37 protein-coding genes and 11 pseudogenes (1 of these 48 only partly in view) are annotated in these 47,039 nt (G+C 29.7%); 25 read left to right on the forward strand and 23 right to left on the reverse strand.

What is annotated here, in order from left to right; all coding sequences use genetic code 11:
- The 4 genes from AJ886_RS04215 to nspC all read right to left on the reverse strand — a co-directional run.
- Positions 1–1,630, reverse strand: partial view of a formate dehydrogenase subunit alpha gene (locus AJ886_RS04215; protein ID WP_083267242.1) — the 5' portion only. The gene continues 1,175 nt to the left of window position 1, outside the view; the window shows 1,630 of its 2,805 coding nt (coding positions 1–1,630); its start codon is at positions 1,628–1,630; the stop codon falls past the left edge of the window.
- Positions 1,630–1,821, reverse strand: coding sequence for a twin-arginine translocation signal domain-containing protein (locus AJ886_RS04225; RefSeq protein ID WP_002851537.1), 192 nt, complete (start codon positions 1,819–1,821; stop codon positions 1,630–1,632). Before AJ886_RS04225 ends, AJ886_RS04215 begins: the two co-directional genes overlap by 1 nt.
- On the reverse strand, positions 1,796–2,509 hold the full coding sequence (locus AJ886_RS04230) for a molecular chaperone (protein WP_002851502.1): 714 nt from the start codon (positions 2,507–2,509) through the stop codon (positions 1,796–1,798). Before AJ886_RS04230 ends, AJ886_RS04225 begins: the two co-directional genes overlap by 26 nt.
- Before the next feature lie 303 nt (positions 2,510–2,812).
- Entirely contained in the window at positions 2,813–3,961 is a 1,149-nt protein-coding gene (nspC, locus tag AJ886_RS04235) for a carboxynorspermidine decarboxylase (RefSeq protein ID WP_070285098.1), read from the reverse strand.
- Between the two features lie 123 nt (positions 3,962–4,084).
- Between nspC and cueO the strand changes: the two genes are divergently transcribed.
- The 4 genes from cueO to AJ886_RS04255 are packed head-to-tail and all read left to right on the forward strand — an operon-like array spanning position 4,085 to position 7,490.
- On the forward strand, positions 4,085–5,626 hold the full coding sequence (gene cueO / locus AJ886_RS04240; protein ID WP_070285100.1) for a multicopper oxidase CueO: 1,542 nt from the start codon (positions 4,085–4,087) through the stop codon (positions 5,624–5,626).
- Position 5,627: 1 nt separating this feature from the next.
- Positions 5,628–5,849 carry a MoaD/ThiS family protein gene (locus AJ886_RS04245; protein ID WP_002779488.1) on the forward strand — a complete coding sequence of 74 codons (222 nt, stop codon included), beginning with the start codon at positions 5,628–5,630 and terminating at the stop codon, positions 5,847–5,849.
- The gene (locus AJ886_RS04250; protein WP_070240632.1) at positions 5,850–6,296 is read left to right on the forward strand and encodes a molybdopterin synthase catalytic subunit; all 447 of its coding nucleotides are present in this window, start codon (positions 5,850–5,852) and stop codon (positions 6,294–6,296) included. It begins immediately after the preceding gene.
- A gap of 3 nt (positions 6,297–6,299) precedes the next feature.
- Positions 6,300–7,490, forward strand: a complete 1,191-nt coding sequence (locus AJ886_RS04255; protein ID WP_070240633.1) for a molybdopterin molybdotransferase MoeA — start codon at positions 6,300–6,302, stop codon at positions 7,488–7,490.
- Positions 7,491–7,851: 361 nt separating this feature from the next.
- Here the strand turns inward: AJ886_RS04255 and cas2 are convergent, their stop codons facing one another.
- The 3 genes and pseudogenes from cas2 to cas9 form a co-directional block, all read right to left on the reverse strand.
- Positions 7,852–8,283 (reverse strand): CRISPR-associated endonuclease Cas2, encoded by a 432-nt coding sequence (gene cas2 / locus AJ886_RS04260; protein ID WP_002797817.1) that lies wholly within the window; start codon positions 8,281–8,283, stop codon positions 7,852–7,854.
- Positions 8,276–8,856 (reverse strand): annotated as a pseudogene (gene cas1 / locus AJ886_RS04265) (type II CRISPR-associated endonuclease Cas1); the annotation flags it as partial. The gene cas2 and the pseudogene cas1, both read right to left, overlap by 8 nt.
- A pseudogene (gene cas9, locus AJ886_RS04270) lies at positions 8,853–11,769 on the reverse strand (type II CRISPR RNA-guided endonuclease Cas9). The pseudogenes cas9 and cas1, both read right to left, overlap by 4 nt.
- 203 nt (positions 11,770–11,972) lie before the next feature.
- Between cas9 and dcuC the strand changes: the two are divergent.
- Complete coding sequence (dcuC, locus tag AJ886_RS04275) at positions 11,973–13,427, forward strand: C4-dicarboxylate transporter DcuC (protein ID WP_070284003.1); 1,455 nt, start codon at positions 11,973–11,975, stop codon at positions 13,425–13,427.
- Positions 13,428–13,447: 20 nt separating this feature from the next.
- Here the strand turns inward: dcuC and purM are convergent, their stop codons facing one another.
- Positions 13,448–14,437, reverse strand: a complete 990-nt coding sequence (purM, locus tag AJ886_RS04280) for a phosphoribosylformylglycinamidine cyclo-ligase (protein WP_070287181.1) — start codon at positions 14,435–14,437, stop codon at positions 13,448–13,450.
- Between the two features lie 60 nt (positions 14,438–14,497).
- Between purM and coaE the strand changes: the two genes are divergently transcribed.
- Genes coaE through AJ886_RS04295 form a run of 3 tightly spaced genes read left to right on the forward strand, consistent with a single transcriptional unit; the run spans position 14,498 to position 16,555 of the window.
- On the forward strand, positions 14,498–15,103 hold the full coding sequence (coaE, locus tag AJ886_RS04285; protein ID WP_070287183.1) for a dephospho-CoA kinase: 606 nt from the start codon (positions 14,498–14,500) through the stop codon (positions 15,101–15,103).
- The gene (gene dapF / locus AJ886_RS04290; protein ID WP_002898613.1) at positions 15,100–15,849 is read left to right on the forward strand and encodes a diaminopimelate epimerase; all 750 of its coding nucleotides are present in this window, start codon (positions 15,100–15,102) and stop codon (positions 15,847–15,849) included. The genes coaE and dapF overlap by 4 nt, the downstream gene beginning before the upstream one ends.
- Positions 15,824–16,555, forward strand: coding sequence for a glucosaminidase domain-containing protein (locus AJ886_RS04295; RefSeq protein WP_002851407.1), 732 nt, complete (start codon positions 15,824–15,826; stop codon positions 16,553–16,555). Before dapF ends, AJ886_RS04295 begins: the two co-directional genes overlap by 26 nt.
- Here the strand turns inward: AJ886_RS04295 and AJ886_RS04300 are convergent.
- From AJ886_RS04300 to tupB, 7 genes are all read right to left on the reverse strand, one after another.
- Complete coding sequence (locus tag AJ886_RS04300; protein WP_002898615.1) at positions 16,552–17,589, reverse strand: DUF4143 domain-containing protein; 1,038 nt, start codon at positions 17,587–17,589, stop codon at positions 16,552–16,554. The two genes, AJ886_RS04295 and AJ886_RS04300, sit on opposite strands and share 4 nt — an antisense overlap.
- Positions 17,590–17,653: 64 nt before the next feature.
- A complete protein-coding gene (locus AJ886_RS04305; RefSeq protein WP_002851546.1) occupies positions 17,654–18,103 on the reverse strand; it encodes a Dps family protein in 450 nt (149 codons plus the stop codon).
- A 125-nt stretch (positions 18,104–18,228) separates the two neighbouring features.
- A complete protein-coding gene (locus AJ886_RS04310) occupies positions 18,229–19,449 on the reverse strand; it encodes a glucose-6-phosphate isomerase (RefSeq protein ID WP_070287185.1) in 1,221 nt (406 codons plus the stop codon).
- Entirely contained in the window at positions 19,443–20,267 is an 825-nt protein-coding gene (galU, locus tag AJ886_RS04315) for a UTP--glucose-1-phosphate uridylyltransferase GalU (protein ID WP_070287187.1), read from the reverse strand. Before galU ends, AJ886_RS04310 begins: the two co-directional genes overlap by 7 nt.
- A gap of 81 nt (positions 20,268–20,348) precedes the next feature.
- Positions 20,349–22,322 (reverse strand): acetate--CoA ligase, encoded by a 1,974-nt coding sequence (gene acs / locus AJ886_RS04320; RefSeq protein ID WP_070287188.1) that lies wholly within the window; start codon positions 22,320–22,322, stop codon positions 20,349–20,351.
- A gap of 137 nt (positions 22,323–22,459) precedes the next feature.
- A complete protein-coding gene (tupC, locus tag AJ886_RS04325; RefSeq protein ID WP_044778913.1) occupies positions 22,460–23,455 on the reverse strand; it encodes a tungstate ABC transporter ATP-binding protein TupC in 996 nt (331 codons plus the stop codon).
- 1 nt (position 23,456) lies between these two features.
- Complete coding sequence (tupB, locus tag AJ886_RS04330; RefSeq protein WP_002871132.1) at positions 23,457–24,143, reverse strand: tungstate ABC transporter permease TupB; 687 nt, start codon at positions 24,141–24,143, stop codon at positions 23,457–23,459.
- Between the two features lie 78 nt (positions 24,144–24,221).
- Between tupB and tupA the strand changes: the two genes are divergently transcribed.
- The 4 genes and pseudogenes from tupA to AJ886_RS10385 form a co-directional block, all read left to right on the forward strand.
- Positions 24,222–25,031: a tungstate ABC transporter substrate-binding protein TupA gene (gene tupA / locus AJ886_RS04335; RefSeq protein ID WP_002862184.1), complete on the forward strand. Its 810-nt coding sequence runs from the start codon at positions 24,222–24,224 to the stop codon at positions 25,029–25,031.
- Positions 25,032–25,170: 139 nt separating this feature from the next.
- A pseudogene (locus tag AJ886_RS04340) lies at positions 25,171–25,734 on the forward strand (5-oxoprolinase subunit PxpA).
- Positions 25,735–25,743: 9 nt separating this feature from the next.
- A pseudogene (locus tag AJ886_RS10490) lies at positions 25,744–26,463 on the forward strand (5-oxoprolinase subunit B family protein); the annotation flags it as partial.
- A pseudogene (locus tag AJ886_RS10385) lies at positions 26,449–27,271 on the forward strand (biotin-dependent carboxyltransferase family protein); the annotation flags it as partial. The pseudogenes AJ886_RS10490 and AJ886_RS10385, both read left to right, overlap by 15 nt.
- Here AJ886_RS10385 and AJ886_RS04355 read toward each other — a convergent pair.
- Entirely contained in the window at positions 27,257–28,153 is an 897-nt protein-coding gene (locus AJ886_RS04355; RefSeq protein WP_070278709.1) for a DMT family transporter, read from the reverse strand. The pseudogene AJ886_RS10385 and the gene AJ886_RS04355 sit on opposite strands and share 15 nt — an antisense overlap.
- Positions 28,154–28,185: 32 nt before the next feature.
- Positions 28,186–28,764 (reverse strand): NAD(P)H-dependent oxidoreductase, encoded by a 579-nt coding sequence (locus tag AJ886_RS04360; RefSeq protein ID WP_002867872.1) that lies wholly within the window; start codon positions 28,762–28,764, stop codon positions 28,186–28,188.
- A 99-nt stretch (positions 28,765–28,863) separates the two neighbouring features.
- Between AJ886_RS04360 and rrpA the strand changes: the two are divergent.
- Positions 28,864–29,210: pseudogene (gene rrpA / locus AJ886_RS04365) on the forward strand (MarR family transcription factor RrpA).
- Complete coding sequence (locus tag AJ886_RS04370) at positions 29,198–29,647, forward strand: lipocalin family protein (RefSeq protein WP_070278710.1); 450 nt, start codon at positions 29,198–29,200, stop codon at positions 29,645–29,647. Before rrpA ends, AJ886_RS04370 begins: the two are co-directional and overlap by 13 nt.
- A 1-nt stretch (position 29,648) precedes the next feature.
- Here AJ886_RS04370 and AJ886_RS04375 read toward each other — a convergent pair whose 3' ends face one another.
- Positions 29,649–30,725, reverse strand: a complete 1,077-nt coding sequence (locus AJ886_RS04375) for an NAD(P)-dependent alcohol dehydrogenase (RefSeq protein WP_053872489.1) — start codon at positions 30,723–30,725, stop codon at positions 29,649–29,651.
- A 442-nt stretch (positions 30,726–31,167) separates the two neighbouring features.
- Here AJ886_RS04375 and AJ886_RS04380 point away from each other — a divergent pair, with 442 nt between their 5' ends.
- The 7 genes and pseudogenes from AJ886_RS04380 (at position 31,168) to AJ886_RS04410 (ending at position 40,311) form a co-directional block, all read left to right on the forward strand.
- Positions 31,168–32,046, forward strand: coding sequence for an aminoglycoside 6-adenylyltransferase (locus AJ886_RS04380; protein ID WP_070274150.1), 879 nt, complete (start codon positions 31,168–31,170; stop codon positions 32,044–32,046).
- 61 nt (positions 32,047–32,107) lie between these two features.
- Entirely contained in the window at positions 32,108–34,411 is a 2,304-nt protein-coding gene (hsdR, locus tag AJ886_RS04385; protein WP_070287190.1) for an EcoAI/FtnUII family type I restriction enzme subunit R, read from the forward strand.
- 78 nt (positions 34,412–34,489) lie between these two features.
- On the forward strand, positions 34,490–35,779 hold the full coding sequence (locus AJ886_RS04390; RefSeq protein WP_070287191.1) for an AAA family ATPase: 1,290 nt from the start codon (positions 34,490–34,492) through the stop codon (positions 35,777–35,779).
- Positions 35,769–36,425, forward strand: coding sequence for an RloB family protein (locus tag AJ886_RS04395; protein ID WP_070287193.1), 657 nt, complete (start codon positions 35,769–35,771; stop codon positions 36,423–36,425). The genes AJ886_RS04390 and AJ886_RS04395 overlap by 11 nt, the downstream gene beginning before the upstream one ends.
- Positions 36,415–37,638: a restriction endonuclease subunit S gene (locus tag AJ886_RS04400; protein WP_186820743.1), complete on the forward strand. Its 1,224-nt coding sequence runs from the start codon at positions 36,415–36,417 to the stop codon at positions 37,636–37,638. Before AJ886_RS04395 ends, AJ886_RS04400 begins: the two co-directional genes overlap by 11 nt.
- Before the next feature lie 120 nt (positions 37,639–37,758).
- Positions 37,759–38,829, forward strand: coding sequence for a Fic family protein (locus AJ886_RS04405; protein ID WP_070274642.1), 1,071 nt, complete (start codon positions 37,759–37,761; stop codon positions 38,827–38,829).
- Positions 38,829–40,311: pseudogene (locus AJ886_RS04410) on the forward strand (N-6 DNA methylase). The gene AJ886_RS04405 and the pseudogene AJ886_RS04410 overlap by 1 nt, the downstream one beginning before the upstream one ends.
- 76 nt (positions 40,312–40,387) lie before the next feature.
- Here AJ886_RS04410 and AJ886_RS10230 read toward each other — a convergent pair.
- From AJ886_RS10230 to AJ886_RS04430, 4 genes and pseudogenes are all read right to left on the reverse strand, one after another.
- Positions 40,388–41,142 (reverse strand): annotated as a pseudogene (locus AJ886_RS10230) (carboxymuconolactone decarboxylase family protein).
- Positions 41,143–41,247: 105 nt separating this feature from the next.
- Entirely contained in the window at positions 41,248–41,667 is a 420-nt protein-coding gene (locus tag AJ886_RS04420) for a cupin domain-containing protein (protein ID WP_070243218.1), read from the reverse strand.
- A gap of 57 nt (positions 41,668–41,724) precedes the next feature.
- Positions 41,725–42,859: pseudogene (locus tag AJ886_RS04425) on the reverse strand (MFS transporter).
- Positions 42,860–43,033: 174 nt separating this feature from the next.
- A complete protein-coding gene (locus tag AJ886_RS04430) occupies positions 43,034–43,669 on the reverse strand; it encodes an NAD(P)-dependent oxidoreductase (RefSeq protein WP_070243219.1) in 636 nt (211 codons plus the stop codon).
- Positions 43,670–43,861: 192 nt separating this feature from the next.
- Between AJ886_RS04430 and rrpB the strand changes: the two genes are divergently transcribed.
- The 3 genes and pseudogenes from rrpB (at position 43,862) to AJ886_RS04445 (ending at position 45,547) form a co-directional block, all read left to right on the forward strand.
- The gene (rrpB, locus tag AJ886_RS04435; protein WP_070243220.1) at positions 43,862–44,194 is read left to right on the forward strand and encodes a MarR family transcription factor RrpB; all 333 of its coding nucleotides are present in this window, start codon (positions 43,862–43,864) and stop codon (positions 44,192–44,194) included.
- Between the two features lie 83 nt (positions 44,195–44,277).
- Positions 44,278–45,214 (forward strand): annotated as a pseudogene (gene arsP / locus AJ886_RS04440) (organoarsenical efflux permease ArsP).
- A gap of 9 nt (positions 45,215–45,223) precedes the next feature.
- Positions 45,224–45,547, forward strand: coding sequence for an ArsR/SmtB family transcription factor (locus AJ886_RS04445; protein ID WP_070276035.1), 324 nt, complete (start codon positions 45,224–45,226; stop codon positions 45,545–45,547).
- Between the two features lie 7 nt (positions 45,548–45,554).
- Here the strand turns inward: AJ886_RS04445 and AJ886_RS04450 are convergent.
- Positions 45,555–45,987, reverse strand: a pseudogene (locus AJ886_RS04450) (MerR family transcriptional regulator).
- Positions 45,988–46,099: 112 nt separating this feature from the next.
- Between AJ886_RS04450 and AJ886_RS04455 the strand changes: the two are divergent.
- Positions 46,100–47,039, forward strand: a 940-nt coding sequence (locus tag AJ886_RS04455) for a cache domain-containing protein (RefSeq protein WP_186820432.1), incomplete at its 3' end; no start/stop codon positions are given.

Genomic DNA, 47,039 nt, shown 5'->3' on the forward strand with positions numbered 1-47,039 from the left:
CCATGCTTTCATAAAGTGGATCTACAACTTTAAATCTCCATTGTCCGCTACGATTTGTTGCTGTTACACTTCCGCTTGTTTCAAACTGTGTTGCTGCAGGTAAAAGATAAATTCCATCTTTTCTTTCTGCAATAATCCCTGCTTCATTTACAAAAGGATCAGCTAAAACTAAAAGCTCTAAAGCTTCCAAACCTTCTTTAACTTTTACTTGTTGTGCAGTCGAAGTGATACCATTTCCCATAACTACTAAAGCTTTTAAAGGCGTTCCTGCATTATCGATAGCATCATTGCCATCTTTTCCATTTAAAGCCGCTGCCCACCATCTAGCAAGTGAAAGTCCGGTTTTATGCATCCAATCTTTGCTTACAAAATTTCCTAAAAGCCACTCATAATCCACACCCCAAATTTTGGCATAGTATCTCCAAGTCGCTTCATTTAAAGGATAATAACCTGGTAAATTTTCGCTCAAACAAGCCATATCTGAAGCACCTTGAACATTATCGTGTCCGCGTAAGATATTAACTCCACCACCAAATTTACCTATATTTCCAAGTACCATTTGCACAATAGGTGCTAAACGTGTATTTGAAGTTCCTACAGTATGTTGAGTTAAACCCATAGCCCAAATAAGCGTAGTTGGTTTGTTTTTAGCTACTTCGTGAGTGATTTGCACCAAAAGTTCTTTAGAGATCCCTGTAACATTTTCCACTTCTTCAGCTGTCCATTTTGCTGCTTCTTCACGAATTTTATCAATTCCAAAAACTCTTTCATCAAGATATTTTGTATCTTCCAAGCCTTCATCAAAAATGATTTTTAACATTCCATACATGAAAGCAATGTCAGTTCCTGGACGAATTCTTGCATAAATATCCGCTTTTGCTGCACTTTTTGTAAATCTAGGATCTACAACGATAAGCTTTGCACCTTTTTCTTTTGCTTTTAAGAAATGTCTAAAACCCACAGGGTGATTTACCGCTGGATTTGCTCCAATGATAATGATACATTTACTTCTTTGGATGTCTCCAAGATGGTTTGTCATAGCGCCATAACCAAATGTATTCGCCACACCGGCGACTGTTGCGCTGTGTCAAATTCTAGCTTGATGATCTACATTGTTCGTTCCAAAAAATGCTGCAAATTTTCTTATATAATAAGCTTGTTCATTATTAAGTTTTGCAGAACCTAAAAACATAACACTTTCAGGATTTTCTTTACGATAAGCAGCTAGTTTTTCTCCGATCTCACTTAAAGCTTGCTCATAACTTATGCGTTTCCATTCTCCATTTTCTTTTTTCATAGGATATTTTAAACGCACATGTGAACGCACCATATCGATCATATCAGATCCCTTGCAGCAATGTCCACCTGAACTCACAGGATGATCTTGAGCGATTTCTTGACGCACCCAAACACCATTTTGCACTTCTGCAATAATCCCACAGCCTACAGAACAGGCTGTACAAACTGTTTTTACTTTTTTACTACCTTCATAAGCTTCTTTAAGCTCATCAGCACTCGCTTCTCTTAAAGTTTCACTTCTAGCAAGCAACGGTGTTGCCAGGCTTGAAAGTGCTGCCATTTTAAGAAAAGAACGACGCGTAAGCTTGATATTTTCACCTACACTTGACATTACTCAGCCTTTATATAATAATTTTCCCAATTAGCACTTCTTTGAAAAAGCACTTCTTTTTTCTTGCTTTTACCTTTAACCAAATCTTTTCTTTCTTCATCTTTAGCTAGAGCTAAAGTTGTGCTACCAAGCACTCCAGCAGCCCCTAAGGCAAAAGCGGATTTTTTAAGAAATTCCCTGCGATTTTTCACGAGTCCTCCTTTGTTTATTTGCTTCTCTTCTTAAAAATTCCGAACGCGATAGATCATTTTGCACTTTTTTAGAATTTATTTTTGCAGGTTTTTCCACTTCAAAGCAAAGTCTTTCAAATTCCATAAAAGCCGATGCAATACTTGCAATTTCCTTATATAAATTCGCATTTTTATTCATGAAAACATCGCCTAAAAACTCATCAATGCTTTTATTGATCACTTTTTCAAAAAGCTCTTTGGCTAAATCATCTTCATTTTGCCTTAAAAATTCACTCATTAACAATAAACAAAATCCAACACTATCTTCACTTTCTTTAAAAAATTTTTCATTGCGTCTTATTTTACTTTTGACTAAAATTTGACGCACGCAAAGTAAAGGATTTGAATTTTCAAAACCTTCTTCTATGTAAGAAAAAGTCGTTGGAATGCTGTTTTTAAGACTTAAAAAAAGCAAATCATATTCTTTAAAAAATGCTTGTATAGAATTTTCATCATCTAAATGCTTAAGCAAGATATCAAAATTTGATTTTAAATTTTCATCAAATAAACATTCTTGCATTGTCTTTAAATACTCTTGTAATTTTGACAATCTTTCTTCAGAAAATGAAAAAACAAAAAGCTCTCCTAGACATTGATAATAAAGACTTCTAGCTAATCTTAATTTTTCCAAATCCATTAAAGCCCCCATGCATTCAAAATTTTCAAAAATAGCTTTAAATTTTGCTTGAATGAATATTATGCAAAATATACCTAATATTCATTTTAAAGCCGATTTTTAAATCAATTTATCTTAATACTATTTGATTTAAAAATCACTGAATTTCAATAAAATTCCACAAGGATTTAAAATATTAAAAAATCATACCAAAGTATTGAAAATTAGATATTTGAGTTGATTTTATATTTGAAAAAATAAAATACTTTGCATAAAATTTATATCTTTGATTCTCTTCCGAGTAAAATTAACATTTTATGCAAATTATAAATAATACTAATTTCTTAAAGAATAATCCTTATAAGAAAATTCTCTTATCATTTGAAGTTCATTTTTTGCATTTAAAAGCATGAGATTTGGAAGTCTTATACCATTAAAAGTTGTGTTTTTCACAATGGTGTAATGAATTTGATCTAAAAAAACAATTTTATCGCCGATTTTAAGCTTTTTATCAAAGGCATATTCTCCCATTACATCACCCGCTAAACAAGTATTTCCAGTAAGCAAATAGGAAAATTCGTTCTCTTTTAAGTCTGAAATTTTTTCATTTTCTCTTGTGGCTAAAATTCTAGCATTTAAAACTTCACTTGTATAAGGCATGATGATAGTATCTGGCATATGTGCTTCGCTTGAAGTATCTAAAATAGCAATTTGTTTTTCATTTTCTATGATATCTACTACACTAGCCACCAAATTTCCTGTTTGCCAACCCACCGCTTCACCTGGTTCAAGATAAACTTGTACACCATATTTATCACTAAAATTTTTACACAAAGCAATAAGTTTTTCAACATCATAGCCTTTTTTAGTGATGTGATGTCCTCCTCCAAAATTCACCCATTTCATTTGCCCTATCCATTTACCAAATTTCTCTTCAAAGACCTTTAAAACAGCTTCTAAAGCGTCAGCACTTTCTTCACAAAGTGCGTGAAAATGAAGTCCTTCTATAACATTTAAATCCACATTTTCAAAATCTTTAGCACGAATTCCAAGTCTTGAGTATCTTCCACAAGGATTGTAAAGTTCTTTTGGGGCTAGAGAAAATTCAACATTACAACGAAGACCTAAGGAATTTTTTTGTGTTTTAGCTTGAAATTTATGAAATTGGGCTAAAGAGTTAAACACTATATGATGAGATAAGCTGGCTATTTCACCTATTTCATCTTCTTTAAAAGCAGGTGAATAAGTATGAATTTCTTTATCCATATATTCTTTAGCAAATTTTGCTTCCCAAAGTCCGCTACAAGTACAACCTTTTAGATATTCTCCAACAATTTTCATCGCTCCTGAAAAAGCAAAACCTTTTAAAGCTAAAAGCACTTTAGCACCACTTTTTTCACCAACGCTTGCTAAAAGCTCACAATTTTTTCTTAATTTATCTTCTTCTAAAATATAAGCTGGAGTTTGAATTTTTTCATAAAACATTATTTTTCCTTGATTAAATTGCTAAAATCATAACAAAATTAAACCAAATTTTCAAAATAAATATTTACTAAAACTAAAAAAATAATGACTATAATACAAAAAATCAAGCAAAAGGAAAAACTAATGAATAGAAGAAATTTTTTAAAATTTAATGCACTTACTCTAGCAAGTATGGGTGTAGCCTATGCAAATCCTATGTACGATATGCACTCCATGCATAAAAATCATTCTATAAATCATGACTTAGATACTTCTTTTATAAACTTTGCTCCAAAAAATTTAAAGCTTTTAGATCCAAAACAATTCCCCCAAGGAGAAATTTTAAAAGCCTTGCCTTTACTCAAAAATGAAAGTAAAGAAAAAAATATTTTTCGTACTACCCTAGAAATCAAAGAAAATCATATAGAGCTTATCAAAGGTAAAAAAACCTTATTTTATACTTACAATGGCCTCGTGCCTGCTCCAAAAATAGAAGTTTTTGAAGGAGATAAACTTGAAATTTTAGTCAAAAACAAACTCAAAGAAGCTACAACTATACATTGGCATGGCGTTCCTGTGCCACCTGATCAAGATGGAAGCCCACATGATCCTATCTTAGCAGGAGAAGAAAGAATATATCGTTTTGAAATTCCTCAAGATAGCGCAGGAACTTACTGGTATCATCCACATCCTCATTATACGGCTTCTAAACAAGTTTTTATGGGTTTAGCAGGGGCTTTTGTGATCAAAGCAAAAAAAGATGCTTTAAGTCATTTAAAAGAAAAAGATTTGATGATTAGCGATTTGCGTCTTGATGAAAACGCTCAAATTCCAAACAATAACCTAAATGATTGGCTAAATGGTAGAGAAGGAGAATTTGTACTCATTAATGGACAATTTAAACCTAAAATCAAACTCGCCACAAACGAACGCATACGCATTTATAATGCTACTGCGGCAAGATATTTAAATTTACGCATACAAGGAGCTAAGTTTATACTTGTTGGTACTGATGGTGGACTTATAGAAAAAGCTATTTATAAAGAAGAACTTTTCTTAAGTCCTGCTTCTCGTGTAGAAGTTTTAATCGACGCTCCAAAAGATGGGGAATTTAAGCTAGAAAGTGCTTATTATGATAGGGATAAAATGATGGTAAAAGAAGAACCTAATACCCTATTTCTAGCCAATATTAACCTAAAAAAAGAAAATGTAAAACTTCCAAAAAAATTAAAAATTTTCAAACCTTCAGAAGAACCTAAGGAATTTAAAGAAATAATCATGAGTGAAGATCATATGCAAATGCATGGTATGATGGGAAAAAGTGAAAGCGAATTAAAAATCGCTCTTGCATCTATGTTTTTAATCAATGGCAAAAGCTATGATTTAAAACGCATTGATTTAAGCTCCAAACTTGGAGTAGTTGAAGACTGGATAGTGATAAACAAATCTCATATGGATCATCCTTTCCATATACATGGCACGCAATTTGAACTCATCTCATCAAAACTCAATGGCAAAGTTCAAAAAGCCGAATTTAGAGCCTTAAGAGATACTATAAATGTGCGTCCTAATGAAGAATTAAGACTTAGAATGAAACAAGATTTTAAAGGGCTTAGAATGTATCATTGTCATATTTTAGAACATGAAGATTTAGGAATGATGGGAAATTTAGAAGTAAAGGAATAAAATGGTAAAAGTGGAATTTTTAGGCCCCATAAATAAAGAAAATTTAGAACTTGAGGTAAAAAATTTAAAAGAATTAAAAGAAATTTTGCAAAAAGATGAGAGTTTAAAAGAATGGCTAGAACTTTGTGCCGTATCTTTAAACGATGAAATCATTTTTGATGAAAACACTAAGTTAAAAGATGGTGATAAAATAGCACTTTTACCGCCAGTTTGTGGGGGTTAAATGAAACATTTTACACTTTATCAAGGTTCTTTAGATATTCCTAAAATTTATAGCCAATGGTATAAATTTGCCAAGGATAAAAACTGCGGTGCTTTACTGACTTTTTGTGGTATTGTGCGTGAAGAAGAAGGCATTGAGGCACTTAGTTTTGATATTTATGAACCGCTTTTAAAAAAATGGTTTGATGAGTGGCAAAAAAGAGTAGATTTTGATGGTATTAGCTTGCTTTTTGCTCACTCTATAGGCGATGTGGCGGTTCATGAAAGCTCTTATTTTGCAGGAATTTTAAGCAAACAAAGAAAATTAGGACTTAAACTTCTTAATGAATTTGTTGAAGATTTTAAAGCAAGTGCACCCATTTGGAAGTATGATGTGATAAACAAAGAAAGAATTTATGCCAAAGAAAGATCAACCAAACTTTGCGGTGCAGGACTTTTAAAAGGATAAAAAATGTTAATGTCTTATGAAGAAAGTTTAAAAATTTTACATTCTCATATCAAAACCTATGAAAAGATTGAAAAAATAGCTCTTACAGAGTGTTTAGGACGCATTTTAGCTCAAGATATAAAAGCCCCTAAAAATCAGCCTGAATTTCCAACTTCGGCTATGGATGGTTATGCGATCAAATTTGAAGATCAAAATAAAACTTTAAAAATTTTAGGCCTCACACCTGCGGGCACTATGCCACAATTTAGCGTGCAAAATGGTACTTGTGTAAAAACCTTTACAGGCTCACTCATGAGCGAAGGAAGCGATACTTTAGTCCCTGTTGAAAATGTACGCGTAGAAAATGATACTCTTTTTATAGAAAAAAAAGTTCCTCAAGCTTTTGCCGTGCGTGCAGTAGGAGAAAACTATAAAAAAGATGAAATTTTACTCAAAAAAGGCACAAGGTTAAATTATAGCGAGATAGCTCTTTTGGCTGAACTTGGATTTTTTCACATTAGTGTGTTTATAAAGCCTATTGTAGGGGTTTTAAGTAGTGGAAGTGAGATCAAAGATCTAGGAGAAGCCTTGGAAAATCCTGCTCAAATCCGCTCTTCAAATCATATCGCCATAGCTAATTTAGCTAAAAATTTAAATTGCGATACAAGGGTTTTTCCTCTTTTAAAAGATGATGAAAAGGCTACTTTTTCGACCCTTGAAAGTGCTTTGCAAAGTTGTGATATTTTGATTACAACAGGCGGGGTTTCTATGGGAGATTTTGACTTTTTAAAAAAAGCTGTAAAAGAATATGAAATCATCATCGATAAAGCCGACATAAAACCAGGCAGACATATCAAAATAGCTAAGGCTAATGAAAAATTCATTATCGCCTTACCAGGTTTTCCTTACTCGGCTATGGTAATGTTTAATCTTTACGCAAGAGAGATTTTAAACTCTTGGTTACTTCAGCCTAAAGACTATATTTGCAAAGCCTTCTTACAAGGAAGCTACAAGAAAAAAACACCTTATTTGGAATTTGTCGCTTGTAACATAAAGTTTGAAAATGGACGCATTTTAGCTAATCTTGAAGGTAAAAAAGAAGGCTCTAGTGCGATTATAAACAATCTTAACAATAAAGCTGCCCTTATGGTGGTGCCAAAAGAATGTGAAATGTTAGAAAATGAAAGTTTAGTGGATATTATCTTTATGCCTTAAAATTATTTAAATAATTTTATTTCGATTTTAATCAACCATAAATTTCAATAAATTTCAAATTTGCAACCTCCTTTTAGTGGAGTAATTAGCCCTAGCGGAGTTTCAATCCACTAGGGTTTTTAGTCCCTTTTTAAATTTCTTTATGGTAAAATTTTGCAGATAAAGAAAATAAATTCCATGCAGTTTTAGTCCCTTTTTAAATTTCTTTATGGTAAAATAGATATTTACCAGATAATGAAAATTTCAGGGTTTTTTAATAAAAATAGCAAAAATTATGCTATAATCTCATAAGAAATTTAAAAAGGGACTAAAATAAAGAGTTTGCGGGACTCTGCGGGGTTACAATCCTCTAAAACCGCTTTTAAAATTCAAATAAATTTTGCTGGTGATATTTTTCTTGTTTTTTGTTTATTTGAATTTCTTCATTATTTGAATTTTTGTATTTAAATTCTCCATGACTATCTATATCAAAAAGCGTTAAATTAGTTTCGTTATTAACTTTTTCGTTAAAAACTATGCCACCAAGCAAAAGCTCCATTTTATCAAACTGCTTTTCAGTGATGATTAAAGCCCTTACATTTCCATAAGGTGGCAAAATCTTTTTTACATTTTCAATAGAACTTTTTGCGGAACTTAAACCCTTGCAAATACGCATATAAACGCTAAATTGCAGCATAAAATAACCTAATTTTATAAGATTGTTTCTAAATTTACTTGCTAGTTTTTGCTCTTTTTTACTTTTAGTTGGCACATCAAACATCAAAAGCACACGCATAAATTTATCTTCAATCATCAAATTTCACTATCTTTAGTTCATCTTCATACAATAAAGCATTTTTAAAATTTGCCACATAATGATTTATCGCTCTATTTAAAGGATAATTTTGCCCATCAAAATTGATTTTGCTTTGTAAATTGCTAATTAACGCTCTTTTGTCATCTTTGCTTAAAAACTCACTTTCACCCTTAAGCTTTAAAACACAATCATCAACACTAGCCCTAAACACTTCTATCAAATCATCGCAAAGCGCAAAAGAATTATAAATATTATCGTGCTTTATGCCAAGCCAAGGCAAAAGTCCACTGATACAAACTGCTCTAATAATACAAGCCCTAATGATTGCATGGCCATAATTTAAAGCAGAATTTTCAAAACAAAGCTCATCTCTTGAAAAAGAAGCACCAAATAAAGTTTTAAAATACAACGCCGCCGTAACAGCTTCAATATTTTACTATCATTTAAGCTTGCTTTTTTAGCCAAATTTATAAGCTCATTCATTTGCTCTTTTGTGATTTTTGCACTTTGAAAATGCCCTAAAAAAGGAGTAAAAACACCATTTATACTATGAGTTTCATCGTAACTCATTTTTTAGAATCTTCTCTTTGTCTAAACTCAGCCTTTGTCACTTCTCCAAGCACTGAAACTATATATTTTTCAAATACTTTTAGATTTTAAATTCTTATACTTTTTGCAATGACTTCTTTTTCATTTGCATTTTTAAACAATATTTTTTCATTTTTGCTTAGCGTTTCAAATTTATTATCGTGTTTTGAAACAGTTAGGCTAGCATTTGAGTTATCTAGCCTTTCATAATAAACAAATTCTGGCTCTTGCATATCTTTAGTTTGAATTAAAATCAAACTATCTTTGTATAAAGAAAAGCAAAACTCATAATTTTCATCCATTAAAATCCAGTCTTTTATCTCACCTTTTTTACTTCGTGCTACAGCTTTATTTGGTAATACTTTTAAAGCAAAATCCATAGTATAAATTGGCACAGCATAAAATTTATTTGTCTTTTTGTGTTTAAAAATATCCACTCTAAACATATCGCCATTTTTAACTATTTTACCATTTACTTTGCGGATTTTACCAAGCTCTAGGGCTTTTAAAACTCCTTCTTTTCCGCCGTATGATTGATAGAATTCTTATTCTTTTCTAAATGTTTCTTCATGTAAAGCTCCACTTGGCTTTTTTCTCTCAGGTTTTGAGACAAAAATTTCATCAATTTTATCTAAAAGCTTTTGCCTAAAACCACTAAAAGGCTCAAAAAACTTCCTTTTGTTTTTATAATCTAATTCACTAATTTTTTTGCATAAAGCTCTGCAGTGTTGCTTTCTTGCTCTTTTTTAAAATCTGAAAAATCCTTTACGATAGAATTATTTACATAAGCAATAATTGCTGCATCGATGGCGTGATGAAGATGATTGTTTCTATTCTTAGTGCTAAAGCCCCAAGTGTGCCTTAAAGCGGATGTTAGCATACCGCTTTTTGCTTCTACATATACTTTTGAGACTTTTTGTGTATCGTTTAATTTTGTATTTTCATCATCGCTTAAAGGTAAAAAATCTAAATAATCTTTAGTATAGTTTAAAACAAGCCTTGCGATGTAGCGAGTATCGTTTAGATTTATATCTTTAAAGTCTTTTTGCTCTTTGTCTTTGTAATTTTTATCTAAAATTCTTTTTTGCTTTTTAATAGATAGGTTTTTTGCTAAAACTTCAATTTTCTGCCATTTTGCACTATCATTGCCAAAGGCTTTAAAGGGGTTTTATTAAGTTTTTCTTGATTTTGCTTGGTAAAAACTAAAACTTTATTCATGTAAGAATCATCAAAACTTCTAGAATAAGGGTAAATATGGTCAATTTTAAGCATTTTTTTATCTTGCAAATCACTAATTTTAATCTTTTCCCCACTATAAACACAAAATTCTTTTTGTTCTTTAAATAATCTTAATTTTAAAATATTTTTACTATTTTTTTAAGCCTAGTTTTTCACATTCAAGTTCAGCGTCTTTTTTGGCCTTGTAGTTTTCGTTTTGCTCTTTTTCTATTTTAGCTCTTTAGTTGTGATTTTTATCTACTTCTCTTGCTAATTCAATGTTTATTTTATGCACTTTACCATATTTTTTAAGCAAGGCATTTAAGACCTTTCTATATTCTTTAATCGCCCTTAAAACCACAGGATTAGTTACTTCATCTTTGTAATAAGTTTCATTAAATGCGGGCAAAAAGTCTTTTTTATCTTCATTAAATGCTATTTTTAAATTAAGCTCACTGCAAGCTTCATCGTATTTTTTAAAGGAGTGATAAGTTTTAAGGCTTTAAAACTTATATTTAAATGGTTTTTAAATTCCAATTTGCTTAAGCTATCAATTTGATTTTGATTTAAATCATATTTTGCTAAAGCCTTTTTAAGCTTAATCTCATCTTTTATAAGGGTAATACTTTTGCTATTTCATTTAAATCATCTTGGCTTAAGCTATGCTCACCTAGGGCTTTTACAAATTCTTTATATTTTTTAAACTCAATAAAATAAGTTCCTTTTTCTCCTTTAAATTCATAATCATCACTTAAAACTAAAAGCTTTTTTTGTTTGTTTATAAGTTAGAGTGCCATTTTTTAAAACTTCATTTAAAAGCGTGTTTAAATCATCTTTTGTATATAAAATTCCTTCAGTATTTTTAAGATTATTTAAAAGATTGATAATTCTTGTAAGTACTACAAACATAAAGGCTAAGGGCGAATTTTTTGGCACTCATTTTTCACCAGTAAAAAACTACAATTTTCCACCAAATGAGAAAAATCCTTTAAAGCCCTTTTATAAAATACTACACTAAGCACCTCTTCTTCAAATTTTTTTGAAAAAGAAAGACCAAATTCTCTTTGCTTTTGAAAAATAAGCTTTAATTCATCTTTTAAAAAACTTTGCACTATACAGCGTTCATAACTTTCTTTTTTATTTCTAACATTTATAAATTCTTTGGAATTTTCTTTGAATTTTTGAAAATACTCTTTATAAAGATACTCGCCTACACTTTGATAACTTACTAATTTTTCTTCATTTTGCTTGATAGCTTTTAAAATCTCGCCTTTTTCTTCATCACCATTATTTTTAATATCATCATAGCCACGCCTTTTTGCAATATGTAAAATCACTCTTGCAAAATCTTACTTACTTAAAAGCTCGTTTAAAGCTCTAAATCTTAACTCATAAGGGCTAATTAAAGAGCCTTTATAAGCCTTAGCTAAACTCTCATCAAAGCTTTGATAATCTTCGTAATTTAGCGATTAAATGTCTAAGTAATTTAGCCTTGCTTTGCTTCTAGCAAGGTGTTTTCTAGCACTTCTTGCAAGGCGTCTAAGGCTAAGGATTCTCCTGTTTTAGGATTTTCAGCTTTTGTAAAATCCTAGCTCCACATTCTTTTAACTCATCATTTTCGCTAAATGCCCAGCCAATAGAGCTTATACCTATATCAAATGCCAAAATTCTTGCCATACTAAATCCTTTGTGACGTTTATGATTTATTTATAATTATAATACAAAAATCATTTTTTATGCAAATATGAATTTTTCAGTAACCAAACTATACATATGTTAATTTTGCAATACAAAAAATAAGTAATTTTTAAATAAAAAATATTTTTTATTTAAAAATTTAGCTAAAATTAAATTCATAAGCTGTAAATTCAGGAGAAATCATGCCAATTTTTATGATATGTTCTACACTTTTAGCGGTAATTGTCGTTGCTTATTATATACTCAAAAAATACAATCCCATTTTTGTATTTTTTCTTTCAGGTATTATCTTGCTTATTTTTGCTTTTTACATCACAGGAACACCTATACCAAAAGCCCCAAGCAGAGAACATGCAAGCTTTTTGAATGTTTTACTTGATAGCTATGCTTTTATCACAGCAACTTTTAAAAGCCAGCTTTCTGGAGTAGGACTTATTATCATGAGTGTGGCAGGTTTTGCTGCTTATATGAAACATATCAATGCTTCGGCAAAACTTGCTTTTTTAGCAAATAAACCCTTAGAAAAAATCAAAAATAAATACTTGATTTTAAGTGGAACTTTTGTTGTTGGAATGGCTTTAAAAATTGTCATTTCTAGCTATGCTGGATTGCTTTTGCTTTTGTTAGCATGTATTTATCCTGTTTTAATCTCACTTAAAATCCGTCCTATTACAGCTGTATGCGTGCTTTCTTTAATTGCACTTGATTATGGTCCAAAAGATGGAAATTCAATCAATATGGCAGATATGGTAGGACAAAGCGATAATGTCGTAGGGCTTTTTTTAAATTACCAAATTTATAGTGTGATTGCCTATGTTGTAGTTATTGCCATCTTGATTCCTTTTTATTTTGCTTGGATTGATAAAAGAGATAAAGAAAAAGGTGTTTTAAATGATGAAGTTGAAATTCCGCAAATCATTGATCCTAAATGTCCCACTTTTTACATACTCTTTCCTTGGTTACCTGTTGTATTTTTATTTACAGCGTATTTTTTTACTATCAAGCTCGATGTTGTGACAGCAAATTTTGTAAGTATTTCTTTAGTTTTTCTTGTTGAATTTGCAAGACACAGAAATGCTAGAAAATTAGGCGAAGATATGATGGTGATTTTAAAAGCTATGGCTGAAATTTTTATCTCAGTCGTAAGCATAATCATCGCTGCTGGAGTATTTGCTGAAGGCATTAAAGCACTTGGTGGAGTTAATATCCTTGCTAACGCGGTTTCAAATCTTGGAACAGGAAATTTTGCATGGTTTGGAATTCTTTTGAGTATAGCTATTTTAAGCTTTTTAGTTTATTTTGCCACAGTGATTATGGGAAGTGGAATTGCTGCTTTTAATGCTTTTGGAAAACTAGCTCCTGATATGGCTACAAAATTAGGCGTTGCACCTATTACTCTAGTTTTACCTATAGAAATTGCATCTTGTTTAGGTCGTGCAGCTTCACCAATAGCAGGCGGAATCATAGCTTTAGCTGGATTTGCAAAAGTAGCTCCAATGGATATTATAAAACGAACCACTCCTCTTTTACTTATCGCTATGCTTGTAAATGTACTCGTAGCCTTTTATCTAGCACAAACCAATCCTTTGCCAAAAGAACAAAACACTACAAAAATAGAACTTAAAATACACAAATAAAGCGTATTGACGCTTTATTTTCACTCTAAAACAATACCTTCATTAATGCAAATTTCGCCGATAATAAAGGCATCTGAATTTTCTAAAACCTTACTTACATTAGAAGGATCTACAACCATTACTAAACCCGCTCCCATGTTAAAGCTTCTATACATTTCGCTTTCTTCTACAGCCTGTCCTATAGTATAAAAAATTTCAGGAGTTTTAAGATGATGTTTGCGTATAGTTGCACCCATACCACGAGGTAAAACGCGTGGTAAATTTTCTACTAAACCACCCCCTGTAATATGTGCTAGAGCACTGATATAAGGCTTTAGTGTAAGAAAATCACGCACATAAATCCTTGTAGGTTCTAACAAAATATCAATTAAATTTTTACCCTCTATCTTGTCATCAAATTTTAATTTTAAACTTTCAAAAAGTACTTTTCTAGCTAAAGAATAACCATTTGAATGAAGTCCTGAACTAGGAAGTGCCAATAAAATATCACCATTTTTAACAAATTTACTTCTATCAATCTCATCTTCTTCAGCCATACCCACTGCAAAACCCGCAAGATCAAAATCATCTTTTGCATACATTCCAGGCATTTCAGCAGTTTCTCCGCCGATTAATGCACAATTTGCCATCTTACATCCCTTGGCAATGCCTGATACAACAACCTTTGCTACTTCTACTTCGAGCTTGGCTGTAGCATAATAATCTAGGAAAAACAAAGGCGTAGCAAAATTACAAATCAAATCATTCACACACATTGCTACTAAATCTTGCCCTATAGTATCATATTTTTTAGCATCAATTGCCAAGCGAAGCTTGGTACCAACACCATCTGTTGCACCTAAAATCACAGGCTTTTTAAAACCACTTGGCATTCTAAAAGCACCAGCAAAAGAACCAATTCCGCCTACAACATTATCATTAAAAGTTTCTTTAACCAAAGGTTTTATAGCCTCTACAAAGGCATTTCCATTATCTATACTTACGCCTGCATCTTCATATGAAATTTTCATTTATTTTCCTTTAAGAACTAAAAAGGTATTTTAACGAAAAAAGTTTTAATAAGGCATAAGATGAAAAATGCTTTTTTTGTAACCGCTTCAATTGCTTGTGGTAAAAGCACTTTTATAGAAATAGCGAATTCTTTAGGCTTTAAAAGCATTAGCGCAGATAAAATTGCTCATAAAATTTTAGATGAAAATGCTTTAGAACTTGAAAAGATTTTTTCTCCCTTTAACTTAAAAAATTTACTCACAAAAGAAAAGAAAATCGATAGAAAAATCCTTGGAGAAATTGTTTTTAACAACAAAGAAGCTAAAAAAACCTTAGAAAATTTCACTCATCCTAAAATTCGAGCTAAAATTTTAGAACAAATGCAAATTCTAGATAAAGAAAATAAAGCTTTTTTTGTAGAAATTCCTCTTTTTTTTGAAAGCGGTACTTATGAAAATTTAGGCAAAGTCATAGTAATTTACACACCCAAAGAATTAAGCCTTAAAAGAATCATGCAAAGAGATAAGCTTAGCTTAGAAGCTGCAAAAGCGAGACTTGATTCTCAAATAGATATTGAAGAAAAACTTAAAAAAGCAGATTTTATCATTAAAAATACTAACTCTTATGCCGATTTTAGGCAAGAATGTGTTAAAGTAATACAAGAAATTTCTAAAGGAAAAATGTGAAATTTTATAAATATTGTGCAAGTGGGAATGATTTTGTCATAACAAATGCTGATAGAAAAGAAGATAGAAGTGCTTTAGCTAAAGAACTTTGCAATCGTTATGAGGGCATAGGTGGGGATGGCTTTATCGTGATATTGCCTCATGAAAAATACGACTTTGAATGGGAATTTTATAATAACGATGGCTCAAGGGCTGCTATGTGTGGCAATGGCTCAAGGGCTGCGGCACATTTTGCACATCATATTAACAAAATAAATCCTAACATGAGTTTTTTAACCGGTGCAGGAATAATAAAAGCAAAGGTAAATCAAGATAAAGTTGAAGTATCTTTAGGCAAAATAAAAAGCGTGCAAAATACTTTTGAAGAGTTAGGAAAAACTTGGCAACTTTGTAACACTGGAGTTCCACATCTAGTACATTTTTGTCAAAATTTAGATGAATTTGATACAATGCTTTGTCAAAAAATGAGACAAAAATATAATGCCAATGTTAATTTTGTAAAAATTTTAGATGAAAATCATTTAAAAGTTCGCACCTATGAACGCGGAGTTGAAGATGAAACCTTAGCTTGTGGCACAGGAATGGGGGCTTGTTTTTATCTGGCATTTTTAAATAAAAAAGTACAAAATAAAGTTAAAATAACTCCTAAAAGTGGTGAAGAGATAGGGTTTGCATATAAAAATGAAGAATTGTTTTTTGAAGGAAAGGTAAAGTATTGTTTTGAAGCCAATTATAATTTTTTTTAGTCTTTTTCTAATCCCACTTTTTGCTGATGATCTAAAGAGTGGATTTGGAGAAGAATATTACAAACTTGATATAGATCAAAAAAGACAAATTTTTTTTATAAAAATGAATGAAATGTTTGATCAAAGCTTTAAAAAAATTGAACAAGAAAGAGCTTTTATCGAAGCCTTTTTTAAAGATGCTTACAAAACAGGCTTTAGGACTTCAAACCAAATAAATCTTGAAAAACTTATCACGATAAAAAACAAATATCGCATTGAAAATCTTTATGATTTTGCAGAATATAAAAAACGTATTCAAAAAATTCCAAAATCCATGGGTATAGCCCAAGCTTTAGTTGAAAGTGCTACAGGTACCAGTCGCTTCGCAAGAGAAGCAAACAATCTTTTTGGAGAATGGACTTGGGGTGAGAAAGGTTTAATTCCTGATTTAAGACATCCAGATAAAAAACACAAAATTAAAATTTTTGATAGTCTGCAAGATAGTGTTGACTCTTATGTTTTAAATTTAAATCGTCATTTTGCTTATGAAAAGTTTCGCGATGCAAGAGCTAAATTTGAAAGCGAAGGCAAAGAGATAACAGGGCTAGAGGCTATTAAAACTTTAGATTCTTATTCTGAACGCAAGGGATATTATATCAATCTTATTACAAAAATCATCAAACGATACAACCTTGAAAAATACGATACAAACTCAAACAACACCTAAAATCCAAGTGAAAATTTATCAAAAGATATGACTTCAAATTTAACCCCTTGCTCAAAAAAACTATCCTCGCTTGAAAGAGTGATAAAAATCACATGAAAAATTCCAAGTTCTAAAGCCTTTGGTAAAATTTTCTTAGCACGTAATTTAATCAAATCAATATCTAAAGTTGGACTTGAAATATAAGCAATTTTAGATATTTGGCTATAAAAGTTAAAGTATTTGTTATAAAAAAAATCTTCTTTAAATTTAAACAACTCGCTTAAAACTAAATTTTCAAATAAATGCGAAAAATCCTTTGAAATACAAAGATTATTTCTTAGGCCAAAATCTTTAAAATAAATCTTTTGAAGTTTTTTTTCATCATGTTTTAAAGTATAGATCACATAAGTATTTTCTAATTTTTTTATAGCTTGATAAACACTATCTTTTGAAGTTTTTAATATTTTTTTAAGTTCTATAAATATCTTAGAAATACTGATTTGCTGACCCAAATTTAAAGCTAAATACTTTAAAATTTCTAATTCTAAAAGAGTAAAGCTTTGTCTTAGAAGTATGTTTTTTTCTCCAAATTTACTGCGTCCACTTTGCAAAAAAAGACCTACTAAATTATTTATAGGTAAATTTTTCTTACTTACACTAATAAATTCTTCAAAATCAAAATAATCAAGTTCAAGTTCTTCAAACCCATTTATATTTAAATCTTTTATATTTGTACTTAAGATGATGGGAATTTTAATTTTTTCTAAATTAGGGATAAAATCCAAATTATAAAGGCAAAGAATTTTAATTTGTAAATTTTCATTCAAAAAATCAGCAAGTCTTTCTAAACTTTGTTTTTCAAAGCGTGTATCATATAAATCTAAAAACAAAATTTCACTTGCTTTAAATTGAGATAAAAAATTAAAAATAAGTGTTTTTTTACCACAAAATCGTGGGCCTTTTATGATAATATTTGGTTTTGAAATTTGATTTTTTCTTTCATAACTTACTTCAAATTTAGGATGGTTTTCATAAAAAAAATTAAGTACTTTCAATTTTATCCTTTAAAAAAGGATATTATAACCTAGTTTGTATAATTGGGGCATAAAGCCCCTTAAATTACATTTTGCAAGCACCTTGCAAAGTAGCGCCTATCATCCAAAGACTTTTTTCATATTTTGCGATATTTTCTTGCGCAAAAGCAGCTGTTGTGGTATCACTTTCTTTTTCTGCTGCTTCATTGAGTTTTTTAAATTCTGCTAAAAGATATTCATAATCTTGTTTGATCAGTTCTATGACTTCAAGTGGAGTAAAGCAATCTTTTGCAACTTTTGGACTTTTTGCATTTTCCATTAAAACTTTTTGGCAAGTGATGGCTTTTTCGCCAAGTTGTAAAACTCTTTCAGCACAACTATCAAAAAGTTCTGCCATTTCTTCATAAGCTTTTTCTGTGTACTCGTGTATAGAAAAAAATTGCAAACCTTTTACATTCCAGTGATAATTATGAAATTTAACCCATAGATGATGAGCATCTGCTTGCATTTGTAATAATTGTTTTGTAACTGACATGATTGACTCCTTTTTTGATTTTTAAAATTATAACATAAAATTCTTAAATAATAATTATTATTAATTAAAAATTTTTATTATAATTTTAATTTAAAATCATTATACTCTTTTTTAATGAATTTTGATTAAGAATTTAATATATTTTTTAAGATCAACTTTCCAACTTCCACACCAGGTTGATCATAAGTGTTAATCCCTAGCATAACACCGCAAGTTGAAGTAAAAAGTTCATAATAATACATCAAATATCCCGCATGCCAAGCGTCAAGTTTTTCAAGTTCTATCACATCAACACTCAAATTTTCGGCGATTAAAGCATGCATAGTTGCATCACATTGGGCGTTTAAAAGTTCGTGAAGATTGACTTTATTACTTAAAGAATCTAAAAATTTAAAATGAATATCAGGGATAATAGGTGCTTTTTGAGCGTCTTTGATTTTTAAAAAAGTTACAGTTTTATTTTTAGGTCCATCCATGATGAGTTGTAAAAAACTATGCTGATCTCTTGCTCCAATGAGTGCAACAGGAGTTAAACCTATGCGTTTATAGCCTTGCTTTTTACCTAAACTTTCAGCAATAAGCTGGATATACCATTCGTTAAAGCCTTTAAAAGCATCACTATATGAAAAAAGCACATTGATATTGGCATTTTTGTGTGTGCAATAATGATAAGCCTTTTGTAAAATTTCATCTTTTTTGCGAGTAAAAAAATCTTCAAAACAAGCTTTAGCTCCTTCTAAAAGAGCTTTGGCATTATAGCCACAAAAACAAAGTGGAACTATACCCACGGCTGAAAGTATGCTAAAACGACCTCCTACATTTGCAGGGATAAAAAAGCATTTAATACCTAAATTTTCACCTTCTTTATGAAGTTTTGAATCCTTATCAGTAATAAAAACAAAGTATTTTTTTAATTCTTGCATATCAAGTTTAAAATGTTCAATAAGAAGTTTAAAAAGTGATACGACTTCTATAGTGCTACCTGTTTTACTGATGATTAAAAACAAACTTTCTTCAAGCTTGATTTTTTCTAAAGTCTTATTAAAAGAATGTGAGCTTGTGTTATCGAGTATAAAAAGCTCTCTTTGGTTACTTTTTTCATTAAAAAGCATATCGCGCAAGGCTTTTACACCACAACTTGAACCTCCCATTCCCACTAAAACGATATTTTTTACATATTCTTTATCTTGAATAAATTTCAAGCTCTCATCGATTAAATTCAAACTTGTGTCAATAAGATGATAATACCCTACATCTCCACTTTTTACCTCATCATTAATACGATTTGCATAAGAACTTATAGTGTGAATTTCACTTTGCTTAAAAAAAAGTGTATTGTTTAACATTTACTTTTCTCGTAAAAATAATTTGTCGCCTCTACAAAGCCTTCTACGCTTCCACAATCAAAGCGCTTCCCTTGAAATTTATAAGCTAAAACCATACCATTGGTTGCTTGAGTTAAAAGCGCGTCGGTAAGTTGAATTTCGCCATTTTTTCCTACTTTAGTATTTTCTAAAATTCCAAAAATATCAGGAGTTAAAATATATCTTCCTATGATAGCAAGATTACTTGGAGCTTCATCAGGACTTGGTTTTTCTATCATAGAATTAACCATGATAAGATTTTCTTCTACAAAATTTCCAGAAATTACTCCATAATTTGAAACTTGTTCTTTTGGTACTTCCATCACAGCTATGATGGTGCAGCGATATTTTTCATAAATTTTTACCATTTGAGCCATAACATTTAAGCCTTCTTCATTGACACACAAATCATCAGCCAAAATTACACCAAAAGCTTCATCGCCAACCAAAGGTTTACCTTTTAAAACCGCATCACCTAAACCTTTCATTTGATTTTGTCTTGTAAAAGTAAAGGTACAACGATTGATTAAAGAACGAATTTCATCAAGTAAGTATTCTTTTTTTGTACCTGAAATTTGATGCTCAAGTTCATAAGAAATATCAAAATAATCTTCTAAAGCTCTTTTTCCACGCCCTGTGACAAAGCCCATATTTTCCATTCCTGCTTCCAAAGCTTCATCAACCCCATAATGAATCAAAGGTTTAGTTAAGATAGGCAACATCTCTTTAGGTAAAGTTTTTGTTGCAGGTAAAAATCTTGTCCCATAACCTGCCGCAGGGAAAATACAAGTTTGAAGCATAAAAATTTCCTTTTATTTTTTTATCATTATAGCTTATTTTTATGAATTTTTATGCAACAAGGCAAAGTTCTTTTTGCCTTGTTATTCAAACTCTGCCTTAGCTAATTTAACAATAGTTTCTACTACTCCAGAATCTTCGAGCGTTGAAATATCCTGTTTGATTTCTTCACCTCTTGCTATAGTTCTTAAAATTCTTCTCATTATTTTACCACTTCTAGTTTTTGGCAAACCTGGAGTATAAAGAATTTTTTCTATTTTAGCTATAGGTCCTATTTCTACTCTTAAAATGTCATTAAGTTCTTTTAAAGTTTCTATAGCTCCGCCAAGATCACAACTGGATGCAGGACTTAAAACCACAAAAGCAAACAATGACTCACCCTTAATCGCATCCAAAATACTCACTACAGCTGATTCTGCTACACTTGGATGTTTAGCAATAGCGCTTTCAATTTCAGCCGTTCCTATACGATGTCCTGCAACATTAACCACATCATCTGTTCTTCCTGTGATGGTAATATAACCATTTTTATCATAAAAAGCACCATCGCCACTAAAATATACAGCTTTTCCATCTTTTCTAGCTTGAGAAAAATAACTTTCTATATAGCGTTCATCATTACCCCAAATTCCACGAATCATCGAAGGCCAAGGTTTAGTTATACAAAGCAATCCATCTTCACTCTCATCTTTTTTATTGCCTTCTTCATCAATAACTTCTGCAAAAATTCCTGGCAAAGGCAAGGTGGCACAACCTGGTTTTAAAGGAGTAGCGCCTGGTAAAGGCGTGATCATATGCCCACCTGTTTCTGTTTGCCACCAAGTATCGACTATAGGACTTTTAGTTCCCCCTATTTCATCATAAAACCACTTCCAAGCACTAGGATTGATAGGCTCTCCAACCGTTCCAAGCACTTCAAGCGTACTTAAATCATATTTTCTTGGCTCATCAGGTGCATCAGCATGAAGCATTCTTATAGCAGTTGGCGAAGTGTAGAATTTGCTTATTTGATACTCTTCTATCATTCTCCACCAACGCCCAGAATTTGGATAAGTAGGAGTTCCTTCATGCATTATAGTCGTTGCTCCACATGCTAAAGGCCCATAAACTACATAAGTATGTCCTGTAATCCAACCCACATCAGCACTACACCAATAATTATCATAATCTTTAATATCAAAAACCCATTCCATAGTCATTTGTGCCCAAAGTATATATCCTGCACTTGCATGCATAACTCCTTTTGGCTTGCCTGTTGATCCTGAAGTGTAAAGCAAAAACAACAAATCCTCGCTATCCATGATTTCGGGTTCACACTTATAAGATTCATTTTTCACAAGTTCGTTATAAACATAGTCCCTTCCTTTAATATATTCTATAGGCTCATTATTGCGTATAACTATAAGTACTTTTTCTACACTTTCACACCCTTCACTTAAAGCCTTATCTACTGCAGGTTTTAACATATAAGGTTTGCCACGACGAAAAGCACCATCAGCCGTTACTACAAGTTTAGCTCCTGCATCTATAATTCTATCTCTTAAGGCTTCAGGAGAAAACCCTCCAAATACCACACTATGAATAGCCCCAATCCTTGCACAAGCTAACATTACTATAGCTGTTTCTGCAATCATAGGCATATAAATTACAACCCTATCGCCTTTTTTTACTCCGAATTTTTTAAGCAAATTGGCTGCCTTGCAAGTTTCATGCAATAATCTTCTATAAGTATAAACTTCATAATCCCCCATTTCACCTTCAAAAATCAAAGCAGCTTTATTGCGTCTTGTTTTCATATGACGATCAAGACATTGATAGCTTACATTTAAAGTTCCACCTTCAAACCATTTATAAAATGGAGCTTTATCCTCATTTAGCACTCTTGAAAAAGGCGAAAACCACTCGATCTTCTCAAGTGCTTGTCTTTTCCAAAAACCTTCAAAATCTTCCTTGGCTTCATCGCATAAATCATAGTATTCACATAAATTTTTTATACGAGCATTACGAGAAAATTCTTTACTTGGCTTAAAAAGCTCTTGATTATTTTGATTAAGCATAAAAACTCCTTTATGATTATTTTTAAACATTATATAAGAGTTTATTTGTATTAAATACAAATTTAAAAAATAATTAAGATAAATTTTATAAAAAATGAGAATATTTGTAATATTTTATTTAAATTTTATAATGTATGTTAATTTAAGAAACATATTGCATCTTCATAAAAATAAAGACTGAGTTCTTTGTATAATTTTAAATCGAATTTTAAAAATTCTTGTTTTTCTAAAGCAAATTCTAAAATTTTATCCATACAACTTACCCTTATAAAAACATCACTTTTCCTACTTCTAAGTGCTATAATATAACATTTTTCTAAAATAAACTCATAATTATTTTTTGGGATATTTTTAGAATTAAAAAAAGAAATTTTATAAGGATCAATCGCAATTTTACTTGGAGGTTTTTTAAAATCTTTATATTTTTTACAATTACTAAAATCTATAAAATTACAAAATTTTACACCTTGATTTTCTAGCTCAAAAACATTAGTATTTTCAAATTCTAAAATTTCTCCACTGTGTAAATAAAGTTTTTTTTGAGCCAAAGAATCTAAAAAATGTTTATCATGGCTTGCGATTAAAAAACCTGTATTGAAATTTTCGTGCATTTTAAGAATAGCTTTTTTAAATAAAAGCGTAGTATTTTTATCCAAAAAAGCACTCGGTTCATCAAGTAAATAATACTTCGCTCTTACGCTTAAAGCTATAGCAAAAGCTATTTTTTGACTTTGTCCTGATGAAAGTTCATTAGGATATTTACTTAAAAGACTTTCATCTAAATTTAAAAACATCAAACTTTCTTTTATACGTTCTTCGATATCTTCTTTAATCCCATAAGTTTTTAAAGTAAATAAAAAATTTGCCCTTACGCTACGATTTAACAAAATAGGCTCTGGAAAAAGCAAATAAATTTCACGCTTTTGTTTATTATTAAGTTTAAAATTTCCAAAATAAGAAATATTTTTTGAAAAATCTCCTTCTAAAAATTTTAATATTCTTAAAAATGTAGATTTTCCACTTCCATTCGTTCCCATTAAGATGCTAATTTTACTTGTATCAAGTTTTAAATTTTTAATTTTTAAAACTTCTTTGTTTTGATAGTTGAAAAAAAGATTAGAAATTTCTATCATTTTATGTTCTTTTAAGTTTGTGTGTAATGAAATTTAAACAAAAGGCAATGAGAATTAAAACCAAAGCCAAAGCTATACCACTAGCAAATTCGCCTTTGTTGGTTTCAAGAGAAATAGCCGTGGTTATGGTTCTAGTGTCGTATTTAATATTTCCACCCACTATCATCGCTACTCCTACTTCTGCTACAATGCGTCCATAAGCTAGTGCAACGACGCTAATCAAAGCAAAGCGTAATTCATAAATCATCATTAAAACAAGTTTTAAAGGACTTAAGTGAAAAGATTTTATAAGTAAAAAATGTTTTTTATTCATATTTTCTATCAAATTTGAAAAAAGTGCGATCACTATAGGAAGTGCTAAAATAAACTGCCCTAAAATTAAAGCCTTTATAGTAAAAAGTAGTCCAAATTCTCCCAAAGGTCCTCGACTTGAAATCAGTGCATAAAGTATAAGTCCTACCGCAACTGTTGGAAAAGAAAGGCTAGTATCTATGATAAGTTTTATAAAGCGTTTAAATTTAAAATCAAAAAAGCCTAAGATAAATCCCAAAGGAAAACCTATGAGCAAAGCTAAAACTATAGAAATACTTGAGCTTAAAAGTGTAGTTTTTATAGCTGAAATTACACTTTCATCAGCATTAAAAAGTAAAAATAAAGCTTGTTTAAAACCATCAAAAATATAATCCAAAAATATCCTTTTTAAAATAAGTAATTTTAGCATAATTATGCTAAAATATTTTTTTATGTAAATTTATAAGGAGAAAAAATGAAAAAAATCATTTCTTTAGCCCTTGCTTTAGCTTTAAGTGCAAGTGCAGCAGAACTTAAAATGGCAACCACAACAAGCACTGACAATACAGGACTTTTAGATGCTCTAAAGCCTCTTTATGAACAAGAAAGCGGCAATACCTTAAAATGGGTTGCAGTAGGAACAGGTGCGGCTTTAAAAATGGGTGAAGATTGCAATGCTGATGTACTTTTTGTACACTCTCCAAAAGCAGAAAAAGAATTTATAAAAAAAGGTTTTGGCGTGGATAGAACCCCTGTGATGTATAATGATTTTATCATCATTGCGGATAAATCAATAGCTTCTAAATTTAAAGGCAAAAATTTAAAAGAAAGTTTAGAACTTATCAAAAATGAAAAACTCACTTTCATCTCAAGAGGCGATAAATCGGGTACTGATAATAAAGAAAAAAGTCTTTGGAAAGATCTTGGTGGTGTGCCTGAAAAAGAAAACTGGTATCAACAAAGTGGACAAGGTATGCTAGCAAGCATTAAAATCGCTGAAGAAAAAAAAGGTGTGATTTTAACTGATCGTGGCACTTATATCAAATATGAAGCCAGTGAAAAAGGAAATCCAAGTTTAGTCATTGTAAATGAAGGTAATGATAGCCTTAAAAATTTTTATTCTGTTATAGCAACAAATCCTAAACATTGCAAAAATGTTAATTATACTGAAGCTAAAAAATTTATCAATTGGCTTACAAGTGACGATACTTTAAGTTTTATTAGCGGATTTAAACTGCTCTATAAACCTTTATTCGTAGTTGATGCAAAAACAAGGAAAGATTAAAATTAAGCAGGTTTTAGCCTGCTTAAAATATTATTTTTACTTATTGTAACTTTTTTATTTATTTTTCAAAACTTTCAGCTTATTTAAAATTCTTCTTTAGATACAATAAAATCAATAATTAAATATACAAGGTCAAATAATGTTCAAAGTAGATTTAAATAGTGATTTAGAGGAAAGTTTTGACACCTATAAAATGGGAATGGATGAAAAAAATTTTAAAAATTTGTAAGCTCAGCAAATGTCGCCTGTGGCTTTCATGCGGGTGATCCTTGTGTAATGGATAAGACCTTAAATTTAGCCAAGCAAAATGGTGTTTGCATAGGAGCACACCCATCTTATCCTGATCTTTTGGGTTTTGGAAGACGCAATATGCAAATAAGCTTTGAAGAAGTCAAAAACCATGCCTTGTATCAACTAGGAGCTTTGGCTTTACTAAGACAAAAGGTATGAAAATACAGCATTTTAAAGCTTATGGCACACTTTATAATATAGCAGCTATTGATAAAAATTTAGCGATAAACGCGTTGTAAAAATGATAAAAGAAGGCAAAGTTACAAGCATAAATGGCAAAGAAATTGATTTAAAAGCGGATAGTATTTGCGTTCATAGGGATAATGTAAAAGCTTTAGAATTTGTTAAAAAAATCAAAGAAAATTTAGAAAAAGAACAAATTCAAATTTGTGCTTTGGAAAATTTTATATAGGTTTTAACAATGTTTAGTGTGCATTTTAGTGGAAGCAAGGCTTTGCTTTTGCTTTTTATTAAACAAGAAATTTCACCTCAAATCAATGCTTATGTTTTAAGCACGAAACAAAGGATACAAAAAGCCCTAAAAGAAGGTGAAATTTTATGGTATTGATGAGTTGATAAGTACTTATGCAAGCTTGCTTATATACTTTAATCCTTGTATACTTTCTTTAAATTCTTTGCTTGATTTTTTGAAAAAAATTAAAAAGGATATTAAACTTACGGAGCAAAACTCAAGTCTTTGTATAGAAGTTCCACTTTGTTATGATGAAGAATTTGGACTGGATTTAGAATTTCAATCAAATTTAAAAAGAAGAACTTATATCTCTTCACACTAAGCCTTACTATCTTGTTTTTATGCTAGGTTTGGCAGGTTTTCCTTATCTTGGAGGTTTAGACAAAAAACTTTTTACCCCACGCCTTTCAAGCCCTAGAGCAAAAATAGAAGCTGGAAGTGTAGGTATAGCCAATAAACAAACAGGAGTTTATCTTATTTCAAGTCCAGGGGATTGGTAAATCATTGCTAGAACATCTTTGGAATTTTTTGATAAAGAAGATGAAAAAATTCCACTCTTTTAAAAGCGGGTATGTTTTTAAAATTTAAAGCCATTTCAAAAGATGAATTTTTTGAGTTCCAAGAGCAAGTTGCTAAAAAATCTATCAAAAGGAAATTTATGAGTATAAAATCATTGAAGCATTTATAAATTCGAGTTTGCAAGACTTTGGTAGAAAAAAATTTGCTAAATTTGGCATAGCAAGAAGTGGGGCTATGGATGAAGATGCCTTAAGAATGACAAATATCTTACTTGGAAACAAACAAGATGAAGCAGGAATTGAGCTTTATTTAAAGGGTGGAAAATATAAATTTTTAGATGAGAATTATTTTGTTTTAAGTGGGGCTGAATTTGAGGCAAAGCTTAATAATCAAAAAATAAAAACTTGCAAGGTATATAAAGCAAATAAAGGCGATATTTTAGAACTTGGTTTAGCAAAAATAGGTTTTCGTGGGTATTTATGCGTAGCAGGTAGCTTTGAAGTAAAAAGTTTTTTAAACTCTAAATCCAGCGATGCTAAAATGAGAGTTGGAATTTTTAAAGGAAGAGCTTTGCAAAAAGATGATATTTTAAATACTCATAATACTTTTATACCTTTTAATTTAGAAGCTAGAGAATGTGAAAATCCTATTTTTAAAAGCTCAAAAGATCCTATTATACGCGTTATTTTAGGAACAAATAAAGATGTTTTTACTCAAAAAGGCATAGATGCTTTTTTAAATACTAGTTATAAAGTGTGATAGAATGGTGATTTATACAGAATCTAGCAAAAGTATAGAGCATAAAAACTCAACAGATATTATTTCAGATCCTGCAGTTTTTGGAAGCATACAGGTACCAAAAAGTGGTATTCCTATCATTTTAATGGCAGTAGGACAAAGCACAGGAGACTATACAAAAATAGCCACGGTTATAGAAAATGATCTAAGCTTTTTTGCCATAAATATTGATAAAATATATAGCACCTATAGCCAAGGCACAACCTAACAAGGTAAGTGCATTTGGCACCTCATCTAGTATAAAATAGCTGCAAATTAAAGCACTAGCAGGAGTGATTAAAACAAAAGAATTTGCCTTAACACTCCCTAAAATGTGAATCCCATAATAATAAATACTAGTACCTATAATAGTTGATAAAAAAGCAACGACAAACATACTGATCCAAAATTTAAATTCAAAATGAAAAATTTCATAACTTTTTACATCAAACAATACCCAAGAAAACATTAAAACAGAAATGAGATTAATATAAAAGTTAATCGCCAAAGGGTGAGCTCCTTTGGCTTTATGATTAAACACTGCTATCAAAGCCCAAATAAAAGAACAAGTTAAAAATAAAATATTAAATTTACCAAATAAATCTTCTAAACTCCCTAAATTTAACAAACAAAATCCAGATAATAAACCTAAAAATAATCCTAAAATTTCACTCTTTGTGATCTTGTGAGTTGATTTTTTATCTTTTTGAAATAATATCGCTATCATAAATATAAAATAAGAAAAAATAGGAATCATAGTTGTAACCAAAACACCGCCTTTTCCAGCTAAACCATGCTTAATGGCAATAAAAAATACAAAAGTATAAAACCCATTTAAAATTCCTGCTATCAGCACCCATTTTAAAATAGATTTTTCAAGCCTTAAAGGAATTCTTAAAAAGCCTAATACCATCAAAGAGCCTAGCAAAACAAAGAAAAAACGCCAAAAAGTAATCACAGAAGTATCAGCATAAGCTGATAAAATCTTAGAAGTAGGCCAAGATGAGCCCCATAAAAACATAGCTAAAACAAGCAAGATATACAAATACTTTGTTCGAGTCAATGTTACACCTTGAAATTTTTAAGTCAAATTTTTTAAAAAATTTTTTTCAAGTGTAGTTCATACTCGTTTAGATATTTTTCCACTTGAGGATTTTTTACCACATCATTACACATAAAAGTTGGTAAAGCTTTCATACCTATAAATTCATGAGCCTTATGCAAATGCCAATACACCATATCTACACCCTTTCCTTCAAAAAATTCATTTTTATCATTAAAGGCTTCAAGAGGTGCATTCCAAGTGAGAGAAAACATGTATTTTTTACCATGATCTAAACCACCTTTTCCGTAGTTTTTACTAGGATTTTCATGAGTTCTTCCATCATTTTTAAAAAGCACTCCAGCACCCAAACCAAACACTTCATCGATATATTTTTTAACTATCCAAGGCTCGCCCATCCACCAAGCTGGCATTTGATAGATCACAGCATCAGCTTTTATAAATTTTTGTATCTCTTCTTTAGGATCATATCCTTGATCTATGTGAGTTTGATCTACTTCGTATCCTAATGTTTTTAAAATTTCTAAAGCATGATTATGCAATGTTAAATTAAGCTGTCCTTTTGAACTTCCAAATTCTTTAGCACCATTAAGCAAGAGTATATTTTTCATTTTTATCCTTTTTTAAATTTTATGATACAATTATAACTTAGCATAATATCATTTTCAATACAGAAAATAAAGTAAGATACTATACTAAAGGAATGTTAAATGACTAAAGAGAATTCTCAGTGCAATTTCGAAGAATGTGGATTTAACTATACTCTAGCATTAATTAATGGAAAATATAAAATGAGTATTTTATACTGCTTATTTCGCTATGAAATCGTGCGTTATAATGAACTCAAACGCTTTTTAAGCTCCATATCTTTTAAAACTTTAACCAATACCTTAAGAGAACTAGAAAATGATGGTTTAATTATCAGAAAAGAATACGCTCAAATTCCACCCAAGGTAGAATATAGCTTATCCAAACGCGGACAAAGTTTAATTCCCATTTTACAAGCTATGTGCAAATGGGGCGAGAAAGACAAAAAGGAAAAAAATGCTTGAATTAATTGGCGAACTTTCTTTACAAAATTATATGGGAGAATGGCTTGAAATGGCTAGAAAACCCGCCTTTTTTCAAAAATCTTGCCTAAATTCAAAGGCAAAATACGAGCTTAAATATAAAAATGGTGTTCCTTATGTAGAGATTGAGAATTTTTGCAGTAAAGAAAATGAAATTTCAAGCATAAAAGGTAAGGCAAAAATCGTTTCAAATAGACAATTAGCAGTGAGATTTAATATCTTTATGAACCTTTTTAATAGAGTAAATTATGAAATCATTTTTATTGATAGCGAGTATAAAGTTGCCATTGTGGGTAGTCCTGATAAAAAATATCTTTGGATTTTAGCAAGAAATATAATAGATGAAAAAAGCACAAAAGAGCTTTTAGACATCGCTAAGCAAAGAGGATTTGACATTAGCGATGTAGTTTTTGATAAGTATTAAATTATTCTTTTGTCATATCAATAACATAGCGAAATTTAGCCTTTCCTGAGGTTAGATTTTCATAAGCTTTATCGATTTCTTGTGGGGTAATAAGCTCGGTTTCTGGATAAATTCCATGTTTTAAAGAAAAATCAAGCATTTCTTGAGTTTCAGCAATACCGCCAATTAACGAACCATAAACCTTTTTGCCTGCCTTATGTACAAGCTCGTTTATGCCTATATTTACCTTATCTTCCACAGGAGGTAAGCCAACTATAGCCATTTCGCCACCAAATTTAAGTAAATCCAAATAAACAGCAGGATTATAAGGCGTTGGAATGGTTGAGATGATTAAATCAAAGCGTTCTTTTACGGCGTTTTTATCGCAGCTTGTGTAAAATGAGCTTACACCCATAGCCAAAGCATCGGCTTTTTTGTTTTCATTTCTAGCAAAAACGCTAACCTTTGCACCCATTTTAACAGCGTATTTTACAGCCATCATACCAAGTCCGCCAAAGCCTGCTATAGCAACGCTTGAGCCTTCTTTTATCTTAGAAAATTTTAAAGGCGAGTAAGTGGTAATACCCGCACAAAGCAAAGGTGCAACCTTATCCATCGGTGCACTTTTTGGCACACAAATGGCAAATTTTTCACTTACAACTATGTTGTTTGAGTAGCCCCCATAAGTGTTTTCATTGCCATGAAATACATCGCAACTATTGTAAGTAAAGATGGTTTTGCCATTTTCGCAAAACTGCTCTTGTGAGCGTTTGCAAGCATCGCACTCACCACATGAATTTACCATACAACCAACCCCTGCGTAATCTCCTACTTTAAATTTACTCACATTTTTACCCACAGCGATAACTTCTCCTGCTATCTCATGCCCAGGCACGCAAGGATAAGTAGCTTCTCCCCACTCGCTTCTTGCGGTGTGAATATCGCTATGACAAATGCCTGCATATAGGATTTTAATCAAAATATCATTATCACCAATAGCGTGGCGGCTAAATTCAAAGGGTGTAAATTTCGCATCCTTGCTAAGCATTGCATAACCTTTACTTGCAATGCGATTGTTTTCTAAAATTTTGTATTGCATTTTTGCTCCTTTTTTGATTTTTTATAATTATAAAACATTAGAGTAGCTATAAGTCAAGAGAGAAAATAATTTTTTAAAAATTAGAAAAATACTTGATGTGTTAAAATTTTTTTGATTTTTTAACGTATTTTTTTATAATGTTAAAAATCTTTAGAAATTTTAAAATATAAAAGAATTTATACAACCAAAGCTACTTCTAAATATAAAGAAATTGTGTGATAAAGGGGCGATTTAAATGAATGGAATATATAAAATAAAACAAATTTTTATAGCGAAGATTTCTTAGAGATTTTATTTTTTTATCCTTAAACAAGGATAGAATTTTTAATAAAATATTAAAAATTTATAAAAATTTAATATTTTTAAAGTATATCAAAATGGATAAAAATCATTATTATATAAATATAAAACTTTTAAGATTTTTTTTAAAAGGAATTTTTAGATGCAAAGCAAAAAAAGAATTTTAGAAAAAATTAAAAATATTGCTTTTATTTATAAACAAATTCGTCTTATAACACTTGAAGGTTCAAGAGTAAATAAGAAAGCTAAAAAGGATAAATATCAAGATTATGATATTTCATTTTTTCTAAAATCTAAAAATTTGAGAAAATTATTAAACCTAAACAAAAGCAAAGATATCAAAAAAGCAAAATTACCTAAATTTATTAAAAATTTTGGAAAAATTTTATTTTATCAAGCGCCTGAAAGCTTTGAATTCTATAAAGCTGATTTGCCTAAAAATTGGGTGAGTTTTTTGGTGATTTTTAAAAATGGAGTGAGAATAGACTTTAAATTTATCCCCTTAAAATCATTGAAACATTATTATAAATTTGAACCTTTAAGCAAAGCGCTTATAGATAAAGATCAAAGATTTAAGAAAACTCAAAATGAGAATGTTTTTTGCATTAAGAAACCAACAGAAAAAGATTTTGATGAAATATGCAATGAGTTTTATTTTACTTTTACAAAATTAGAAAAAGCTCTTTTAAGAAAACAATTTATAATGTCAAATTATTTGTTAAATTCTATGCGTGAAACACTTTTTGATATGCTTAGTTTTAAAGTCGGACTTAAATTTGGTTTTGAAATTTGGCTAGGTAAACAAAATACTGATATTCTAAACTTTTTAAAGCAAAAAGAAATAAAAATTATCTTAAATTCTTTTAATACTACTTCACTTGAACAAATTGAAAAAACAAGAAAAAAGCTTGAAAATTTATTTCACAAAAACACCAAATTTGTAGCAAAAAAGAATGACTTTAAGCTTTTTTCTTATCGAAAAAATGTAAAAAAATATTGCAAAATTTTAAGAAAATTGTAAAGTAACCGTTATTCAAATTAAAATATGTTATTATTATTTTAAAATTAATTTAGGGTTAAAAATGAATTTTTCAGAGCACGATACAAGGGTTAAAATTATAGATGAGAAATTAAAATTAGCTTTATGGAATGAAGAAAACATAATAAGAGAATACTATTTTAATGCAGGAAAAAAACTCATAGGCGGCAAAAGAGGGCAAAGAAAATTCGTTGATTATTTACTTAAATTTCAAAACAAACACCTAGCTATCATTGAAGCAAAGAAATTAAGCAAAGACCCGCTTGATGGACTTTCTCAAGCACAAGAATATGCAAAAAATTTAGATGTGCGTTTTGTGTATTGCACAAATGGAGAAAAGATTTATGAATACGATATGCAAAATGCAAGGGGCGAGTATGTGCAAAATTTTACTAGTCCGCAAGTTTTATTTGAGCGTGTTTTTGGGAATTTAAAAGAATGGCAACACAAACTTCTTACACAAAAAGACTTATTTATCCCGCAAAAAGAATTAAGGTATTATCAAAAAATAGCCATAGACAAAGTCATAGAAGCTATTATAAACAATAAAGATAGAATTTTACTCACTCTTGCTACAGGCACAGGAAAAACAACCATAGCTTTTAATTTGTGCTATCGTTTGTTAGAGGCAAGATGGAATAAAGAAAACAAAGATCAAAAGCCTAAAATACTATTTTTATGCGATAGAGTGAGCTTAAGAGATCAAGCCTTAGGAGAATTTAATCCTATAGAAAGTGATTGCAAGGCAATTAGTGCTGAAGAAATAAAGAAAAATGATGGAAAAATCATAACAAATGCAAATGTTTTCTTTGGAATTTATCAAAGCTTAGCCGCAAATTCAAAAGAACAAGAAAACACCCAAGAAGAACAAGAGAGCAAATTTTATCTTCAATACCCAAAAGATTTTTTTGATCTTATCATCATAGATGAGTGCCACAGAGGTGGAGCAAACGAAGAAGGAAGCTGGAGAGCTGTGCTTGAATATTTTTCTTATGCGACTCAGCTTGGTTTAACCGCTACTCCAAAAAAAGAAGAAAACATAGACACTTATGAGTATTTTGGTGAGAGTGTTTATGATTATAGTCTTAAAAGTGGTATTGAAGATGGATTTTTAACCCCTTATAAAGTCAAACTCATAAAAACAACTTTGAGTGATGGTTATACCTATAATCCTGATGATTTGATACAAGGTGAGCTTGAAAAAGGCTTTTATAAACAAAGTGAGTTTGAAAGAAATATCTTTTTACCAAACTATAATGACTTTATCGCTAAGAAAATTTTAGAGCTTATAAATCCCATGGATAAAACTATAATTTTTTGTGCAAATCAAGCTCATGCAAACGAGGTAAAAAGAGCTATAGATAAATATAAAAGCGTTAAAAGAGATGATTATTGCGTAAGAGTTACGAGTGATGAAGGTAAAATAGGGCTTGATTATCTAAAATTGTTTCAAGATAATGACAAAAGCTATCCTGTCATACTTACTAGCTCTAAAATGCTCACAACTGGAGTGGATGCAAAAAATGTGCGAAATATAGTATTGCTAGCAAATATAGGTTCTATGGTGGAATTTAAGCAAATTATCGGGCGTGGCACTAGGGTTTATGAAGGCAAAGACTTTTTTACTATACTTGATTTTGTCGGTGCGACTAAGCTTTTTTATGATCCAAAATGGGATGGTGAAAAAATAGAAGAATTAAAAGAGCAAGATGAAAAAGAAAAAATCACTAAAGAACATATAAAACAAACAAAAGAAGAAAGCAAAGAAAAAAAGAGCGTAACCATACACTTAAAAGGCACAAAACTTAAGGTTTTAGATATCACAACTACTTATGTAGGAGCACAAGGTAAGCCACTTAGCACTAAGGAGTTTTTGGAATTTTTGATAGGAAAGCTTGGTGAGTATTATGATGATGAAGCAAAATTGCGTGAAATTTGGAGTGATCAAAAAAATAGAGAAAGATTTTTAAAAGCCCTTGCAAATGATGGAGTTGATGAAGATGCTTTAAAAGATCTAAGAGAAATTTTTCAAAAAGATTGTGATATATACGATGTTTTAGCGCATTTAAGCTTTAATGCCGAGATAAAAACAAGGCAAGAGCGTGTTTTACAAGTAGAAAATGGTGAGTTTTTAAAACGCTTTCAAAAAGAAAAAGCCATAAAATTCATAGAATTTTTACTAAATAGATATCAAGAATATGGCATAAAAGACTTTGATGATGGCTTAAAACCGCTTATAGAGCTTAGCTCTTTAGGCAATGTAAGAGAATTGGCCGATGAATTTGGTGGCTTAGAAATTCTAAAACAAAGTTTTGATGATTTACAAAGAGAGATTTATGCTATATGATATTTTTAAGATTAAATTTGAGATTTTTTGTTAAAATAATTATCTAAAATAGAATTTTATATATTTTTAGGAAGAAAAATGTTAATAGAATTTAGAGTGGAAAATTTTTTATCTATACAAGATGAGCAAGTTTTAAGTATGGTTGCAAGTAGTGATAATACTTTTTTAACTTCTCATACCAATAACGATAAAAAGTTAAAATTATTAAAAAGCAGTGTACTTTATGGAGCAAATGCTTCTGGGAAATCAAATATCATTAAAGCTTTAGCAATTATGAAAAAGATTGTTATTTCAAGTGCAAATGGGCAAAGAGGAGATAAATTACCCATAATACCTTTTTTATTAGGCAATGAAGATAATAAGTCTACAAAATTTGAAATTATTTTTATACAAAATGACACAAAGTATCAATATGGCTTTATTTTAAATTCTGAAAAAATTTTAGAAGAATGGCTTTTAGTTTTTGGCGAAAGCAATAGAGCGCAAAAGTGGTTTGAAAGAATTTACAATGAAAAAGAAGAAAAATATAATTATTCTTTTGGAGCTAAATTTCTAGGTTCTAAACAACTATGGGAAAATAGCACCAGAGATAATGCCTTGTTTTTATCTGTGGCTATTCAATTAAATAATGAGCAATTAAAACCTGTATTTGATTTTTTTCTAAAATATATTAGAGTAACTTGTACGGATAGTTGGAATGATGGACAAGAAGTAACGATTGATATTTTACGACAAGATAAACAAAAAATTATATCTTATCTAAAACGAGCTGATTTAGATATTGAAGATATTGTTGTTGAAGAAACAGAATTAAATAAAACAAACTTAATGCAAGAAAATATTCCACAAGAAATTAAACAAATGATGCAAACTGATTTAGAAAAAGGTGCAAGATTAAAAAAAACAGATATAAAAACAATACATACAAATCAGCAAGGCAAACAAATATTATTTGATATGTTGGAGTTAGAATCGCAAGGAACGCAAAAATTTTTTAAATTGATTGGACCTTGGGTAGAAGCTTTAGAACAAGGATACACTATTGTAGTTGATGAGCTAAATACTCACCTACATCCTTTGATGACAAAATTTTTAGTAAATCTTTTTCATAATGAAGATTTAAACAAATCAAATGCTCAACTTATTTTTACCACTCACGATACTTCTATTTTAAATCAAGATGTATTTAGAAGAGATCAAATTTGGTTTTGTGAAAAGCAAAATAAAGCAACCAAACTTTATCCTTTAAGTGATTTTAAAGTGAGAAAAGATAAAACAAATTTAGAAAATGATTATCTTTTAGGGCGTTTTGGAGCTTTGCCTTATTTTAAAGAAATATTATCATTTTGGAGTGATAATGGGAACTGATGATTTACGCAAAAAAAGAAAAACAAAAATAAGAGATAGAAAAACAAGAAAAAACGAATATGAAGCTATACTTATAGTATGCGAAGGTGAAAAAACAGAGATTAATTATCTAAAACAATTAAAAAATTTTTTTAGATTGAATAACATAACAATAGATATTATTCCAAGCGAGAACTCAAGTCCTTTACAAGTGGTTAAATTTGCCAAAAAGAAAAATGATCTATTTGATTATAATGAGGTGTATTGTGTATTTGACAAAGATACACACGCAAATTTCATAAAGGCACAAAAAGAATGTGAAAAATATATAAAAGAATATATAAAAGAAGATAAGAATTTTAAATTTGAAGCAATTATCTCAAATCCTTGTTTTGAATTTTGGATACTTTTGCATTTTACATGCACCACAAAACCATTTGGTACAAATAGCCCTTGTAATGAATTAATTAATAAGGATTTAAAAAAATATATAAAAGATTATAAAAAGGATTATAATTTTACAAATATTATAAAGCAAAATCTTATTACAGCTATTACAAATGCTCGAAAGGCAAATAAAGAAGCAGAAAAAAATAATTATGAAAGCTCATATACCTTTATGGATAAACTAGCGATTAAATTTCAAGAATTGAACAATGCAAAATAACATAATGACAAATTTACCGCAGGGTTGGAAAATGGAAACACTTGGTGAAATATTATCAAGTGATAAATACTCTATAAAAAGAGGGCCATTTGGAAGTGCTTTAAAAAAAAGCTTTTTTATAGAAAAGGGTATTAGAATTTTTGAACAATATAATCCTATAAACAATGATCCACATTGGAAAAGATATTTTATTTCGCATGAAAAATTTCAAGAATTAGAAGCGTTTAAGGCAACAGAAGGCGACCTACTAATTAGCTGTTCTGGAACTTTGGGAAAAATAGTAGAATTACCCAAAGATACAGAAATGGGGATTATAAATCAAGCACTTTTAAAAATAAGGCTTAATAATATAAAAATCTTAAATAGCTATTTTATTTATTATTTTAATTCTCCAATAATGCAAGAGAAAATTTTAGAATCCACCTTAGGTTCAGCAATCAAAAATATAGCTAGTGTAAAAATTCTTAAACAAATCGAAATTCCGTTACCGCCGCTCAAAGAGCAAGAAAGGATAGTGGGAATTTTAGATGAGAGTTTTGCAAAGATAGATAAGAGTATTAAAATTTTAGAGCAAGATTTGCTAAATTTAGATGAGTTAATGCAAAGCGCCTTGCAAAAAGCTTTCAATCCATTAAAAGACAATGCTAAAGAAAACTATAAACTCCCACAATCTTGGGAATGGAAAAGCTTAGAAGAGATTAGCGAAAATATTTCTGCGGGTGGAGATAAGCCAAAAAACTGCACAGAAAGTAAAACTGCCAAAAATCAAATCCCTGTTTATGCAAATGGTGTAAATAATAATGGTTTAGTTGGATATACAGATAAAGCTACCATTATAAAACCTTCTTTAACTATATCTGCTAGAGGAACAATAGGTTTTGTTTGCATTAGAAAAGAACCTTATTTTCCTATTGTAAGGCTTATTTCTTTAATTTCTTGTGAAAATATATTATGCTTACATTATTTATATTTTTGTTTGAATTTTTTTATAGCAAAAGGTGAAGGTTCTAGTATTCCGCAACTTACTATACCAAAATTTAAATCCCTACAAATCCCCCTACCCCCACTCAAAGAGCAAGAGCAAATCGCAGAGCATTTAGATTTTATCTTTGAAAAGACAAAGGCTTTAAAAGAGCTTTACACTAAAGAACTAAAAGATTATGAAGAGCTTAAGCAATCCTTGCTTGATAAAGCTTTTAAGGGAGAATTATAATGTTAAAAAATTTGCCAAATTTTAACACATTGGCTTGATATGTTAAAAATTTTTGATTTTTTTAACATATTTTTTTATAATGTTAAAATTTTTAGAAAAAATTAACATAATTGGAAAATTATGAAAGAATTTATACCTCAAAAATTGCCTTTAAATATAGAATTAAATGCAAATATTTATAGTCTTATCATTAAAGCTTCTAGAAAATTAGCAGAGTTAAATGGACTTAGTAAAAGCATACCAAATCCAAGTATTTTAATCAATGCTTTGATTTTACAAGAAGCAAAAGATTCGAGTGAGATAGAAAATATCATCACAACACATGATGAACTTTTTTTATCACGAGTTGATGAAAACAAACTCACAAGAGCAGCAAAAGAAGTGAAAGATTATGAAAGTGCTTTGAAAAAAGGATATGAGTTATTAAAAAAAGAACAGTTATTAAGAAATGCACATATTTTAGAAATTCAAAAAAGATTAGAAAGAAATAATGCAGGTTTTAGAAAACAAAGTGGAACTATGCTTAAAAATCCTATTACAGGAGAAATCAAACACATACCACCCCAAAATCCTAATAATATACAAGAACTTATGGGAAATTTAGAACTATACATTAACGATGATAGTTTAGATGAATTTGATTTTTTGGTAAAGATGGCAATTATACATTATCAATTTGAAAGCATTCATCCTTTTTATGATGGCAATGGCAGAACGGGTAGGATTATAAATATACTTTATTTAGTATATAAAGGACTTTTGGATTTTCCTATTTTATATCTTAGTGCTTATATAGTAAAAAATAAAGATGAGTATTATAAGCTTTTGCAAAAAGTGCGTGATGAAGGGGATATTTTAGAATGGATAGAATACATACTTAAAGGCATAGAGCAAACCGCTGTAAAGACTATTGAAACTATTATTAAGATAGAAAAAATGATGCTAAATGTAAGCGAAATTTTACAAAATAAAACGAATTTTTATAGTAAAGATTTTGTGGAACTTTTGTTTTCTCATCCTTATACAAAGATAGAATTTTTAATAAAAACATTAAATATTTCTAGACAAAGTGCTTCAAAATATCTTAAAATTTGTGAAAATTTAGGGGTATTAGAGTGTATTAAAATGGGTAGAAATAATTATTATATTAATATAGAACTTTTAAAACTTTTCAAAAAAGGAATTTTTTAATGCAAAATAAAATAGATAAAATCACAGATATTTTAAGAAGAGATGATGGTATAAGCGGTGCTATGCACTATACAGAGCAAATTAGCTGGATACTTTTTTTAAAATTTTTAGATGATTATGAGACAAATTTAAAAGATTTAGCGTTTTTAGATGGCAAAGATTATAAAAGCATTTTGCAAGAAAAATTTAGCTGGAGTATTTAGGCAGCGCCTAAAAAAGATGGCAAACTTGATGTAAAAAATGCTTTAAATGGATCAGATTTGCTTGAATTTGTAAATAAAGAGCTTTTTCCTTATCTTAAAAATTTTAAAAATAATGATGATTTTAAAAGTATAGAGTATAAAATCGGTGGAATTTTTGAGTTTATAGACAACCGCATAGCAAATGGACATACTTTAAGAGAAGTGATAAATATCATTGATGAGATTAGTTTTAATAAAGAAGATGAAGTATTTGCCTTAGGTGAAGTTTATGAAAAACTTCTAAAAGATATGGGTAGCGATGGTGGAAATAGTGGAGAATTTTACACCCCTCGTCCTTTGATAAAGGCTATGGTGGAAGTAATAGATCCTAAACCAAAAGAAAGAATTTATGATCCATCTTGTGGTAGTTGTGGATTTTTAGTTGAGAGTTTTTTACATATTTTATATAAAGACAGAACCAAAGGCAAAAAAGCAAATTTAAGCGTAGAAGAGCTTGAATTTTTAAAAAATGATGCTCTTTTTGGTAAAGAAAAAACTCCACTTAGCTACGCAATGGGCGTTATGAATATGATACTTCATGAAATTTCAAGTCCAAATATCATAAAAACAAACACTTTAAGTAAAAAAATCACAGATATAACAGAACAAGAAAAATACGAAGTAATACTTGCAAATCCACCTTTTGGAGGTAAAGAAAAAGAACAAATTCAAGAAAATTTTCCTATAAAATTAAACGCTACTGAACTTTTGTTTTTAAACACATTTTAAAATCTTTAAAAAACAACGGAAGATGTGCGATCATCGTGCCTGAAGGTGTGCTTTTTCAAAATTCAAATGCCTTTGTGAGTGTAAAAAAGATTTACTAGATGATTTTAATTTAGAATGCGTTTTGAGTTTGACAAGTGGGGTATTTTTGCCTTATAGTGCTGTTAAGACTAATGTGCTTTTTTTCTCTAAAGGTAAAAAATGTATTTGTGAAGGCGATGGAGTTTATTACTACGAGCTTATACCGCCTTATAAACTTACTAAAAACAAGCCTTTAGAATACGCACATTTTAAAGAATTTCTAAAATGCTACAAAGAAAGAAAAATCACTGCTAATTCTTGGCTTGTTAGCAAAAAAGAGCTTGAAGAAAGAAATTATGATTTAAGTGCTAAAAATCCAAATGTAAAAGAAGAAAAAATCCTAAGAACTAGTGAAGAGATTTTAAATTCTTTAGAAGAAAATCTAAAAACACAACAAGAATATCTAAATGAGCTTAAAAGCATACTAAAATGATTGCAAGTTTTTTGATAAAACTAATTTACAAATAACTTATAAGCTCAATTTACAATAAATATTTATTGCTTGCATTCTACTTTTTAATATCATCAAGCAAATTTAGAGCATTTAAAGCCCTTGGATAACCGATATAAGGAATAAGAGCTGCAATGATATTTAGCAACTCTTTTCTACTTTGCCCCATATTAAGATTGCCTTGTATATGGGCTTTTACTTGATTATCTAGACCGCCAAGTGAGATAAGATATACAAGGGTTAAAAGCTCCCTAGTTTTTAGATCAAATCCTGTGCGTGTATAGTAGTCTCCAAAACAATTCGCACTCAAAAAATCATTTATAAAAGCTTTATCTTCTGGGGTAGTTTCTATCATTTTAGTGATATTAGCTTCACCAAAAATAGTATTTTGTATTTCCCTCCCTTTTATTTTGCGATTTTCTTGTGTAGTAGTGCCTTGTGGAGTTAAAACTAAGGCGATATTTAGTTTTTTAAACACTTTATTACAAAGACTTAAAAAATCACATACTCTAGCAAAACACACATAAGGCGTAGCTTGATAAATCACTTCTTTGATGGCAATGGAACTTATATCGTTCTTGATTGCACCTTGAAATAGAGCTTTAAACTCTATTTTTCCACCTACCGCTAAAGTAGAAGCAAGGGTGATTAAAAAATATTTTTGTGTATCCAAATTTGTTTTTACAAAACTCTCGCCAAAAGTAAAATTTATGTGATTGATAAAATACTCTTTATCACTTGCAAAAAGCTAATCCTTTTTTGCTCCTCCTAAGAGTTTTTAAAAAATTCTCTTGCTTTTTGTCTTAATTGCATGGTTTATCCTTTGTGGTTTTTAAGGTTTATAAAAAAGAGCATTTAAAGATACTCCAAAAACATAAAAGTTTTTATAAAATTTTTGTGTTTTATTTACAAATTTCTTTACTCTCTTGCTTCTTTTAAGGCATTTTCATATTCTTCATCACTTACAAGCTCAAGCCATTCTACATTTTTACCTTCTTTCTCACCTGTAAGTGCTATGTGTGCTCCACTACTTGTATTAGTTGCACCATGAAAATGCTTTACTCCTATAGGACAGCTTATCACATCGCCTTTTTTGGCTATAAAGGCTTTTTGCCCTGGAACTTTTGTGATGATTTCACCCTCTGTTACGATTAAGGTTTGTCCTTGAGGATGAGTATGCCATGCACTTCTAGCACTGGCTTCAAATTCAATCAAAGCCCCGCTAAAATTTCTCCACTCATTTGATTTAAACATCATAGAAACTTTTACATTTTTGCTAAAAAATTTACTATCGCCTTTAAAACTTCCATGAATTCCTATTTTTTCTAATTCTTGCATTTTATCTCCTTTTTTAGTATTATAAAACATGAGAGCTACTCTAAGTCAAGTAAAAATTTAAAATCTTAATTTCATTTTTTCTATCCTAGTTCTTACAAAAATCATGATAATTCTTAAAATCAACAAAACAATAGTATTTACGATAATATAACGCGTATCGCTCAAAGAAATCACAAGTTCACAAATAACAGTTCCGGTGCTTAATCCTAATATTGGCCACGCTTATAAAAAGTCTGTTGCTAAAATTAGCAGCCTTTGGAAAGGGATAACTTATCATAAAATGTGTGCCGTTATTCATCACACCTGCTAAAATTCCTAATATAAAGGCAAATATTATAAGTATAATTTCACTATAAAAACTAAAAAGTAAAATATAAAATCCTATTATGATTAAAGGTGTTAAAATCAAAGTAAAATTTGCATTTTTAACAAGGGTCTTTCCGGCTATATAATTGCCTATAATATTTGAAAAACCATAAATAGCCAATACAATACTAATTAAAGTAAAATTCATCTTTCCTACACTATGCAAAAAATCAGAAAAATAAAAGTAAAAACCCCAAATTCCAGCATTTATACAAATAACACAAAGTATGCTAATCCATAAAAGCGGGTATCTTAAGATAAGCAATTGTTTGCTTATTTTTACAGAATTTACTTTTTTAAAATCAGGAACAAAAAATAACATTGCCATTTTAAAACTAAAATTTCCACCAAAATAACTAGTCATAGGTACACGCAAAACCATTCCAGCACTAACTGCTGCAAAAATCTTAGCTGTAGCTTTTGGAATTTCTTTCTTATCTTCGACTAAATTTGTAACCATACTTAGAGCAAGAGCTATATAAATAGGATGAAAAAAAGCAGGAATAGCTCTTAAAATAAGCAATTGCCAAAATTCACTCACAAAAGCAGAAGTTAACGAGCTTAAGATAAACACAGCTAAACAAATAAGCATAAGTTTTTTAGGATTGAAATTTGCACAAAGTAGCGGGACAATAGGGGTGCAAAAAGTTATCACGAGTGCAAAAATACTCACACACCAACCCGCATCTGAAATACTTACGCTGAAATTTTGAGAAACAATAGGAATTATACCCATCATCCCTAGTTCTGTACTCAAAATCCCAAATACCCCTAAACAAAATACTAGAATAATTTGAGCATTTGAAGCTTTATTTAAATTTTTCATTTTATCCTTTCAATTAATATTTTTAAAAGTATAAAAGATGAGAGTAGGTCTAAGTCAATAACTTAAAATAAAAATATTTATCTATTTAAATAAAATCTTTAGAAAAATCTAAAACTTCAAAATAAGTATTTAAAAGAAATAAAAGATGCCTTAAAAATATAAGGCAATCTTTATTTATAGGCTTATTACCCCAATGCGTGTGTTTTCATAGCAAGAATTAAGCACTATGTCTATCATAGCACTAGCATAATCACTGTAGCTGATTTTACTTTCATTGTTGGCATTAACTTCAAATTTTTCACCTATGATTTTATAATGATTAGTTTTTGGAAGATCTGGTGAAAAAATAGCAGATGGGCTTACATATATCCATTTAAAGCCTTTTTCATTGCGTAAAAATTCCAATACTTCCGCACTTGCTTTAGCTATATCCAAATACTCTTTAGGAAAATCAGGCATATCCATAAGTCTTGTAGTATGATTCTCATCCATATATAAACTTCCAGCACCCCCTACAACAAATAATTTAGCCTTACTTCCTTGTAAAATTTTACTCAAATATTCTATGTGCTTTTTGTGTAAGCTTAAATTTTCCCATTCTCCAAAAGCATCGATAATAATATCAAAATCTATCAGATCTTTAGAATCAAGCTCAAAAAGATCTTTTTGTACTATTTTAGCTTGAGGTAAAAATTCATTCATTTTAGAGCTATTGCGTACAAAACATACTGGCTCTAAATTTCTTTTTAAAGCTTCTTTGCTGATTTCTTTACCTATTTTACCGCTTGCACATAAAATTGCTATTTTCATAATATCTCCTTTTTAAGTATTTTTACATAAAAAATGTAATCTTGAAATTATAAATATATTTACCGCTAAAAATCAAGTAGATATTATTTTATAATATAGTATCTATTTTAGGAGTATTGTATTATTTTAGTATTTTAATAAGATAAATTTTTTAAAAAATATGTTATAATTTTAAAAAAATAAGGATTTATAATGAAAAAATATCATTCTCTTTGCCCTATTGAAACCACGCTTAATTTGATAGGAAATAAATGGAAAATTTTAATTATTCGGGATTTGTTACAGGGGACTAAAAGATTTGGAAAGTTGAGAAAAAGCATTTCATCTACAAAAAATCAAAACATTTCTCAAAATGTCCTTACACAAAATTTACGAGAATTAGAAGAAGCAAAACTGATCAAACGCAAAGTTTACGCAGAAGTTCCTCCAAGAGTTGAATACTCACTTACATCTTTAGGCAATAGTTTAGAATCCATCTTAAAAAGTCTTGAGGATTGGGGAAATAACTATAAAAATATCGTTTAAGAAATATATTAATATATCAATATATATTAATATATTAATTTATACATGTTATATTTTTGGAAATATTTTTAAAAGGATAAAAAATGCAGTCTTTTTTAAATACTTTCAAAGAGTTTTTATATCTATTTACTGAACTTTCTGTACTTTTTATAACTATTTCTTTTTTAGTTTCTATTATCAATCAAAAATACGAAGGAATTTTTAAAAAACAACTTGCTGGTGATAAAATTTCAAGTTATTTTAAAGCTATATTTTTAGGTGCTTTAACGCCATTTTGTTCCTGTTCTACTATACCGCTTTTAAGAGCTTTTTTAGAAGCGAAAGTAAAACTTAGTGTAGCTTTAGCTTATCTTTTTACTTCGCCTCTTATTAATCCTATTATTTTTTCCATGCTTTTTGTAGCTTTTGATTTAAAGTTAAGTTTGACTTATGTGGTTTTTTTGATATTTTTGATATTTATTATTTCTTTTGTTTTTTCTAAATTTAAGGAAGAGAGTTTTTTAAAACATATCCCTAAAAATACAAAATCAAGTATTTTTACCCAAACCACTCACAATTCTAGCAATCTTGTCTTTAAACAAAAATCATGCTGTGCAAATACTCAAGATAAGTCTAAAAATATAACGATAAACTATAAAGAATTATTCAAAGAAAGTTTGAAAAATTATAAAAAATTATTATCTTATATCGTTATGGCAATTTTTATTGGTGCTTTTATTCATGGTTTTATTCCTCAAGAAATTTTTAAATGGCAATGAAATTTTAAGCATTATATTAGCTGCCTTTTTAGGAATTTTCCTTTATTTAAGAGTAGAAACTATTATTCCTATAGGCTTAGCACTTTTACAAATGGGAATTTCTCAAGGAGTGATTATGAGTTTTTTAATCGCTGGTGCTGGATGTTCTTTACCTGAGCTTATTTTACTTAAACAAATGTTTAAAATGAAATTTTTATTTTTATTTGTTATGATTATTTTAGGCGTAGCTATATCTTTTGGAATTTTTATTAATTCAATTTAAGGAAATAAAATGCAAAAATTTTTAACCATTGTTTCAGCGATCAATGATGAAAGTAGGGTTTTGATTTTGTATCATCTTTTAAAATACAAAGAACTTTGTGTTTGTGATCTACAAGAACTTTTAAACATGGGTCAATCAAGACTTTCAAGACATTTAAAAATTTTAAAAGATGCGGGTTTTTTGCATGTAAGGCGTCAAGGAACTTGGGCGTATTATGGGATTAATGATAAGCTTTTAAAACTGCATTTAGATCTTTTTGAAAATATCAAAAATTTAGAGCTTAAAAATGCTATTAAAAAAAATGAAAATATTATTACCCAAATTTGCCCTTAATATAAAATCAACCCTTAAACTTATGCAATTTATCACAAGGTTGATAGTTCTTACTTTCTGGATTAAACCTATCGACTTCATTTGCAAGCATTTCTTCATAAATTTTTATCTTTTTGCTTAAAACTTTTTCACTTTCTTTATAATGTTTTGATCTGGTTTTGTAATTTTTTCTTTGTTTGCTTTAACATCTCTTGTCTTTCTTTGGCAGTTTTTATACCCAAAGAGCAAAGTTTTATATAATGTTTGATTTGTTCTATTGGCATACCTGAAATTCTAAGCCATTCTATCCATTTTGCCTATTCTATATCGCTTTTTGAAAAATATTTCACACTATTTTCATCTTTTTGAACAAAAGGAAACAAACCCTTTTTAACCCAAAATCTTAAAGTATGAGCACTAATTTTTGTTTCTTTTTTTACTTCTTTTATAGTATAAGCCATAATTTTCTTCTTTTAAATAATTATTTACAATAAAAGTTTATTTTATATTTTTTGATAAAATAATACTAGATTTAATTTTAAATTTAAAAATAAATACAAAAAAAGGAAAAAAATGAATAGTATAAAAATCAAACTTTCTCTCATTGCAAATTTAATTGCAATTTTTGCCTTAATTGTTCTAGGTATTGTAAGTTTTTATTTCACAAAAACCTCATTACATGAAACCACTCTTAAAAATCAAATGGACTTGCTTCAAGCCACGCAATCTGTAGTTGAAAATTTCCGTTCTACAAACCAATTTTTTACTAAAAACTTAGAAAAAGATATCACAAGTTTACCTTATCAATCTTTAAATACTGAAGAAAATATTATTAACAATGTCGGTCCTATATTAAAACACTATCGTCATAGCATAAACGCATTAAATATTTATTTAGGTTTAACAAATGGAAAAGTTCTACTCAGTCAAAGATCCAATGACATAAAAATGCCTGAGTTGCGTGATGATTTAGATATAAAGACAAAAGATTGGTATAAAGAAGCTTTAAAAACAAATGATATTTTTGTTACGCCAGCATATTTAGATACAAATTTAAAACAATATGTAATAACATATTCTAAAGCTATTTATAAAGATGGTAAAATCATAGGAGTGCTAGGTGTTGATATACCATCAGAGAATTTACAAAATTTAGTTGCAAAAACTCCTGGAAATACTTTTTTATTTGATCAAAAAAATAAAATATTTGCTGCAACCAATAAAGAATTATTAAATCCATCTATTGATCATTCTCCTGTTTTAAATGCATATAAGGCTAATGGAGATAATAATTTTTTTACTTATAAACTTGATGGAAAAGAAAGACTTGGAACTTGTACTAAAGTTCTTGCTTATACAGCTTGTATTACTGAAAGTGCTGATATTATAAACGGACCTATTCATAAAGCTGCATTTATTCAAGCTATTGTTGTCATTATTGTAGTAGTATTTAGCGTCATCCTCCTTTATTTCATCGTATCAAAATATCTCTCTCCACTTACAGCTATCCAAA

It is taken from the genome of Campylobacter sp. BCW_6465, assembly GCF_001762815.1.
GTDB lineage: Bacteria > Campylobacterota > Campylobacteria > Campylobacterales > Campylobacteraceae > Campylobacter_D > Campylobacter_D jejuni.

Coding starts and splice junctions, on each gene's coding strand:
- AJ886_RS04310 (WP_070287185.1), bottom strand. CDS start 19,449: ATGTTAAACAATACACTTTTTTTTAAGCAAAGTGAAATTCACACTATA.
- AJ886_RS04245 (WP_002779488.1), top strand. CDS start 5,628: ATGGTAAAAGTGGAATTTTTAGGCCCCATAAATAAAGAAAATTTAGAA.
- AJ886_RS04400 (WP_186820743.1), top strand. CDS start 36,415: ATGCAAAATAACATAATGACAAATTTACCGCAGGGTTGGAAAATGGAA.
- cas2 (WP_002797817.1), bottom strand. CDS start 8,283: ATGATTGAAGATAAATTTATGCGTGTGCTTTTGATGTTTGATGTGCCA.
- AJ886_RS04305 (WP_002851546.1), bottom strand. CDS start 18,103: ATGTCAGTTACAAAACAATTATTACAAATGCAAGCAGATGCTCATCAT.
- AJ886_RS04405 (WP_070274642.1), top strand. CDS start 37,759: ATGAAAGAATTTATACCTCAAAAATTGCCTTTAAATATAGAATTAAAT.
- tupA (WP_002862184.1), top strand. CDS start 24,222: ATGAAAAAAATCATTTCTTTAGCCCTTGCTTTAGCTTTAAGTGCAAGT.
- AJ886_RS04395 (WP_070287193.1), top strand. CDS start 35,769: ATGGGAACTGATGATTTACGCAAAAAAAGAAAAACAAAAATAAGAGAT.
- AJ886_RS04445 (WP_070276035.1), top strand. CDS start 45,224: ATGCAAAAATTTTTAACCATTGTTTCAGCGATCAATGATGAAAGTAGG.
- AJ886_RS04255 (WP_070240633.1), top strand. CDS start 6,300: ATGTTAATGTCTTATGAAGAAAGTTTAAAAATTTTACATTCTCATATC.
- AJ886_RS04420 (WP_070243218.1), bottom strand. CDS start 41,667: ATGCAAGAATTAGAAAAAATAGGAATTCATGGAAGTTTTAAAGGCGAT.
- purM (WP_070287181.1), bottom strand. CDS start 14,437: ATGAAAATTTCATATGAAGATGCAGGCGTAAGTATAGATAATGGAAAT.
- acs (WP_070287188.1), bottom strand. CDS start 22,322: ATGCTTAATCAAAATAATCAAGAGCTTTTTAAGCCAAGTAAAGAATTT.
- galU (WP_070287187.1), bottom strand. CDS start 20,267: ATGCTTCAAACTTGTATTTTCCCTGCGGCAGGTTATGGGACAAGATTT.
- AJ886_RS04390 (WP_070287191.1), top strand. CDS start 34,490: ATGTTAATAGAATTTAGAGTGGAAAATTTTTTATCTATACAAGATGAG.
- AJ886_RS04430 (WP_070243219.1), bottom strand. CDS start 43,669: ATGAAAATAGCAATTTTATGTGCAAGCGGTAAAATAGGTAAAGAAATC.
- tupC (WP_044778913.1), bottom strand. CDS start 23,455: ATGATAGAAATTTCTAATCTTTTTTTCAACTATCAAAACAAAGAAGTT.
- dcuC (WP_070284003.1), top strand. CDS start 11,973: ATGCCAATTTTTATGATATGTTCTACACTTTTAGCGGTAATTGTCGTT.
- AJ886_RS04250 (WP_070240632.1), top strand. CDS start 5,850: ATGAAACATTTTACACTTTATCAAGGTTCTTTAGATATTCCTAAAATT.
- AJ886_RS04230 (WP_002851502.1), bottom strand. CDS start 2,509: ATGGGGGCTTTAATGGATTTGGAAAAATTAAGATTAGCTAGAAGTCTT.
- AJ886_RS04370 (WP_070278710.1), top strand. CDS start 29,198: ATGCTTGAATTAATTGGCGAACTTTCTTTACAAAATTATATGGGAGAA.
- nspC (WP_070285098.1), bottom strand. CDS start 3,961: ATGTTTTATGAAAAAATTCAAACTCCAGCTTATATTTTAGAAGAAGAT.
- AJ886_RS04380 (WP_070274150.1), top strand. CDS start 31,168: ATGCAAAGCAAAAAAAGAATTTTAGAAAAAATTAAAAATATTGCTTTT.
- hsdR (WP_070287190.1), top strand. CDS start 32,108: ATGAATTTTTCAGAGCACGATACAAGGGTTAAAATTATAGATGAGAAA.
- coaE (WP_070287183.1), top strand. CDS start 14,498: ATGAAAAATGCTTTTTTTGTAACCGCTTCAATTGCTTGTGGTAAAAGC.
- AJ886_RS04375 (WP_053872489.1), bottom strand. CDS start 30,725: ATGCAATACAAAATTTTAGAAAACAATCGCATTGCAAGTAAAGGTTAT.
- cueO (WP_070285100.1), top strand. CDS start 4,085: ATGAATAGAAGAAATTTTTTAAAATTTAATGCACTTACTCTAGCAAGT.
- AJ886_RS04360 (WP_002867872.1), bottom strand. CDS start 28,764: ATGAAAAATATACTCTTGCTTAATGGTGCTAAAGAATTTGGAAGTTCA.
- rrpB (WP_070243220.1), top strand. CDS start 43,862: ATGAAAAAATATCATTCTCTTTGCCCTATTGAAACCACGCTTAATTTG.